The 50,563-nt window shown below is 50.8% G+C and carries 48 protein-coding genes, 1 tRNA gene, 2 rRNA genes, 1 other RNA gene, 1 pseudogene and 1 riboswitch; of the genes and pseudogenes, 12 read left to right on the top strand and 41 right to left on the bottom strand.

Annotated features, from left to right (window positions below; all coding sequences use genetic code 11):
* The 15 genes from ACE5KN_RS30735 to rpoE form a co-directional block, all read right to left on the bottom strand.
* Positions 1–68, bottom strand: a 16S ribosomal RNA gene (locus tag ACE5KN_RS30735); the annotation flags it as partial.
* Between the two features lie 431 nt (positions 69–499).
* Complete coding sequence (locus ACE5KN_RS30730) at positions 500–766, bottom strand: pro-sigmaK processing inhibitor BofA family protein (protein WP_375528694.1); 267 nt, start codon at positions 764–766, stop codon at positions 500–502.
* On the bottom strand, positions 763–1,071 hold the full coding sequence (locus ACE5KN_RS30725) for a DUF2508 domain-containing protein (RefSeq protein ID WP_375528695.1): 309 nt from the start codon (positions 1,069–1,071) through the stop codon (positions 763–765). Before ACE5KN_RS30725 ends, ACE5KN_RS30730 begins: the two co-directional genes overlap by 4 nt.
* Positions 1,072–1,225: 154 nt before the next feature.
* Positions 1,226–1,825 carry a recombination mediator RecR gene (gene recR / locus ACE5KN_RS30720; RefSeq protein ID WP_375528696.1) on the bottom strand — a complete coding sequence of 200 codons (600 nt, stop codon included), beginning with the start codon at positions 1,823–1,825 and terminating at the stop codon, positions 1,226–1,228.
* Between the two features lie 27 nt (positions 1,826–1,852).
* A complete protein-coding gene (locus ACE5KN_RS30715; RefSeq protein ID WP_355326446.1) occupies positions 1,853–2,164 on the bottom strand; it encodes a YbaB/EbfC family nucleoid-associated protein in 312 nt (103 codons plus the stop codon).
* A gap of 35 nt (positions 2,165–2,199) precedes the next feature.
* Positions 2,200–3,930, bottom strand: a complete 1,731-nt coding sequence (gene dnaX, locus ACE5KN_RS30710) for a DNA polymerase III subunit gamma/tau (RefSeq protein ID WP_375528697.1) — start codon at positions 3,928–3,930, stop codon at positions 2,200–2,202.
* Positions 3,931–4,111: 181 nt separating this feature from the next.
* Positions 4,112–4,378, bottom strand: an RNA gene (gene ffs / locus ACE5KN_RS30705) — signal recognition particle sRNA large type.
* A gap of 135 nt (positions 4,379–4,513) precedes the next feature.
* Positions 4,514–4,711: a 50S ribosomal protein L31 gene (gene rpmE, locus ACE5KN_RS30700; protein WP_355326452.1), complete on the bottom strand. Its 198-nt coding sequence runs from the start codon at positions 4,709–4,711 to the stop codon at positions 4,514–4,516.
* 110 nt (positions 4,712–4,821) lie between these two features.
* Positions 4,822–6,099 carry a radical SAM family protein gene (locus ACE5KN_RS30695; protein WP_375528698.1) on the bottom strand — a complete coding sequence of 426 codons (1,278 nt, stop codon included), beginning with the start codon at positions 6,097–6,099 and terminating at the stop codon, positions 4,822–4,824.
* A 56-nt stretch (positions 6,100–6,155) separates the two neighbouring features.
* Positions 6,156–7,487, bottom strand: a complete 1,332-nt coding sequence (gene rho, locus ACE5KN_RS30690; protein WP_375528699.1) for a transcription termination factor Rho — start codon at positions 7,485–7,487, stop codon at positions 6,156–6,158.
* 171 nt (positions 7,488–7,658) lie between these two features.
* A complete protein-coding gene (murA, locus tag ACE5KN_RS30685) occupies positions 7,659–8,912 on the bottom strand; it encodes a UDP-N-acetylglucosamine 1-carboxyvinyltransferase (RefSeq protein ID WP_375528700.1) in 1,254 nt (417 codons plus the stop codon).
* Positions 8,913–9,122: 210 nt separating this feature from the next.
* Positions 9,123–9,977, bottom strand: coding sequence for a class II fructose-1,6-bisphosphate aldolase (fba, locus tag ACE5KN_RS30680; RefSeq protein ID WP_375528701.1), 855 nt, complete (start codon positions 9,975–9,977; stop codon positions 9,123–9,125).
* A 364-nt stretch (positions 9,978–10,341) separates the two neighbouring features.
* Entirely contained in the window at positions 10,342–10,734 is a 393-nt protein-coding gene (locus ACE5KN_RS30675; RefSeq protein ID WP_375528702.1) for a response regulator, read from the bottom strand.
* A 175-nt stretch (positions 10,735–10,909) separates the two neighbouring features.
* Entirely contained in the window at positions 10,910–12,511 is a 1,602-nt protein-coding gene (gene pyrG, locus ACE5KN_RS30670) for a CTP synthase (protein ID WP_375528703.1), read from the bottom strand.
* Positions 12,512–12,887: 376 nt separating this feature from the next.
* Positions 12,888–13,433: a DNA-directed RNA polymerase subunit delta gene (gene rpoE, locus ACE5KN_RS30665; protein ID WP_375528704.1), complete on the bottom strand. Its 546-nt coding sequence runs from the start codon at positions 13,431–13,433 to the stop codon at positions 12,888–12,890.
* Positions 13,434–13,826: 393 nt separating this feature from the next.
* Here rpoE and ACE5KN_RS30660 point away from each other — a divergent pair, with 393 nt between their 5' ends.
* A complete protein-coding gene (locus ACE5KN_RS30660; protein WP_375528705.1) occupies positions 13,827–14,984 on the top strand; it encodes a S8 family peptidase in 1,158 nt (385 codons plus the stop codon).
* 113 nt (positions 14,985–15,097) lie between these two features.
* Here the strand turns inward: ACE5KN_RS30660 and argS are convergent, their stop codons facing one another.
* The 3 genes from argS to speE form a co-directional block, all read right to left on the bottom strand.
* Positions 15,098–16,777: an arginine--tRNA ligase gene (gene argS / locus ACE5KN_RS30655; RefSeq protein ID WP_375528706.1), complete on the bottom strand. Its 1,680-nt coding sequence runs from the start codon at positions 16,775–16,777 to the stop codon at positions 15,098–15,100.
* Complete coding sequence (locus ACE5KN_RS30650; RefSeq protein ID WP_375528720.1) at positions 16,774–17,199, bottom strand: YwiB family protein; 426 nt, start codon at positions 17,197–17,199, stop codon at positions 16,774–16,776. The genes argS and ACE5KN_RS30650 overlap by 4 nt, the downstream gene beginning before the upstream one ends.
* Before the next feature lie 184 nt (positions 17,200–17,383).
* Complete coding sequence (gene speE, locus ACE5KN_RS30645) at positions 17,384–18,211, bottom strand: polyamine aminopropyltransferase (RefSeq protein ID WP_375528707.1); 828 nt, start codon at positions 18,209–18,211, stop codon at positions 17,384–17,386.
* A gap of 221 nt (positions 18,212–18,432) precedes the next feature.
* Here speE and ACE5KN_RS30640 point away from each other — a divergent pair, with 221 nt between their 5' ends.
* Positions 18,433–20,508, top strand: coding sequence for a transglycosylase domain-containing protein (locus tag ACE5KN_RS30640; RefSeq protein WP_375528721.1), 2,076 nt, complete (start codon positions 18,433–18,435; stop codon positions 20,506–20,508).
* 9 nt (positions 20,509–20,517) lie between these two features.
* Here the strand turns inward: ACE5KN_RS30640 and ACE5KN_RS30635 are convergent, their stop codons facing one another.
* Positions 20,518–21,399, bottom strand: a complete 882-nt coding sequence (locus ACE5KN_RS30635) for a LysR family transcriptional regulator (RefSeq protein ID WP_375528708.1) — start codon at positions 21,397–21,399, stop codon at positions 20,518–20,520.
* A gap of 120 nt (positions 21,400–21,519) precedes the next feature.
* On the opposite strand from ACE5KN_RS30635, the gene ACE5KN_RS30630 reads away from it, so the two are divergent.
* Both ACE5KN_RS30630 and ACE5KN_RS30625 read left to right on the top strand, forming a co-directional pair.
* Positions 21,520–22,725 carry an MFS transporter gene (locus ACE5KN_RS30630; RefSeq protein WP_375528709.1) on the top strand — a complete coding sequence of 402 codons (1,206 nt, stop codon included), beginning with the start codon at positions 21,520–21,522 and terminating at the stop codon, positions 22,723–22,725.
* A gap of 92 nt (positions 22,726–22,817) precedes the next feature.
* The gene (locus ACE5KN_RS30625; RefSeq protein WP_375528710.1) at positions 22,818–23,540 is read left to right on the top strand and encodes a DNA-3-methyladenine glycosylase; all 723 of its coding nucleotides are present in this window, start codon (positions 22,818–22,820) and stop codon (positions 23,538–23,540) included.
* A 99-nt stretch (positions 23,541–23,639) separates the two neighbouring features.
* Here ACE5KN_RS30625 and ACE5KN_RS30620 read toward each other — a convergent pair whose 3' ends face one another.
* Entirely contained in the window at positions 23,640–24,146 is a 507-nt protein-coding gene (locus ACE5KN_RS30620; protein ID WP_375528711.1) for a YwhD family protein, read from the bottom strand.
* A gap of 381 nt (positions 24,147–24,527) precedes the next feature.
* Between ACE5KN_RS30620 and ACE5KN_RS30615 the strand changes: the two genes are divergently transcribed.
* From ACE5KN_RS30615 to ACE5KN_RS30600, 4 genes are all read left to right on the top strand, one after another.
* On the top strand, positions 24,528–26,492 hold the full coding sequence (locus ACE5KN_RS30615) for a M1 family metallopeptidase (protein ID WP_375528712.1): 1,965 nt from the start codon (positions 24,528–24,530) through the stop codon (positions 26,490–26,492).
* Between the two features lie 13 nt (positions 26,493–26,505).
* Entirely contained in the window at positions 26,506–27,336 is an 831-nt protein-coding gene (locus tag ACE5KN_RS30610) for a hypothetical protein (RefSeq protein WP_375528713.1), read from the top strand.
* A 277-nt stretch (positions 27,337–27,613) separates the two neighbouring features.
* Positions 27,614–27,752, top strand: a riboswitch (cyclic di-AMP (ydaO/yuaA leader).
* A 6-nt stretch (positions 27,753–27,758) separates the two neighbouring features.
* Entirely contained in the window at positions 27,759–28,235 is a 477-nt protein-coding gene (locus ACE5KN_RS30605; protein WP_375528714.1) for a C40 family peptidase, read from the top strand.
* A 212-nt stretch (positions 28,236–28,447) separates the two neighbouring features.
* The gene (locus tag ACE5KN_RS30600) at positions 28,448–28,978 is read left to right on the top strand and encodes a GNAT family N-acetyltransferase (RefSeq protein ID WP_375528715.1); all 531 of its coding nucleotides are present in this window, start codon (positions 28,448–28,450) and stop codon (positions 28,976–28,978) included.
* Between the two features lie 64 nt (positions 28,979–29,042).
* Here ACE5KN_RS30600 and ACE5KN_RS30595 read toward each other — a convergent pair whose 3' ends face one another.
* Together ACE5KN_RS30595 and ACE5KN_RS30590 are read right to left on the bottom strand one after the other, a co-directional pair.
* Positions 29,043–29,342, bottom strand: a complete 300-nt coding sequence (locus tag ACE5KN_RS30595; protein ID WP_375528716.1) for a 4a-hydroxytetrahydrobiopterin dehydratase — start codon at positions 29,340–29,342, stop codon at positions 29,043–29,045.
* A gap of 113 nt (positions 29,343–29,455) precedes the next feature.
* Positions 29,456–29,749: a hypothetical protein gene (locus tag ACE5KN_RS30590; RefSeq protein ID WP_375528717.1), complete on the bottom strand. Its 294-nt coding sequence runs from the start codon at positions 29,747–29,749 to the stop codon at positions 29,456–29,458.
* 212 nt (positions 29,750–29,961) lie between these two features.
* On the opposite strand from ACE5KN_RS30590, the gene motA reads away from it, so the two are divergent.
* Positions 29,962–30,762, top strand: a complete 801-nt coding sequence (gene motA, locus ACE5KN_RS30585; protein WP_375528718.1) for a flagellar motor stator protein MotA — start codon at positions 29,962–29,964, stop codon at positions 30,760–30,762.
* On the top strand, positions 30,755–31,579 hold the full coding sequence (gene motB / locus ACE5KN_RS30580) for a flagellar motor protein MotB (RefSeq protein ID WP_375528719.1): 825 nt from the start codon (positions 30,755–30,757) through the stop codon (positions 31,577–31,579). The genes motA and motB overlap by 8 nt, the downstream gene beginning before the upstream one ends.
* Positions 31,580–31,965: 386 nt before the next feature.
* Here motB and ACE5KN_RS30575 read toward each other — a convergent pair.
* The 4 genes and pseudogenes from ACE5KN_RS30575 to ACE5KN_RS30560 all read right to left on the bottom strand — a co-directional run bounded on the left by ACE5KN_RS30575 (position 31,966) and on the right by ACE5KN_RS30560 (position 36,152).
* Positions 31,966–32,702 (bottom strand): annotated as a pseudogene (locus tag ACE5KN_RS30575) (RNA-guided endonuclease InsQ/TnpB family protein).
* 42 nt (positions 32,703–32,744) lie between these two features.
* Positions 32,745–32,993: a hypothetical protein gene (locus ACE5KN_RS30570; RefSeq protein WP_375533322.1), complete on the bottom strand. Its 249-nt coding sequence runs from the start codon at positions 32,991–32,993 to the stop codon at positions 32,745–32,747.
* A 135-nt stretch (positions 32,994–33,128) separates the two neighbouring features.
* Positions 33,129–33,833 carry a 23S rRNA pseudouridine(2604) synthase RluF gene (gene rluF, locus ACE5KN_RS30565; RefSeq protein ID WP_375528847.1) on the bottom strand — a complete coding sequence of 235 codons (705 nt, stop codon included), beginning with the start codon at positions 33,831–33,833 and terminating at the stop codon, positions 33,129–33,131.
* Positions 33,834–33,839: 6 nt separating this feature from the next.
* The gene (locus ACE5KN_RS30560; RefSeq protein WP_375533321.1) at positions 33,840–36,152 is read right to left on the bottom strand and encodes an ATP-binding protein; all 2,313 of its coding nucleotides are present in this window, start codon (positions 36,150–36,152) and stop codon (positions 33,840–33,842) included.
* Positions 36,153–36,501: 349 nt separating this feature from the next.
* Between ACE5KN_RS30560 and tadA the strand changes: the two genes are divergently transcribed.
* Together tadA and ACE5KN_RS30550 are read left to right on the top strand one after the other, a co-directional pair.
* A complete protein-coding gene (gene tadA, locus ACE5KN_RS30555) occupies positions 36,502–36,963 on the top strand; it encodes a tRNA adenosine(34) deaminase TadA (RefSeq protein WP_375528849.1) in 462 nt (153 codons plus the stop codon).
* A gap of 144 nt (positions 36,964–37,107) precedes the next feature.
* Positions 37,108–37,674 carry a GNAT family N-acetyltransferase gene (locus ACE5KN_RS30550; RefSeq protein ID WP_375528850.1) on the top strand — a complete coding sequence of 189 codons (567 nt, stop codon included), beginning with the start codon at positions 37,108–37,110 and terminating at the stop codon, positions 37,672–37,674.
* Between the two features lie 91 nt (positions 37,675–37,765).
* Here the strand turns inward: ACE5KN_RS30550 and ACE5KN_RS30545 are convergent, their stop codons facing one another.
* The 15 genes from ACE5KN_RS30545 to rrf form a co-directional block, all read right to left on the bottom strand.
* Entirely contained in the window at positions 37,766–38,842 is a 1,077-nt protein-coding gene (locus ACE5KN_RS30545; protein WP_375528851.1) for a hypothetical protein, read from the bottom strand.
* A 191-nt stretch (positions 38,843–39,033) separates the two neighbouring features.
* Entirely contained in the window at positions 39,034–39,186 is a 153-nt protein-coding gene (locus ACE5KN_RS30540; protein ID WP_375528852.1) for a small acid-soluble spore protein P, read from the bottom strand.
* Positions 39,187–39,233: 47 nt separating this feature from the next.
* Positions 39,234–39,410 carry a hypothetical protein gene (locus ACE5KN_RS30535; protein ID WP_375528853.1) on the bottom strand — a complete coding sequence of 59 codons (177 nt, stop codon included), beginning with the start codon at positions 39,408–39,410 and terminating at the stop codon, positions 39,234–39,236.
* 49 nt (positions 39,411–39,459) lie between these two features.
* A complete protein-coding gene (locus tag ACE5KN_RS30530; protein ID WP_375528854.1) occupies positions 39,460–39,801 on the bottom strand; it encodes a hypothetical protein in 342 nt (113 codons plus the stop codon).
* Positions 39,802–40,011: 210 nt separating this feature from the next.
* Positions 40,012–40,100, bottom strand: a tRNA-Ser gene (locus tag ACE5KN_RS30525).
* Positions 40,101–40,185: 85 nt separating this feature from the next.
* Positions 40,186–41,469, bottom strand: coding sequence for a serine--tRNA ligase (serS, locus tag ACE5KN_RS30520; RefSeq protein WP_375528855.1), 1,284 nt, complete (start codon positions 41,467–41,469; stop codon positions 40,186–40,188).
* Positions 41,470–41,596: 127 nt separating this feature from the next.
* On the bottom strand, positions 41,597–42,178 hold the full coding sequence (pdxT, locus tag ACE5KN_RS30515) for a pyridoxal 5'-phosphate synthase glutaminase subunit PdxT (RefSeq protein WP_375528856.1): 582 nt from the start codon (positions 42,176–42,178) through the stop codon (positions 41,597–41,599).
* Between the two features lie 16 nt (positions 42,179–42,194).
* A complete protein-coding gene (gene pdxS / locus ACE5KN_RS30510) occupies positions 42,195–43,076 on the bottom strand; it encodes a pyridoxal 5'-phosphate synthase lyase subunit PdxS (protein WP_375528857.1) in 882 nt (293 codons plus the stop codon).
* Positions 43,077–43,210: 134 nt separating this feature from the next.
* Positions 43,211–44,584 (bottom strand): D-alanyl-D-alanine carboxypeptidase family protein, encoded by a 1,374-nt coding sequence (locus ACE5KN_RS30505; RefSeq protein WP_375528858.1) that lies wholly within the window; start codon positions 44,582–44,584, stop codon positions 43,211–43,213.
* Positions 44,585–44,802: 218 nt separating this feature from the next.
* Positions 44,803–46,260 (bottom strand): IMP dehydrogenase, encoded by a 1,458-nt coding sequence (guaB, locus tag ACE5KN_RS30500; RefSeq protein ID WP_375528859.1) that lies wholly within the window; start codon positions 46,258–46,260, stop codon positions 44,803–44,805.
* Between the two features lie 269 nt (positions 46,261–46,529).
* On the bottom strand, positions 46,530–47,630 hold the full coding sequence (locus tag ACE5KN_RS30495; protein ID WP_375528860.1) for an ABC transporter substrate-binding protein: 1,101 nt from the start codon (positions 47,628–47,630) through the stop codon (positions 46,530–46,532).
* A 77-nt stretch (positions 47,631–47,707) separates the two neighbouring features.
* The gene (locus ACE5KN_RS30490; protein ID WP_375528861.1) at positions 47,708–48,562 is read right to left on the bottom strand and encodes an ABC transporter permease; all 855 of its coding nucleotides are present in this window, start codon (positions 48,560–48,562) and stop codon (positions 47,708–47,710) included.
* A complete protein-coding gene (locus ACE5KN_RS30485; protein ID WP_375528862.1) occupies positions 48,559–49,308 on the bottom strand; it encodes an ABC transporter ATP-binding protein in 750 nt (249 codons plus the stop codon). Before ACE5KN_RS30485 ends, ACE5KN_RS30490 begins: the two co-directional genes overlap by 4 nt.
* 72 nt (positions 49,309–49,380) lie before the next feature.
* Positions 49,381–50,052, bottom strand: coding sequence for a GntR family transcriptional regulator (locus tag ACE5KN_RS30480; protein WP_375528863.1), 672 nt, complete (start codon positions 50,050–50,052; stop codon positions 49,381–49,383).
* 437 nt (positions 50,053–50,489) lie between these two features.
* Positions 50,490–50,563 (bottom strand): 5S ribosomal RNA (gene rrf, locus ACE5KN_RS31155); the annotation flags it as partial.

The raw sequence follows: 50,563 nt of genomic DNA, 5'->3' as shown, positions 1-50,563 counted from the left end.
CGCTCGACTTGCATGTATTAGGCACGCCGCCAGCGTTCGTCCTGAGCCAGGATCAAACTCTCCAATAAAGATCATCCAAAGGATGATCGCCCTGCATTCCATCTGGTCCCGAATGGAGCGGATGAATGGATTGCAGCCTATCGAAAGAGCGATTAAGCTCATTTGAATCTGACGAGATATCATATCTCTTTCGCTCCATCATTTATTCTGTCATAGACACGAACCAAATGACTTCGCGGGTCGGTTTTACGATGTAAAACCTACTCACTCGTTGTTCAGTTTTCAAAGATCAAACACTTGCTTTTCATCATCACCGCATCTCAGCGGCGACTTTAATAATATAACACACATCATTGAAATGAGTCAACAACTTTTTTTGAAAGAAATATATCCTTTGCAGTCGTTAAAAACACTTCATGCTCAAAACAGCAGTCATAATGTATCACAGATTCGCTTGGTCCGTCAACTTCTACTCCGGAGTTTGTCGACCTCTGGCCGATCAGCTGAATAAAAACCATTTTAATGCATACAGCAGTCCTACTCCCGGCAAACCCAAAATGGCCACCGTCCCTATTGTTACCGGATTAAGCGGTATATGCACCTGGGTAATCCAGCCGGAATAATTGACAACATAAATACCGATGGCAGCTATTGCCAAATGTGCTCCAAACGCCACCAGCCAGCCAGCCTTCGCTTTCTTCATAACCAGCAGATAAAGCAGCAACAGTACAGAAATGGACATAACTACCCATGCCACCATTTTCATTCAGCCTTCCTCCCTCTATTCCACATGAGACTTTCTATTGCCCCCGCTTCATCGGCAGGGAGCCGGAGACGGTGAAGCCCGCTCTGTTTGGCCTTTTTTAATTGGATCTGGTAGTTCCGCTCTGCCGCTTCGAGGACAAAAATAGCGTAATCAATCTGATCTACTCCCACAGCCTCTTGAAACATGCGCTGCGCTCTTATCCAGTCCGCATGGGCAGCACACACATCAGCAAACAGCTCTGTTTGATGTTCGGCATTATCCGATCCGTCTTGTTTTCTTCTGTTCCAGGTCCACACTTTGCTCACTCCCTACCGATGTTGCTCGACAGAAATTCCCGCCGTCTCTACATACTTATTCGGGAAGTGGACAAACTTAGAACCTTTATCCGAGTTCGGACCTAAATGATTTGGGAGCGACAAAAAAAAGACCAACCGGAAAATAATCCGATCGGCCTTCTCTCTAATTCAGTTGGCGTCTTCCTTCAAGCGCCTTGGATAAGGTTACTTCGTCGGCATATTCCAAATCCCCGCCTACTGGAAGCCCGTGCGCAATACGGGTAACGGTAATATCAAAAGGCTTGACCAGCCGCGAAATATACATGGCTGTAGCTTCCCCCTCAATATTGGGGTTAGTCGCTAGAATCAACTCTTTCACCCGCTCATCACTCAAACGGGTAAGCAGCTCCTTAAGCCGGATATCCTCGGGCCCCACACCCTCCATCGGCGAGATGGCGCCCTGCAGGACGTGGTAATACCCCTCATATTCCTTCGTTCTCTCCATGGCGACAAGGTCCTTGGAATCCTGAACGACGCAAATGATAGACGAGTCCCGCGTCTTATCCTGGCAAATTCGGCATGGATCCGTATCCGTAATATTGCAGCAGACCGAGCAGTAATGGAGATTCCGTTTGACACTTACCAAGGCCTTGGCAAAATCGATCACGTCATCTTCCTGCATATTCAACACGTGAAAGGCGAGTCGGGCGGCGGTTTTCGGACCAACCCCCGGCAGGCGGGTAAATGCATCGATCAGCTTCGCAATCGGTTCCGGATAGTACAAAGTCTGTTGCTCCTTCGTTCTTATAGATTAGAACAGGCCCGGAATCTTCATTCCACCTGTAAATTTACTCATATCATTATTGGCAAGTTCGTCAGCTTTGGTAAGCGCATCATTAACGGCAGTCAGCACCAGATCCTGCAGCATTTCAACATCATCAGGGTCAACAGCCTCAGGTTTGATGGCGATGGACAGAATCTTCTTGTGTCCATTAGCCTGTACAGTAACCACTCCGCCTCCTGAAGTGCCTTCTACCGTCTTCTCCCCAAGCTGCTCCTGAGCCTTAAGCATCTGCTCCTGCATCTTCTTAACCTGCTTCATCATTTGGTTCATGTTATTCATCAATCGTCATCTCCTTAAACTAAAATTTAAACAGCTCATTCCTTGATTACGATGAGGTCTTCGCCAAAGAGCTCAATCGCCTCATCAATCCATGGCTCCTTGGACTTTCCCGGCTCATCGCCCTCGTGTTCCAGCTTAAACTCTTCTTCCGGCTGGGTATCAGCCCCTTCAATAGCCTCCGACCAATCCCGCTGCATCATCGTGACGAGGCGAACCGGCTTGCCAAGCTGTTCGTGAAGCACTCTTTCAATCACTTGCCTGTTGGCTGGCTTCTCGGTCGTCTCCCGGTGAATGTTATTTTTGAAGGCCACCAATACGGCATCCTCATACAGCGATACAGGCTCGCCATCCATAAACCAGGCATGCACGGTGACCTTCTCTTCTTTGACGCGCTGCAAAATCTGGCTCCACTTGCGTGCAGCCTCCAAAAACTCGGGACTGGACTTCGCAGCTATAAACTCCTTCAGCTGGGAAGGCAACTTGGCCGGTGCGGAAATCCGCGGAGCCGCCGCCCTTGAAGCTGCGGGCCGATTCACCAGGCCTTCTTGTCCGGATCCACTAGAGAGCCCGCCCTGCAAAGCCCGCTCCAGTTTCTTTTCCATCTCCGAGAGCTGTCTCTTAAGAGCCGCAATCTCCGCGCTGTCAGCCCCGGAGGCTTGCCCCTCTTGGCGGGATGGGATCTGCTGGACGCTGCAAAGCTTCAGTAAAGCCACCTCAAACAAGGTCTGGGGCTGAACGGCATATTTCATTTCACTTTGATAGCGATTCAGCGTGTCAATCATCTGAAAAAGCTGCTCTTTCGTGAATATGGCAGCCACTTCCTGAAACTGGGAGGGATCAAGCACTCTTTCCGTCAGCTTATCCGCCTGCGGTACCATTTTGATCATGAGGAGATCGCGGAAATAATACAACAGATTCTCCATGCATTTATCGGCGCTCTTGCCTTCCTGCATGAAGCCTTCGATCATCTGCAGAACCGTAGCCACATCCTCCTGCTGAACCGCCTTGGCAAGCTTGCTGAACTGCTCGGAAGGAATGCCGCCGGTCATATCGATGACCTGCCGGTATGTTACCCGCCCGTCCGTGAAGGATGAAATCTGATCCAGTACACTCAGCGCATCACGCATACCGCCGTCGGACAATCGTGCAATGTACTGCAGCGCGTCACGATCCGCTTCGATATTTTCCTGTCTGCAAATCAATTCCAGCCGATCCGTCTGTTCGTCCAGCGACACACGCCGGAAATCAAAACGCTGGCATCGGGAAATAATAGTGGCAGGAAGCCGGTGAGGCTCAGTGGTTGCTAAAATAAACATGACGTGCGGAGGCGGTTCTTCGAGCGTCTTCAGCAGAGCGTTGAACGCTTCCGTCGTCAGCATATGCACTTCGTCAATAATATACACTTTTTGCCGGACTTCCGTCGGCGCATATTTCACTTTATCCCGCAAGTCGCGGATTTCTTCAACGCCACGGTTGGAGGCCGCATCAATCTCCTGCACGTCCATAACCGCCCCTGCCGTGATCCGCTTACAGGATTCACACTCATTGCAGGGCTCGGTGGCCGGACCACGCTCGCAGTTTACGGCCTTGGCCAAAATTTTGGCCGCACTCGTCTTGCCGGTGCCCCGGGGACCGCTGAACAGATACGCGTGGGACGTCCGTCCCTCCCGGATGGCATTCTGCAAGGTCTGGATAATATGCTGCTGTCCTACCATGTCCTGAAACGACTGAGGCCGCCAAGCACGGTACAACGCTATATGTTCCAATTCGCGTTACCCTCTTTCAACATCACTTTCGTGACCTTCGTCGTTACTACATTATACTATATTCCCGTACGAATCTAAACTTTAACATGCCCCGGTTCTTATGTACAAAAAAACATCCTTTGCCCGTGGCAAAAGATGCTGTGTGCTGTTATCATCAATTGATATTAATATTCAAATTAAGCCGTGCACCTGTTATTGATAATTGCGATCCGAGCGGCAAACCTGCGCAGCAACTCGGGCTAGGCCACCCTCCGGCACATGAGCGGGCTTGCTTATGGCTGCTTCCTTCCGGACCTGACCAGGTTCACAAGTACTCATTGCGGAGGACCCAACCGTCAACATTGTGCTCAGGGACCAGCCTCACATCGACAATACCGCTAACAGGAATTCAACCTCGCTACAGCGGATTGCGAGTTACAGGGCACCGCTACCTCCCCGTCTAGCACGGTGAAAATAAGTATATCCTATGCATGTACAAAAATCAACCGGGATAAAATGGTCCCTCTTCAAAGCAACAAAAAAGACCTCCGCACAAGGCAAAGGTCTGTCTGAGTCGGTTCATGCCGCGTAACGGCACACCGGATTACATTCCGTATTTTTTCTTAAATCTATCGACACGTCCGCCGGCATCAACAAACTTCTGTTTGCCTGTGAAGAACGGATGGCAGTTGGAGCAAATCTCCACGCGCAGATCTTCTTTGACGGAGCCTGTTTCAAACGTATTGCCACAAGCGCATGTTACAGTAGTAACGTGGTATTTCGGTTGAATAGCTTCTTGCATGAGTTTCACCTCTTTCCGCCCTGAGCATCTTATCAGCCCAGAGATATATGGACATATGAATGTATTATATCACCCATTGCAGCTATCCGCAATGGCTTTCACATAATATTTCAACGCGTCATAACCGGCGACTTGGGCCGTGCCTGTCCCGATGGCGGGACATGGGTATAGGATCCGATCACGACATCAGGAAGCTCCTGCCGGTAGATCTCCAGCATCTGCTTCATGCCCAAGACTTCACCCCGGGCTGGAGGAATTAGCTCCAGATACGCTTCCGGATCGATGTTAAGATTGCGCATTTGAATAAGCTTCAGCTTGCTGCGCTTGGCAAATTCGATCATCGCCTCAATTTCCTCCTCCCGGTCGGTTACCCCCGGAAAGATCAGATAATTGATTGAGGTATAGACCCCCTGCTCGGCCGCATACTTCAGTGATTTCTCCACATTGGCCAGGGTATAGGCCCGCGGCTTGTAATACGCATTATAATGGTCATCCAGCGCGCTGATTGTGCTCACCCGCATCAGATCAAGACCTGCGTCCACAATGCCCCGGATATGATCGGTCAACCCGGCATTTGTATTGATATTGATGTATCCCATGTCCGTTGTCTTACGGACTTCCCGGATCGCTTCGATAATCAGCTTGGCCTGCGTGGATGGCTCACCCTCACACCCTTGTCCAAAGCTGATGATGGATTCAGGGGTTTTCAGGTGCTCCAGCATAACCTCAACAATTTCCTCCACCCGCGGACGGAAGTTCATACGAGTCTGAGGAGATACGAACCCGCTGTCATCCGGCTGCTCGGAGATGCATCCGAAACATCCCGCGTTACAGGAGTAGGATACGGGCACACCGCCTTCCCAACGGTTCAGAAACGTGTTCGATGAGGTCAGGCATTCATAACCGAGCGCACAATTGGATAAATGCTGATATAAGCGATTGTCCGGATACTGCTCCGTCAGCCGCTGTACACCAACCCGCACCTGGCTGCGGTCGCAGTTGTCCGGATTCCATTTGTCCGGATGATCACTTTGCTCCGCAGTAACGTAAAAAGAACCGTCTTTCCACACGACAGCCGAATATCCGAATAACGGGAGGCGATATTCCTTGTCCGTCTTCACATAACCCGGCAGACAGAGGCGGGTATACCCCTGAGGCAGCAGAGCTCCCACTGCCTGCATGTTTCCGGGCAGCGGCACCATTTCCCCCGTGTCCGGGTCCATGCCGACCGGTCTGGTGTTCGGCAGCCCTACCAGAGTAGCCCCTTCCGGAAGCGGTATCAGCTCATCCTCCATAATTTCGACGATCATATCAGCACTGCGGGCGAGGCCGTGCAGCGAAGGATGATCAAAGACATTGCCTTTTTCATCAGCGTATACCAAATACATAACGGAACTCCTTTCGTTCCTTCAAGCATTGCAGCTTTTGAGATCTATTCATAGATTTATCCGTTCGTAGTAGCTGGGACCGTAGCTGCCGCCGATCTTGGCGTTCTGCGCTGACCGCTGCCGCTTCCGGATCCCCCCACCGGAGCCGAAATGTCAAAGGAAGCCAAAAACTCGGTATTGGTTTTGGTATTGCGCAGCTTTTTCAGGAAATTCTCCACAAACTCATGGCTTTCCGTCATATTTTTACGGATGGCCCAAATCGTGTCCAGCTCATCTTTGTTCAGCAGAACTTCCTCGCGACGCGTTCCCGAACGTCTGATATCAATGGCAGGGAATATACGGCGCTCGGCCAGCTTCCGGTCAAGATGCAGCTCCATATTGCCCGTACCCTTAAATTCTTCATAAATAATGTCATCCATACGCGAGCCTGTATCAATCAGCGCAGTAGCCAGGATAGTCAGGCTGCCGCCCTCTTCCACGTTGCGGGCAGAGCCAAAAAACCGCTTCGGACGGTGAAATGCCGCAGGATCGATACCACCGCTCAGCGTGCGGCCGGAAGGAGGGATAACCAGGTTGTAGGCGCGTGCAAGCCGTGTAATACTGTCCAGCAAAATGACAACATCCTTCTTGGCCTCCACCAGACGAAGCGCACGCTCCAGTACCAGCTCAGCCACCTTGATGTGATTCTCGGGCAGCTCGTCGAACGTTGAAGCCACAACCTCCCCTTTCACCGAACGCGACATATCGGTTACTTCTTCAGGGCGTTCATCGATCAAAAGAACAAACAGTTCGATCTCGGGATTGTTGGTTGAGATGCTGTTGGCAATTTCTTTGAGGAGTAACGTTTTCCCAGCTTTTGGAGGGGCTACGATCAATCCGCGCTGTCCTAATCCAACAGGGGCAAGTATATCCATAATTCGCGTAGACAAATTGTTGGGGGAGGTTTCGAGAACCAGCTTGGTCTGCGGATAAAGTGGAGTCAGGGCCGGAAAGTGCAGTCGTTCCGCCGCATGCTCTGGACTTTCACCATTGACTGCGTTCACCTGGAGCAGCCCGAAGTAACGTTCATTCTCTTTCGGAGCACGACATTTGCCGGATACCAGGTCTCCCGTTCGAAGATCAAACTTTCGAATCTGGGAAGCCGATATATAGATGTCCTCGGCACTCGGGAGATAGTTAATCGGCCTCAGGAAGCCGTAGCCCTCGGGCAGAATCTCCAGCACTCCCTGCATGAACATCAGGCCGCTCTGTTCCGCCTGCGCCCGCAGGATGGCAAAAATCAACTCTTTTTTCTTCAACTGACCGTAATACGGGATTTGATACTGCTTGGCAAGCTTGTATAAATCCGTCAGCTTCTTTTCTTCCAGATCGGAAATTTGCAGATCCATGTAATAACCACCTATTCAATTAATAAGTCCGTTAAGATAAAGGACAAAATCTTCATTCATTTATTTTTACCCAAAAAGGTATAAATTATGCAGCAAAGCTCAGCGCAAGGCCTTGTTGTTTCCTTGCGCCGGCCGTTGCCGTGTTAAACTCCAACATCGCCTGAAGCGATATCACTCGCTCTGGCGCCACACATCCGCACCCAGCATCCGTAAATTGGATACGAGATGATCATAACCGCGATCAATATATTCAACGCCGGTTACTTCGGTAACCCCATCTTCAACCGTAAGCCCGGCAATCACCAGCGCAGCGCCTGCGCGCAGATCGGCGGCTTTTACCTTGGCGGCGTTCAGAAGGCCGCCCTCGATGATGGCCGAGCGTCCCTCCACACGAATTTTAGCACCCATACGGACCAATTCCGGCACATGCTTAAAGCGGTTGCTGTATACAAAGTCGCTCAGCACGCTTACACCGCGGGCCTGCGTAAGCAGGCTGGTCATCGGTGACTGAAGGTCTGTGGCAAAGCCCGGATAGACCAGCGCCTTGACGTCAACATGCTCATAGGAAGGTGTCCCCTTGACCCGGATGCTCTCATCAAATTCCTCGATGACCACACCCATTTCCTGCATTTTGGCCGTAATGGCCTCCAGGTGCTTGGGAATGATATTGTCGATCAGCACATCCCCGCGTGTGGCGGCTGCGGCTATCATATAAGTCCCAGCCTGAATCCGGTCAGGAATAATGGAGTGGCGGCAGCCGTGAAGCTCAGAAACGCCCTCGATCCGGATCGTTTCGGTTCCGGCCCCCTTGATGATGGCGCCCATTGAATTTAGTAGTGTGGCTACATCTATAATCTCAGGCTCTTTGGCCGCATTTTCGATAATTGTAGCGCCTTTGGCCCGGGCGGCCGCCAGCATGATATTAATGGTCGCTCCGACACTGCTGACATCCAGATAGATTTTCGTGCCACGCAGCTCTTTTGCGTGTAAATGAATGGAGCCATGCTCGTTGGTCACGGTCGCTCCAAGCGCCTCAAAGCCTTTGATATGCTGGTCAATAGGCCGAGGCTCAAAATTGCATCCTCCAGGGAGTCCGACCACTGCTTCCTTAAACCTTCCGAGCATTGCCCCCATCATATAATAGGAAGCGCGAAGCTTCTTGACAGGGCCGTTAGGCATCGGAATGGATTTGATGGCTGAAGGATCAATACGCATTTGGCTGCCTTCCCAGGCAACCTTTGCCCCAAGCTCCTCCAAAATTTCGGCATACACCGCAACGTCGCTAAGAAGAGGCAAATTATCCAGTATCACTTCCGACTCCGCCAGAATAGCGGCAGGAATCAAAGCGATCGCACTGTTCTTGGCTCCGCTGATGGATACCATGCCCTGCAGTGGACGTCCACCGCTAATCATCAATTTTTCCATAAGCTTTAGGGTCCCCCTACTTCACTCCACAGCTGAAAACATGTTCTCATGGAAGTCAATTGGTAACCGAAATGGAAAAACACCGGCTAAGCGGTGTACTTCCATATCCGTATGATGCCGGACAGCCCCGAAGGGTCTGTCCGATGTAAAGATCTACTTTATCAGTAAACACTGCAGGATAGCAACAGCATCCCGTAAAATAACCTTGTCTTACGCCTTGTTGTTGGAGCCGAACTCGCGGATTTTGCCAATCACCGTTTGTTTGATTGCGTCGCGGCCTGGCACGATGTATTTGCGTGGGTCATAAACATCAGGCTTGGCAGCCAGAACCTCGCGGACAGCCTTGGTGAACTCAATTTGGTTCTCGGTGTTAACGTTGATTTTGGAAGTTCCGAGAGAGATGGCTTTTTTGATGTCATGAGTAGGAATGCCAGTACCGCCATGCAGAACCAGAGGAACTTTAACGGCATTGCAGATTTCTTCCATTTCCTTGAAGCCCAGGTTTGGTTCACCTTTGTAAGGTCCATGTACGGAACCCAATGCAGGAGCCAGCGTATCGATGCCTGTTTCATTTACGATGCGTACGCAGTCGTCCAGCTTGGCATACATTACGTCACCGACAACGTCGTCTTCCTGGCCGCCAACCATGCCGACTTCGGCTTCAACGGAAACCCCTTTGGCATGAGCGTATTCAACAACCTTCTTGGTTGTCGCAATATTGGTGTCGATCGGGCTATGGGAATCGTCGATCATAACGGACGTAAATCCGGCGTCAATCGCTTCTTTACATTTCTCAAAGCTGGAGCCATGATCAAGATGAATGGCAACCGGAACCGTGATTTTCATGTCGTGCAGGAGGCCTTCTACCATTTTTACAACAGTATAAAAACCGCCCATATGGCGTGCGGCACCCTCGGATACACCGAGAATCACCGGGGACTTCTCTTCTTCAGCAGCAGCGAGAATAGCTTGGGTCCACTCCAGGTTGTTGATGTTGTATTGACCTACAGCATATTTCCCTTCAAGGGCTTTGTTCAGCATGTCTGTCATGGATACTAATGGCATGGTTTCATCCTCCTAAGGGGTTTTGGGTTTGTCTATGGTTTTTAGCCGACATTCACACAGGGCCTATTATACCACATCCCATGTCAAATACTAAACAAGCTTTTACAGGTGCAAAAAGAGGCGGGAACGCCCGTAATCATCCGTTTCATCATGCAAAAAACAGCCCCTCGCGTGTATAGCAGTCTTACCACCAGATATAGACCCATAGTGTAATATTTCATCTATATATTGCATCTTTCATAGGCGGATGAAGAAGGCCTGTTTTCTCCTTTAACTACCAGCCTCGGAATACATCCTTCAATTTATACTAGCAGTTTAACAAAAAATGCAAAAAAACAAAAAACCCTGTACAAATACAGGGCTCTTACCTGAACCGGTTAGGCTCTTCCTGTCCATCCTTCAGCTGACCGTTCACCGCGATGCGCATTTCATCGATATCAAACGGCTTGGTGAAATGCATCAGAGCGCCCAGTTCAGTCGCTTCCTTGATCATATCGAGTTCACCGTAAGCTGTCATCATAATCACTTTGATCTCAGAATTTCTGGTCTTGATGTGCTTTAAGATTTCCAGCCCATCCATGCCTGGAATCTTCATATCCAGCAGCACAAGGTCCGGTGTCTCGCGTTCAACGATTTCCAGAGCGATTTTTCCGTTGGCCGCTTGAAAGGTCTCATATCCCTCACTGCTGAACACTTCCATCAACAAAATACGGATACCGTTTTGGTCATCGACTATCAGAACCTTTTTCTTCTCCACTTTTTTAACCTCCCGGGTCTTGAAAAGCAACAACGGCTGTCCTAGGCAAAGTCCTGAGCTGTAAGCCATTGATATAACAGATCACTCAAAAGGTATTCGCGCTTAACGGGTGAAATCCTTCCCCTGTTCAAAAATGTGGAAAAAGAAAAGGCCTCCCGGGGGAGACCTTTGTTGCTTAAGCTTTATTCAGCAAGGATGCTTTGACAAATTCACGGAACAGCGGCTGCGGACGGTTCGGACGGGACGTAAACTCCGGATGGAATTGAACGGCCAGGAACCAAGGGTGATCAGGATACTCCACAATCTCTACCAGACGTCCGTCCGGAGAGGTGCCGGAAATTTTCAGGCCGGCTCCTTCGATCACTTCACGGTACTCGTTATTAAATTCATACCGGTGACGATGTCTTTCATACACAAGCTCATCGTCATAACAAGACATGGCGAGGGAGCCCTCGACCAGCTTGCACGGATACAATCCGAGCCGCATCGTTCCGCCCAGATCTTCGATATCCTTCTGTTCAGGCAGCAGGTCGATGACCGGGTATTCAGTCGCCGGGTTAATTTCCGAGCTGTTGGCTCCGTCCAATCCTGCCAGCGCGCGGGCCACTTCAATGACGGAAACCTGCATGCCAAGGCAAATGCCGAAGAACGGAATTTTCCGCTCGCGGGCGTAGCGAATCGCGCTGATTTTGCCCTCGATCCCCCGGTCTCCGAAACCACCCGGCACGAGAATGCCGCCTACACCGCCAAGAATGCTGTCCACATTCTCATCTGTGAGCTCTTCCGCGTTGACCCAGCGGATCTTCACGTCCGCATTGGCAGCAAAACCAGCATGGGAAAGAGACTCCACCACACTAAGGTATGCGTCATGCAGTGCAACGTATTTGCCGACGATGGCAATCTCAACGGTCGTCTCCAGTCTGCTGATCCGGTCTACGAGCGATTCCCATTCCGTCATATCCGCAGGAGGGGTGGTCAGCTTCAGATGGTTGACGACAATTTCATCCAGTCCTTCTTCCCGCAGGTTGAGCGGAACTTCATACAGAGTGGAAGCATCGCGGCATTCCACCACCGCATTGGGGTCAATATCACAGAAGAGGGCGATCTTCGCCTTCATGTCGGCAGACAATTCATGCTCTGTCCGGCAGACGATCACGTTCGGCTGAATGCCGATGCTGCGCAGCTCTTTTACACTGTGCTGAGTCGGCTTTGTTTTCACTTCCCCGGCAGCCTTGATATAAGGAATGAGCGTAACGTGGATATACATCACGTTCTCCCGTCCGACCTCGCTTTTGATCTGACGGATGGCTTCCAGGAAAGGAAGGCTTTCAATATCGCCTACAGTACCGCCGATTTCCGTAATGACAACGTCCGAGCCTGCTTCACGGCCAGCACGGAATACGCGTTCTTTGATCTCGTTGGTAATGTGCGGAATGACTTGAACGGTTCCCCCGAGATACTCGCCGCGGCGTTCCTTGCTGATAACGCTGGAATACACTTTACCTGTAGTAACGTTGCTGTTCTTTGACAGATTGATATCAATGAAACGTTCATAATGGCCAAGGTCCAGATCCGTTTCCGCGCCATCATCCGTTACAAATACTTCACCGTGCTGATAAGGACTCATGGTGCCCGGATCCACATTGATATATGGATCAAATTTCTGGATCGTTACTTTCAATCCCCTGTTCTTAAGCAGCCTGCCGAGCGAAGCTGCCGTAATTCCTTTTCCCAGGGAAGACACAACTCCGCCTGTCACGAAAATATACTTTGTCACTTTTTAAAACCCTCCTAAATAAAGTCCAGAAATTCAGGCGACATATGATGTTAGCGTAACCCGTTTGCACGGATTATCATCCACAAAGAAAGCAGCGGATCAATTTCCCAACTCCGCCGCCTACCGCTTGCATGTTCGGGTCAACAGCACCAATTCGTGCTGGAAAACCCCTATAAAAAACAAAAAAGCACTCCCGTGGTAACGGGGCACTTTTAGCACTCAAAACGCACATATAATATAACTCAATCATAAGCCCAAGCAATAGTTTACCTTTTGTTCATACCTCTGTCAAGAAACTTTGAACGACTTCCCGGAAAAGATGGAGTTTCCAAAAAAAAAGAAAAAAGGGAGCGTCGGTCTCCCTTTTATTCCGGTATTAATATTCATCCTCTTCTTCTGCCTGCTCTTCATCATTCTCTTCTTCCAAGTCTTCCTCTTCCTCGAGGTCCTCGTCATCCAGCACGACGTCTTCATCGGTGTCATCATCATCATCGCCATCGAACAGATCATCGTCGTCGGCATCGGGATCATCCACATCTCCGAAATCGTCTTCGGCGTCGTAGACTTCTTCCTCTTCCTCATGATAATCTTCTTCCTCATCGTCCTCATCATTGATGATGCGCGGACGCTTGCCGCCTGTAAGGGCATCTTCCGATTTATCTACCGGATACCAGCGCTTGAGGCCCCACAGATTGGTGCCTACACAGGCAAAACGGCCGTCAATGTTGATCTCGGTATATAGCTGAGCAATGACTTCATTGATTTCTTCATCAGACAAGCCGCGCAGCTTGGCAACTTCATTCATCAAATCACGATAGTAGAAGGGCGTATTGGCTGCCTTCAGCACCATGAATGCCAGATCTACCATTGGTATTTCATGGACTTTCTCGGGGTCAAGCTTCAAGTTGAGTGGCGTACTCACTTAAGGACACTTCCTCTCATGCGTAATTCACACGAACATTCTAGCCTGCGATTGCTCCATGCAGACTAACTTATCCATTATCACACCTAAGTAAACATTATTTAGGCTTAAATTGCAAGCTAAATGCCCTGTGCCAGGACTGGATTTCAAAGAACAGGATAGAGGCACGCAAAAAAGGCGGGTTTCCCCGCCTCCGACTGTATCCCCTCTGAAGGCTAAGCCTTCAAAGGTGATGCGAAAGAGCTTGCAGCTCTCACAGTATCCTATGTCCGTGGTTAATGAATGACACGCAGGTAGCCTATTAATTGTAAAAAGGGGCATGTTCCTCATGCGGCTCCCCCTCTCTCTTCATACAATAATTCAGCATGGCTCAACAGGGGGGAGCGCCTCTTCATGGACTATCCGGGATTTTTGCAGCTATTAAACAAGGCTATTCAGGAGCCAGCCCGCTCGGGGCGGCCAAAACAGATTATCCGGTTCAACAAAGCGTCTCAGTACAGGGAATGTCTTTCGTATTTGCAGAAAATGAAGCCAGGTCTGTCCGGTCTGCGGAGCGTTCAGCCATCCCACCTGATCAGGGCCCTGATCGCTCCGCTCGCCTCAAGAGACCGGCTCGGCAAATATCAGAACGGTGTTGTCATTGAAAATGATTCACGCATCCGCGTTCACGGAGGCGCAGCTCCTCTTTCTGCGGAGACCGTCTCCACCCTCCCCTGGGGGGTAAAAAAAATAAAGGCCCATCAAGCATGGCCTCTCTCCACAGGCTCACAGATCCGGATCGGCGTCATCGACACGGGTGTCGATTTTCGTCATCCCGATCTCCGGCATTGTCTTGCCCACGGGGTCAATCTGTTGAACCGGGCCCTTCTGCCGTACGATGATAACGGGCACGGCACCCATATCGCCGGAGCCATAGCGGCTGCCAGCTATGAGCGGGGGGCCGTCGGCGTGGCCCCCGGGGCAATCATCTGCCCCGTCAAGGCTTTCGATCACAACGGCTCGGCATATGTATCCGACATTATCCTTGCCATAGATTGGTGCGTTCGCAACCGGATCCATATTATCAACATGAGCTTCGGCATGAAGACCCGCAGCAAGGCGCTGCTTGATGTCGTCAATAAAGCGCATGCCAACGGGATTGTGATCGTAGCTTCGTCGGGCAACGACGGCAAAAGGCAAAGCATCGATTACCCTGCCCGTTATCCGCAGACAATCGCCGTCGGGGCCACGGACCGTCTCGGACGCATCGCATCATTCAGCAACCGCGGTCCCCATGTGGATATTTACGCCCCAGGCGAGAAAATTGTCTCTGCATGGGTCAACAACAGGTACCATGAAATGAGCGGCACCTCCATGGCGACCTCCCATGTGAGCGGCGCCATCGCATTACTGCTCGAACAAAGGCCCGGCCTTTCACCTGCGGAGATCAAAGCGCTGCTGAGACGGACGGCCACGCCCATCCGGCGGCGTTCGGGCACGGCGTCCAAAACGCACAGATTGGGCGAGGTGGACGCCTACCGGCTCGTTCGGGAAGGGATTAAACTGAGATAATAAATATAAAACTGCACCTCCAACTGTTAGATGTGTCTAACATTTGGGGTGCAGTTCTCTTTCGGGCGGTTGATTTTTCGACTATATCTGATTTGTGTAATCCGTCTGCTCTGTTACATGCGCTCCGGCGCAGTTACGCCAACGAGTCTCAGCACATTGGCAATCACCGTACGGACAGCAGCGAGCAAGGCCAGCCGGGCCTGCGCCTGCTCCGCATCCTCCGTGATAACACGCTCAGCCTTGTAATAGCTGTGGAACATGGACGCCAGCTCGTATACGTAGCGAATCATACGGTGCGGGGCATAGGACGCCGCCGCCGTAGACACCTCGTCCGGCAGCTCGCCGATTTTGCGGAGCAGGTCATATTCATGCTCGGCATTCAGTCTGGACAGGTTCACTTCCGACAGCGGCAGAACGTTGATGCCCTGCTCCTCCGCCTGACGGAACACGCTGCATACGCGGGCATGCGCATATTGCACGTAGAAAACAGGGTTTTCGTTGGATGTGGAAATCGCCAGATCCATATCAAAATCAAGATGCGAGTCCATGCTGCGCATCGTGAAGAAGTAGCGGATCGCGTCAACACCCACTTCATCCATCAAGTCCTCCATCGTAACCGCCTTGCCGGTACGCTTGGACATTTTAACTTTTTCCCCGTTCTGGAACAGGCTCACCATTTGGGCAATGAGCACTTTAAGCTTGTCAGGGTCATTGCCGAGCGCCTCCATGGCGGCTTTCATGCGCGGAATATATCCGTGATGATCGGCACCCCAGATGTTGATGATAATGTCGTACCCGCGCGCATATTTGTCACGGTGATAAGCAATATCCGGTGTCAGATAGGTATAGGTGCCGTCGTTCTTGATGAGCACCCGGTCCTTGTCATCCCCGTACTTCGTCGTGCTGAGCCAGGTTGCACCTTCCTTCTCGTACACCTCGTTGCGGTCGCGCAGCTCATTCAGCGCTTTAAGCACTTCCCCGTTCTCGTACAGGGAGGTCTCGCTGAACCAGGAATCGAACGGAACCCGGAAGCGCTCCAGATCCCGCTTGATCTTGTCCAGCTCTTTCTTCAATCCGTATTCGCGGAAAAAGGCCGCCCGGTCTCCCGGATTCATGGACAGCAGAGAGTCGCCTTTCTCTTCTACAAGCTCCTTGGCGAAACCGACAATATCCTCGCCGTGGTAGCCGTCCTCCGGCATTTCCGCCTGCTGGCCAAGCTGCTGCAGATAACGGGCCTCGATGGAGCGGCTCATGTTGTAGATCTGATTGCCGGCATCATTAATATAGTATTCACGGGTAACCTGGTAGCCGGCGAAGTCAAGCACATTGCAAAGCGAATCGCCGACGGCGGCACCGCGCGCATGTCCGAGGTGCAGGCTGCCGGTCGGGTTGGCGCTGACAAACTCAACCTGCACCTTCTTGCCTGCCCCGTCCTGCGTGCGGCCGTAGTCGTCTCCCTGCTCCAGCACGCGGCCGATCACCGGATACAGGTAGCTTTTGTTCAGTCTGAAATTGATAAAGCCCGGACCGGCGATTTCGGCTCCTTCAATGGAAGCGGACGCCAGATCCATGTGTTCGATAATTTGCTCCGCGATTTGACGCGGGTTCTTCTTCGCGATACGTGTCAACTGCATCGCTGCATTGGTAGCCAGGTCACCGTGCGCCTTATCCTTCGGGACCTCCAGCGCAACGGCCGGCAGCTCCTCCCGGCTTACGATGCCTGCCGCCAGGATGGCGGCTTCGATGGCTTCTTTTACTTTTTGATTCACCTGTTCAAGCGGGTTGCTCGTCATGATTCTTGCTCCTCCTGTATCAACAAACTGATCGCGAAATGTCCGGAAAACTCTTCATATACATACAGATCATATGCCCACTCCACATGACCGGAGAGGCCATCCAGCCGGATGTCCAGCTTTCCGGTATCGGTCGACATCATGAAGTTCATGTATGGCGAACGGTAAAACCCGGGCAGCTTGCTGCCCTGCTTGAAGGTCTGCTCGGACTGAATGTCTCCGTGACGGATCAGCTTAAGCTCGTCCTTCCCGATTTTAACGGTGGTCCGTGTCTTTCCGCCCTGCGGCCCCTCCTGCGGGTCTTCATACCTGACGTACAGGCTGCCGCCGCGGATCGTCGCTTCCGCGGGAAGCTCCTGCACGACGTTCTCCCCGTCATGGCGGCTGTGCAGACGGATGCGGACCGGTGTATGCTGCGGCATCGTCTTTTCGGCTCCCATTCTATGCATTCCTACTGTACTACTATAGCCAGTTCCCCGCCGCAATTCAATTCAAACAGCAAAAAACCCTGCCTTGCCGAAGCGGCAGAATTTGCCTGGCGGTTCGGGCAGGGTCAGGGTTTGCGTGGTGGACCAATACGCTGCTGCCGTAAATCGGCCATCAGCTTTATTTTGTCAGATCTTCCACGAACTTGGGCAGAACAAACGCCGCCTTGTGCAGGCGCGGGCTGTAGTATTTCGTATCCATTTCAGGAATTTGCGTTTCATCCACTTCGAGCGGATCATACTTCTTACTGCCGAGCGTGAAGGTCCACAATCCGCTTGGGTAGGTCGGAATGTTGGCGCCATAGACGCGCACAATCGGGAAGATTTCCTTCACGTCCTTGTTTACCTTCCGGATCAGATCAGCCTTGAACCACGGATTGTCCGTTTGAGCCACAAATATTCCGTCATCCTTCAACGCTTCGTAAATGCCCTGATAGAAGCCTCTCTCGAAGAGCGGAGCGGCCGGACCAACCGGCTCGGTGGAATCGACCATAATCACGTCGTACTCATTTTTATGCTCAAGAATATGCATGTACCCGTCATTAACCAGCACCTCTACATTAGGCTCATCCAGCTTGCCGGCAATTTCAGGCAGGTACTTTTTGGAATACTCAATGACTTTACCGTCAATTTCAACCAGAACGGCCTTCTCCACTTCAGGATGCTTGATGACCTCACGGATGACGCCGCCGTCCCCGCCGCCGACGACCAGTACCCTTTTCGGGTTCGGGTGCGTGTTGAGCGCCGGATGAGCCACCATTTCATGGTAGACGAATTCATCCTTTACTGTAGTCATGACCATGCCATCCAGTACGAGCATGTTGCCGAATTCTTCGGTCTCCACCATGGCAAGATCCTGAAATTCCGTTTTTTCATGGACATAGGTCTGTTTAATTTTGGCCGTGATGCCGAAAGAGGGGGTCTGCTTCTCCGTAAACCACAATTCCATCGTTCTACCTTCTTTCCCGTCAGAATTATTGTTGGTCTTATTATCTCACAAATATGATTTTGGCGTCCTTTCCGTATATAATTTACCCTTCCGGGGGGATGAAATCTGCTCTTTTTCATAAAAATCCTCGCCGCCCCTGTATGAATCCGGTTCTAGCGTGAATAGACCCCGGAGGTTTGACAATAATGAATAATCAACAAAACGAGAAGAAGGGTGGTCTTATGAGCGGGATGCGGCCCAAGTCAACAAGCAAAGGACATGGATTCTTTTTGTTCATTAAAATAGCTTTCTTTACTGCCCTGATCGGGCTGATCGCGGCCGCGGGGCTGCTTGTCTACTTATACGGCACCAGCCTTCCCCTGGCGGATACGGACCGCAATTCCCGGCTGCTCGACAGCGAGGGGCAGGTGATTGCCACTTTCTCGGCAGGGGGCAAGAATTCAATCCCCGTACCTTTAAATGCCATCTCCAAGTATGTGGTTGACGCCACGCTGGCCGTGGAGGACCGCAAGTTCTACAGCCATCCGGGCTTTGATTTCAAAGGCATGGCCAGAGCGGCGCTTGTGAACCTGGAGCATTGGAGAATGGCGCAGGGCGCAAGCACGCTGACCCAGCAGCTTGCACGCAATCTGTATCTCTCGCATGAACGGACCTGGACGCGCAAGGCCAAGGAAGCTTTTTATACCGCCCAGCTTGAAATGAAGTACAGCAAGGATGAAATTCTGGGAATGTATCTTAACGAGGTCTATTACGGACACGGTGCATACGGGATTGAGGCGGCGTCGCAAATGTATTTCGGCAAATCGGCGGACAAGCTAAGTCTGGCGGAAAGCGCTCTGCTCGCAGGCATCCCCAAGGGGCCAACCTACTATTCGCCATATAACCATATGAAGAATGCCAAAAACCGGCAGAAAATTGTGCTGGACTCCATGGTTGAGACAGGCAGCATCACGGCTGCCGAGGCGGACGCCGCTTATGAGCAGATTCTTGCGCTCAAACCCGAGAGCGAACGAAGAAGCGTGGAAGCAGCCCCCTATTTCCGCGATTATATTCGGAAACTGGCCGTGGAGCAGCTGGGAATTGACGAGAAGCTGCTTGAACATGGCGGCCTGAGCATCTATACCACCCTTGATATGCGTATGCAGCAGGCGGCGGAGCAGGCGGTAAACAAGGGACTGAAGGGCAGCAGCGGGCTGGAAACAGCTCTCATCTCCATGGACCCCCGCACCGGGTATATCAAGGCCATGGTCGGCGGGAGAAACTATGTGGAAAATCAATATAATCACGTGTTCGCCGCTACCCGCCAGCCCGGATCAGCCTTCAAGCCGATCATGTACCTGACTGCACTGGACACCGGCGAGATGACGAGCCTGTCGATGTTCGAGAGCCGGCCCACGCTTTTCCGGTATGACGATGACCGGAAAACGTACCAGCCGCGCAACTTCGGGGACAAGTATCTCGGAGAGATCGATATGAGACGAGCCATCGCGGCTTCGGATAATATTTATGCGGTAAATACGATATTGAAAATCGGGACGGAAAAGGTCATATCCACGGCTCACAGCATGGGCATTACAAGCAAGCTGGAGTCGGTCCCGTCCCTCGCGCTGGGGGTCTCGCCTGTCAGCCCGTTCGAAATGGCTGCTGCCTACTCGGTCATCGGCGGCGGCGGCGTTCAGGTGCAGCCGACGGCCATTCTCCGCATTACTGACGCGGGCGGCCGCGTCATATACGAAGCTCCCAAGCCTTCCGGCAAACAGGTCGTCAAGCCTGCGTCCGCTTATGTGCTCACCCGCCTGATGGAGGGTGTGTTCGAGGAAGGCGGCACCGGCAATCGCGTGGCCGATCTGATGAAGCGGCCCGTGGCGGGCAAGAGCGGCACCACCGACACCGACGCCTGGATGGTCGGTTTTACGCCCGAGCTGACGACCGCCGTATGGGTGGGCTACGACAAGGGCAAGAGCATCACGACCACGGACGCTCACCGCGCAGCTCCCATTTTCGCCGAATATACGGAGAAAGCGCTGGAGAATGTGCCGCCGAAAATATTCCCCATCCCGGAAGGTGTCGTCAGTGTATACATTGATCCGGACTCCGGCAAGCTCGCATCCGCCGACTGCCCCAGCCAGCGTCTGGAGGTGTTCGTGAAAGGGACTGAGCCCAAGGAGGCCTGTCCGGGGCAAGGAGGCAGCGCGAAACCGGAGAATAAGGAAATGCTGCAGGACGGCTTGCAGGCGAACGACCGGGAGGAGAAAAAATCCTGGTGGTCTGATTTCAAGCGCTGGTTAATGGACTAAAGATGGCACTCAGCCATGATTAAAATAGTCTATGGATTTCTGGATAAATGCTTTGGCAGATTGGGTGAGGAAGCGGTCCGCTCGATGAATAATTTCCAGGTTCCGGTATGGAGGATCGTCCTTAATCCGGATACAGCGCAATGCAGGTTCATTCATGGCTTCTATGAGTGGATAAGGCATGACGGTTCCACCAATGTTGGCCTTTACAAGGCTAATAACAGAGGTGGCAGAGCTGGTCTCCATGATGGTATTCAATGTGAAACCATATTTCCGGCAGTAGCTGTCAACTAATTCTCTGCCTGTGAAACCTTCGGGGAACATTACCGTCTCGATATGACGGAGTTCCTCGATCCCAATATAGTCACGGTCTGCCCAGTCGTGGTTCCCGGAAACAACCAGCACATATTCTTCGCTGCACAAAGGAATACGGATAAGGCGTTCATCCGGAACGGAAGCCAGCCAGATCCCAATGTCCGCTTCGTTCTCCAGCACTTGATTCAATACGTAGACAGAAGATACAAGCTTTAATTTCACTTTGGGAAAAACGGCATGGAAATCAACAAGCAATGGGGTGATCCGATAGTCCAAATCGGACGGAAGAACACCAATCACCAGCTCCCCACGCTGATCGTTACGGAGTTCAGCCATGGCGTCTTTGGTATTCTGCAAGTGGCGGACCATCTGTATACAGTGCTCCAGGAACAATGCTCCGGCTTGTGTGAGCACTGTTTTTTTGCCGACCCGGTCGAACAAGGGTACACCCAGTTCATCCTCCAGCGCCCGTATCTGCTGGCTCAAGGTGGGCTGTGATATGCCGATTTTGTCAGCAGCTCTTGTAAAATGAAGCTCTTCGCAAACCACAATGAAATTTTCCATCTGGCGGATTTCCACACAAATCCCCCTTTATCATTGGTTTTTTCAATCATTTTAATATAAACAATTATATTGTTCAATCAAACGAATGCTTTTATACTTAATCCTGCCTGCTGCAGGCATCAAAAAAGTATTGAGGTGATAAAAATCAGACTCTTTTATATTATACTGGCGCTTATTCTGGCATCTTTGAATTTACGGCCTTCCATTACGTCCATTTCCCCTCTTATGAGCACCATCCAGAACGAACTGGACATAAGCGGGGTTACTGCCAGCCTGTTAACCGCTCTCCCGGTCTTATGTATGGGGATTTTTGCGCCACTCTCCGTAAAATTAAGCAGAAGGTGGGGGAATGAAGGGGCCATTGCCGTTGCACTTATCCTCATCGGAGCAGGAACGGCACTGCGGGTGTTCGTAGCTTCAACCCCCTCGTTGATGTTCACGGCATTTCTGGCTGGTGTAGGCATTGCGCTCGCCGGACCGCTGTTGTCCAGCTTTATTAAGCAGTATTTCCCTGCCCGCGTTGCTTCTATGGTAGGGATTTATTCCACAGCTATGGCTGTCGGGGCCAGCTTTAGTGTCGGCCTGTCCGTTCCGCTGCAAAATGCATTGGGAGGCTCGTGGAGAGGGTCACTGGCTGTGTGGGCCTTGCTTGCAGTGATTGCCCTGCCAATCTGGCTAGCACTGGCAATATCCGGCCGAAGAAATCGGCAATATGGGCAAACCGCTGCCGCGAACGATGCATCTTTTCCCGTGACAAAAATGCGCGCCTGGGTGCTGACGTTGTTTTTCGGGCTGGTGTCGGCTATTTTCTATTCCTTGACTGCCTGGCTTGCGCCTGCGGTTCAGAGCCATGGATATACCAAAGAGACTGCCGCCAGCATCCAAACGTGGTTTACTATCATTTCATTGCCTTCGACTTTATTGATTCCGATGTTTGTTCAACGTTTCCAAAAACGTTTGTTCTGGCTTGTCGGCTGTGCGCTGATGGAATTGATCGGAGTATTGATGCTGAATCTGTCCGTCAGCCCGTGGATTGTGGCCATCCCTCTGGGAATCGGTGCGGGAGGGCTGTTCCCAATTGCTCTGATGCTGCCGATTGATGAGACGGACAATGCTTCGGAAGCAAGCAGCTGGTCGGCGATGGCCCAATCCGGGGGTTACATTCTGGGGGCCATTGGGCCGTTGGCTATAGGCTGGATGCATGATGCCTCGGGCAGCTTCGTTTATGCTTTCTACGGTCTGGCCGTTATTATCGTTCTGCAAATCATGGTTCAATTGGTTATAGGCAATAAAAAAAGATCAAAATCCGTTTTCAAAAACATGGAATATGAGGGGAATTGAGCGTCAAACTATGGGAGGGCAGTACCGGCATCTCCCATCATTCTCTCCGATAGGGTATGATGAAGTAAACGTATATCAGGAGGAAGACACTCATGGATAAACAACCTGCACGAGGCTCGGTTTCCCGGGCAGCGGCTGCGGATCATCCAGGGACCGGCGGGAGGCATGCCCTTCTTGCCCCCAGCTTATACGCCATGACTGCGCTGGAGGCCGGTCCGCTCCTGCTCGGACAGACGCTCGTGCGGGTGACGGAGGACGGGGAAATCCGCTGCCGGATCATTGAAACGGAGAGCTACGGCGGCGCGGAAGACAAAGGGAGCCACGCTTATGGGAACCGCAGAACCGCCCGTACAGAGACGATGTTCCAGCCGGGAGGCTGCGCTTATGTGTATCTTATTTACGGCATGTACCACTGTCTGAACGTTGTAACAGGCCTGGCAGATGATCCGCAGGCTGTCTTGATCCGTGCCGTCGAGCCGCTTACGGACAGAGATGCCGCCCTGATGGCAAGCTACAAAGGCGGAGCGCCGAAGCGGCCATACGAGTTGAGCGGCGGGCCCGGCAGGCTGTGCAAGGCGCTGCGCATCGATAAGAGCCTGAACGGCGTTCCGCTGAACCAGCCGTCCGGACCCCTGTGGCTGGAAGCCGCACCGCCATCCGCGCCGGACTTCGGGATTATGCACGGCCCGCGCATTAACATCGATTATGCCGGGGAGTATGCTAGCAAGCCCTGGCGCTTCGTCATCGAGAACCACGCTTACAATTCCGCCAAGAAAGCGCCCCTGGAATGGTACTGCAGGTATGGAGAGCTGTAGGAGTACGAACGGAGGAATAGTTCGTTCCCGAACGTCTCAGAACACAAAAAGAGAAGTCCCAGGTCAATAGATCTTCCGGGACTCCTCTCTAATATTGCTTTAGCCTTCGAGCGCCTGCTTCAACTCATCTGGAGATGCGTTCCACCATTCTTCATTATGCGAAATCAGCAGCTTCTTCAGCGCAGCTTTCTCTTCACTGCCCAGCTCATCCAGCATAAATCTGCGCTTCAGCGCGTAATCCATCCGGTTCACGTGATCGGCAAGAATTTTCCACCCACGCTTGGCCTCTTCATCAATCAGCATCTCACAGGCCGTCGCGCCGCCGTAGAATCGGCTGTCCGCCGTCCGGTCCACCGCCACCCACACGACCCACACCTGACGGCCATTCGGCACGTCCTCCTTGTTAGGGGAAAATTTGATCCCGCGCTCCACCTTGCTCTTCGCATGCATGGCTCCGACATCAATCTTCGCTTCGCCGCGGTCGATGATCACCGGGGACATGTTGTTCAGGTCGATGGAGCCGGCTCCAAAACCTTTATGTTTGCTTTTGCTGCTTACAATATTCAAAGCGATTTGCTTCTTGCCGTCCGGCTGGTTCTGATTCATAACCTATTCCTCCATATCATTGTCGGCCATTCAACGTCTACAAGTACGAGTTCAAAAAGTCAGGTTTTCAGCACCGAAGCTTATGCTTCCGGAGTGCGTTTTTTTCAAAACGCTTGAGTTGAATGAAGATAGGGACTGAGGAGCGGAGCGTACTTGGGGTACGTGAGCACCTGAAATGTTTCCGTAGGAAACATGCATCGGAAGCATTCGCTCAGTGCCCGGCTGAATTCAAGATTCGATGTCGAGTACGCTTCCTGACTTCCTTCGTGATCAAAAGATGACTTTTTGAACAACCTCTACAAATTATTTTAACTAATAATCCCCCGAAAGCAAACATATACATGCTGTAGATGCTTGTCAACGGGAGGTATCCAAAACAATATGAAGCTACAGCGCGGCAAAACCTTTCTCTGTCTGCTGCTTGTTCTTTCCATCCTGTCCGGGGGATCTGCTGTGTCTGCCCGTCAGTCACCTGCTGCGGCTGCGCCGGAACAGGCCAAGCCCCCAGTTTCCTCCTCCATGCCCCAGACTTCTGCCCTGCCTTCACAATCCAGGGCTGAGGTCCTGAGCAATCGTGTCGTGGAGTACCACATCGATGCGTCTTTGGAAGAGGGGGCAATTCTGCAGGGAAAGGAAACGATCACCTGGAAGCATCCCGGACGGAAACCCGTCAATGAGCTTTATTTTCATATGTATCCGAATGCCTTCGCTTCGCCGGAAACAACCTTTATGAAGGAAACAGGCGGCAAGCTGCGCAATGATACGATGCCCGCCAACGGCTACGGCTCAATCACACTAAAGGATCTAAAGACAGAGGACGGGCTTCCCCTGATGCACCGTATCCAGTATGTTCAGCCCGACGACGGCAATACGGCGGACCAGACGCTGATGAAGGTCAGGCTCCCGAGACCCGTAAAAGGAGGGGAGAGCATCACCCTGTATATGAGCTTTGAAGTGAAGCTTCCCAAAGTCTTTGCGCGGATGGGGTATGCGGGTGATTTCGTGATGGCCGGGCAATGGTTTCCGAAGATCAGCGTATATGAACCCGCCGGACGGCGGGGCCGCGCGGAAGAGGGATGGAATCTGCACCAGTACCACGGCAATTCCGAGTTTTATGCCGATTTCGGAATTTACAGCGTACGCATTCAGGTGCCCGATTCCTATATCGTAGCTGCCACCGGTTTTCCTACACGGGCTCCGGTCAGCAAAGGCGGACGCAAAATTTATCAGTACTATGCCGATGATGTGCACGATTTTGCCTGGGCTGCCTCGCCCGATTTTGTCACCTATGAAGAGCCCTTCTCCACCGCGCAGGTGCCGGGCGTCAAGATCAAATTGTACATGGACTCCTCTCATAAAGAGCTGAAAGCCCGGTATATGTATGCAGCCAAAGCCGCACTGTCCAACTTCAGCAAGTGGTACGGGCCCTACCCCTACTCCACCTTGTCCATCGTCGTTCCTCCGCAAAACGCCAACGGTGCCGGCGGGATGGAGTATCCGACACTGGTTACGGCTTTCGGTGCGGACGATGCCGCACCGGGATATAACCTGGAGCGAACCGTAGTGCATGAAATCGCCCATCAATACTTTTACGGCATCGTGGCCAGCAATGAGTTCGAAGAACCGTGGCTTGACGAAGGATTTGCCTCCTATGCGGAGGATAAATTAATGGAACAGGAATACGGTCTCATCCCGAACACACCCTTGCAGTCTGGACAGGTCTATGCTCCTGAGCCGCTGACCCGCGAAGCATGGAAATACAGCTCGCCCAGCCACTATGCGCAAAATGCCTACTTGCGCGGCAAACTGGTGCTGCTTGGCATGGAACAGCAGCTGGGAAGCGCCAAAATGGAGGCTCTGCTTCGTTCCTATGTGCGGAAATACCGCTTCAAGCATCCATCCACTCAGGATTTCCAGCGAGTCACGGAGAAATTGACGGGCAAGTCCTGGTCCCAATATTTCAATCAGTATGTATACGGCAGTCAGATGGCCGATTTCGCAGTGGACAACATTCAGGTTCGCAAGCTGGAGAATGGAATGTACGAGTCTGTCGTTACCGTTTCCAAAAAGGGTGGCGACGTGCCGGCAGTGCCTGTACAAATTACGTTCGAGGATAAAAGCAGCGTGCAGAAAACGTGGGACGGCAAGCAGCAAAAGGTAACCTACCGTATTCAAAGCCGGTCCCCCGCTGCCTCGGTGGTCATTGATCCTCTTCATACGATCCCTCTGGAGAACAACCACCTGAATAACACACTGCTGGCCAAGCTGCCGGAGAAAACCGAAACACGCTGGCTTCTGGGGATGACCAGGCTGGCTGAAGCTTTGATTGGAAGTCTGTCATGGTGAGGTGTCCGAGGTGATGAATTCTGTAAAAGAGGGTTGGACGCTCGTCCGCTTGCACTTTTTTATCGTAATTCTGCTGTTTATCTACCGTCTTGTCTGGGGAGTATTCAACTATAAATACACGGAATCGGGGATTGTGCCCCTGCTGCTGCGTTATCCGGGAAGCGGGCAGAGCGAGCTCAACCAGACCTTATTCTGGATGGAGAGCCAAATTGCATTGGTGCAAAATTCTTCCGTCCATCTGTATTTCTGGGTTCTGCTTGCGGTCATCTTGCTGCGCATGCTGTTGACCCCTTTGGTCCGCGTAGGTGTGTATTACAGCCTGCACATGAAGAAAGAGCTAGGACGGCGTTCCTTTCTCACCGGCATCCGGCTGTTCTGGCGTTCGTCCCTTTTATATTACACGGTTGAAATCTGCCTTCTGCTGCTTCCCGGATACTGGATTATACCGCGTCTGCTGCAGACTCTGTCCGGTTTAATGAACGAGCCGCTCATGGCCGCCGCCCGTCTTCTCCCCTACATCGCTTTATGGGGCATTTTGGCCTGGCTCATCCGTCAATGCGTGATGTACATGCAGTTCGGAACGATCAGCGGGAGGGGCGCCTGGTTCTCGCTCGCCTGCTGCATGCGGCGAATTCTGCCCGGTATCGGAATATCCGCACTGCTCGGAGCGTCCGTATTCGTCCTGCTCTCTATCTTTACCGCTTCGGCCTGGCTGTGGACAGGACTGCTTGCACTCATTCTGCATCAGACCTATCATTTTATTTCTTCACTTTTTACAATATGGCATACGTCCGCACAGTATCATTTATGGAATACGGCTTGTGATTCGTTCACCAAGGAGTAAAATGATGCCAACCCCTGCATTTCAAGCGAACAAAAAATATAGTGAATTCTCAAAAGTATAGGTTTGTTTAATCTCACTTAACATAGTGCTTTCGATATTTTTTGTCTCTGCTTGCTGCAGAGGCTATTTTTTTGCAGTTTTTTGCTATGAAACATTTGCCAAACTATGCTTCCTTTGTTACAATAGTCGCAGTGAACTGATAGTAACAACTTTGTAATTATTGTTGTAACCTTTTTAGACAAACCATTCAGGATTATTCATACGCTTCAAGGTGCATATCTAAGTGAAGCCGAATTCCCGGCACCTGGGAAGCGGGGGAACCAGTTTTGGGTGAATTGATCTCGCAACAGAGGGATCATAGGGGAGCCTTCTACCGAACCCTTAAGCTAACCTCGCAGGCATTGGAAGGGGTTTGTATTTTTTTGAAGAAGAAGCTAACTATCGCACTCATGAGTGCAGCAATCGCCTTCTCGGCCTTTTCGTTCGGCGCAGGAAGCGTATATGCGGACTCTAAAATGGACCAGATCATTCAGGATGCCAAAGGCACTTCTTATAGAGCAGGCGGCACAACGTTGAGCGGATTTGACTGTTCCGGATTTACAAGTTATGTATTTGAGAAGCTTGGAATCGATCTTCCACGCCAATCCTCCTCTCAATTCGATATGGGAACCTCCGTTTCGCGGGATGAAATGCGACCTGGCGATCTGGTATTCTTTAACACCAACGGAAGAGGAGTTTCACATGTAGGGATTTTTGTAGGCGACGGCAAGTTTGCCCATTCCTCCTCATCGCGCGGTGTCACCGTCAGTTCCTTGAATGAAAGTTACTACGCCAACCGGTATCTTGGTGCCAAACGTGTCATGAGCACATCCACTTACGAATCCGTTGCCCTTGATTAGAAATCATTACATCATTCATACGAACTTCAATAGCAGCTTCGATTCCGACCGGAATTGAGGCTGTTTTTTTAGATTTCAGTAAGTATAAACACTTTGGCATAAGCCTCCTGAAATCGAAAAAACTATCGGTAGATGCGGTCTGTCATCTGTGAATGTACATCGATAGACGTTTTTTTGTTGCCAAACAGGTTTAACTAAAGGGGGGAAAGAACATGTCCGCCGGATCAGCAAGCTATCAGGTCGTTCCGATGAGTGAAAAGCAGGCGGCTGCCATATGCGAGTGGAAATATGAACCACCTTACGACATCTACGGCTGGCTCCCTTGGGAGCAAATGAAGGCTCTTGATATCGAATTCGCCAACACGGAGCTGCGGAGCTCCCAATATGTCGCCGTATTGAATGAGTCAGGGGATCTATGCGGATTTGCCCAGTATTTCCCTATGGAAGGGGTGACCCGCCTTGGTCTCGGAATGCGCCCTGAACTCTGCGGTCATGGACATGGCGCGGAGTTTGTGAGGGCTATCGCCGAGGAAGCCAGGCGCCGTACACCACACAATGAGATCGACCTCGAAGTCCTCGTCTGGAACAAACGGGCCATCAGAGCCTACCGGTCGGCAGGCTTTCGGATTACCGATACCTACGAGCGGCAAACTCCCGAAGGGATGAAACCTTTTCATTGCATGGTCTACAATCATGGTGAAGATACACACAATATACCAAACGCCCCGGAATCAGAGTCTTAACTCTAAACCAGGGCGTTTCTCCATTAAAACGCTTATTTGCTTAAGTTTATTTGGTGTTGCAGGGCTAATCCTCCGAACGCATTCGTTCGAACGCTTCATTGTACTGCTGCGCTTCTTTTATATCCACTGCTGTGATCCCGCCTTCATCCCATGAGGTAAGACGCAGTGTGACCGTCTTGTAATCAATGGTAATAAACGGATGGTGATTGAATGCTTCCGAAATACCAGCTACCTCATCCACGAATGCAATTCCTCTCATAAAGCTGGAAAAGACATATTTTCGGACAATCCAGCGTCCCTCTTCAAGCTCCCAGCCCTCTAGCTTCTCCAGATGAGCCTCTATTTCCTCTAATGTAAAAGGCATTGTAATTCCTACTCCTCTCCGTTATACGGAAGCCGTTCCTGATGTCTTTAGGGTCAGTGCCTATATCGTGTTTCATATTACCATGGCTTCGGCGAGAAATCCATATGGTTATGTTACACGAGAGACACGAAGGTCAACTCCTCTTCGCCGATCAGAACATCGATCCGGTAGTGATTCCGGTCATGAATGACGACCCCGCTGCCGACCGGAATAACAGGTTCTTCCCCAAGCGCATAAAAGAGATCCTCAGCCAGCGCCTCCTGAACCTCAGCGCGTTCCTCGCCGCCCAGACGCGCCCATTCGTCCGCTTCCATTTCAAAAAAAAGGTAGCTGTCCGGAATACGCCCTACTGCATCCGTCAGCTCCTTAAGAATATGCTCATATTCCCTTCCATGCTTAACTCCCATGCGAACCCCGCTCCTCATTCCAGATTTGGAATCATGTTCTCAAAATTGTCATTAATCAGAGTTGTCTTCATTATACCGTGAAATCGCCCTTAAAAAAAAAGGGGCTTTTGTCGATAAATATGGTAATCCGTTTCACTAAAATGCATTGGAGGGCAAGGATGTCCTCCAGCCGAACCGGGTGTTCTACCAATTTCTCATGGATGAGGTGTACAATGCAAATTTCAACTATTATAGGACTTGCGCTCGGGCTTATATCCCTGGTTGTCGGCATGATCCTCAAAGGGGCGCCTGTCGTCAATTTAGTCAATAACCCCGCCGCTTACATGATTATCTTTGTGGGTACAGCCGCCAGTGTGTTCATGGCCTTCCCGATGTCAGACATGAAAAGAGTGCCCAAGCTTTTCAAAATTATTTTCACTGAGCAGAAGCTGCCTGACCGTCAGCAATTGATCACTACTTTTATGGAGTGGGCCTCCATCACCCGTCGTGAAGGTCTTCTGGCCCTTGAACCCAAGGTGGAAGAGATCGACGACGCCTTTCTGCGCAGCGGAATGCGGATGATCATTGACGGCAATGATCAGGAATTCGTGCGGGATGTTCTGATGGAAGATATCAATGCCACGGAAGAGAGGCACCGGTCCGGTGCGCAAATCTTTTCCCAGGCCGGTATGTATGCTCCGACACTTGGGGTGCTCGGGGCGGTCGTCGGTCTGATTGCGGCTCTTGCCGATCTCAGTGACATGGAGAAGCTCTCCCACGCCATCGCCGCTGCCTTCATCGCGACACTGCTGGGTATCTTTACGGGTTATGTATTATGGCACCCCATGTCGAATAAATTGAAACGTCTCTCCAAGAGAGAAGTTGATATCAAGCTGATGATGGTGGAAGGCCTGCTGTCCATTCAATCGGGCGTATCTACCATAGCTATCAGTCAAAAGCTGTCCGTATTCCTCACTCCTACAGAGCGGGCTCAAATGAGCGACAACGAGAAGGGAGAGAGCGACAGTGAGTAAAAAAGGCAGACACGAGCCGCATGAGGAGCATGCGGACGAGAGCTGGCTGCTTCCTTATTCCGATTTGATGACCCTGCTGCTCGCCTTGTTCATCGTTCTGTTCGGTATGAGCTCGTTGGATGCCAAAAAATTTGAGGAAATGGCGAAGTCGATGAGCGCCGCATTCAGCGGGGGAAGCGGTGTGATGGATAACACCTCTGCCAACCCGATCGAAAACCCCTCCGTGGATATGGGCAAGAATAAGGAAACCGTTCAGGACCCCGTGAAGAGCAAGTCTTCCAGCGAACTCCAGAAGGAGCTTGCCCGCCGCGAGCAGGAAGACCTGGAGAAGCTCAAACGCCGGATAGACAAGTATATTAAAGAAAACGGGTTAACAGAGCAGCTGAGCACCAAGCTCAATCAGTCCCAATTGATGATTACGATATCTGATAATGCCCTGTTCGCATCCGGACAGGCCGTCGTCAAACCGGAAGCCCGCAAGCTTGCTACTGCTATTGCTGCTCTTCTGGATGAATTCCCGGACTATGACGTTATTGTATCCGGACATACGGATAATGTTCCCATTTCCAACAGCAAGTATCCCTCCAACTGGGAGCTGAGCGCTGACCGTGCCTTGAATTTTATGCGTATCCTGCTGCTGGACAACAAGCTCAATCCGCAGAAATTCAGTGCCATCGGTTATGGGGAATACCGTCCGACCGCCACCAATTCCACGAATGTCGGCCGTGCCAAGAACCGCCGGGTGGAAATTTCCATCATCCGCAAGTATCAAAACGGCACCCAGGTCATCAGTGCGACCTCCGGCGGCAATCACTGAAGAACGGAAAAATTCATTTCAGCCCTTTCGCCTCCCAATAAGGAGTCGGGAGGGCTTTTCGTTTAGCGTGCCGGCACCTTCCATAATTACTTAAAATCATGTACACAAGTTTGTCCAAATTGACTAGAACATTCTATAAATTAATAGAATAAAATGAAATGAAACATAAAAAGATTCATTCCGAGTTTCGAAAGCATATAGAAAGGAACGTCAACAACTCATGACTCAAGTCACGAGCTTATCTCTGCCTACTTCGTAGACAGTGCTTGCGCTTCGCACAAGCCTTTTAGACTTATTCCTAACCGGTAGTGCAAACGCACCTTATCGTGCTCCTACCTTAGCGTGTTGGAACATCAGGACAGTTGACCTCGCCCCTGCAACAAGAGCTATACTCCTGTTGTACCTGTACCGATGTACTCGATTCCTTTGCGGTACAGGTTCATAGCGCCGATTCGATCATCATTAGAACGATAGTGACAGGTTCGGCATTCAAAGCTATGCGTCTTTTGGTTTCGATTGGCTCGTTCAACATGTCCGCATTTCGGGCAGGTTTGGGAAGTATATTTAGGATCAACTGCGATGACTCGTTGGCCGTTCAGTTGAGCCTTGTACTCCAACATTTCACGGAACTGGTGAAATGCCCAGGATACCGACACGTACCGATCGCGAACACGTACTTTTTCCGTAGCGGAACGAACATGCTTTAAATTTTCGATCACAAACAGTGTGCCTTTCGGATACGTTTCAACGAGTGCCTTGGTTACCTGATGGTTGACATCCGTAACATAACGGTTTTCTCTTGAACCGATTTGCTTGAGTCGTTTACGAGCGGATGGGGTTTGTCTCATCTGAAGTTGTTTGCGTAGAACCTTATACTGGCCCCGTTATAGCGAGCGATAACGGTTATGATCACCGATTGTGCCATTTGGCTTTTCAAACCAAAACGACATCGAAGCTCTCGATAATACAAGTCATGGATTGCACGCTGACGTAATTCTTTGGTTTGAAAGATCATTGCAGAAAGATAGTTACATGCTTCGCGGTAGGTATGGATGGTCTTGGTGAGCATTTCTGTATGCTCATGCGGGACATCGATTTGGATTTTTGCTGTAATGGTCGGTATCGGATTCACCTCTTTTCACTGCATTCAATATAGCACACGATGTTAAATTCTCATGACGAAAGGAGGAAGCATGGACCTTTCGGCTTTCGAGCTACCAATGGCAGCCCTTATGCCGATCGCAATTCCCAACACGGCTAAAGTCGCGTGTGTCCATGCGCGGTTATGAAAAGTAATGCAGAAAGACAGTTGGAAATTCAGAAGGAGCTTTGCAAATTGGCGGATAAAATAAAAGAAGCTCATGCTGAGGATCAGGATTTCTATACTCAAATTGCCCAGCAATATGTCCTTCATTTGAAAGAACTCCAAAAAGAGTGTTATAAACAAAACGGTGAGCCTTGTGTAGACGTGACCCCGCGGTGTAATTCGTAAAACATCGCCATGACAAGATAGGCCGCTGACACGATGGTCAGCGGCCCTTTTCGCATTTTACACGAGTTTATAATTCAGCATCCGGCCCAGCTCTTCCTTCTCACGTTCCGTTAAATCCCGCCAGGCTCCCGTACGAAGCGTTCCCAGATGAATGTTCATGATGCGTATACGCTGCAGACGTCTTACTTCATATCCGAAAGCAGCACACATGCGCCGGATCTGCCTGTTCTTCCCTTCCGTCAGAATGATCCGGAACACTCTGTCGGATACGCGGGTAACTTCACAGGGCAAGGTACGCTGGCCCAGAATTTTGACACCGCTCGCCATTCCCTGCAGGAAGGATGGTGTTACAGGCCGATCCACTGTTACAATATACTCCTTCTCGTGCTTGCCCTCAGCTCGTAATATTTTGTTGACGATGTCACCGTCATTCGTAAGCAGGATCAGGCCTTCAGAATCCTTGTCCAAACGGCCTATGGGAAAGATACGCTCGGTATGACCGACAAAATCCACAATATTGCCCCGAATATGATGTTCCGTTGTACTGGTGATCCCTACGGGTTTGTTCAGCACGATATATACATGGCCTGTTGCCTTGCTGCCCAGAGGCTGCCCGTTAACACGGACATCGTCCCCTTCCTCGGCCTGGCTGCCCAATACAGCCACGATTCCGTTAATGGTGACCTTGCCGCTCTCCACCAGCTTATCCGCTTCACGCCGAGAGCAGTACCCCGTCTCGCTAATAAATTTATTGATACGCAACTGATTTTACACCCCGCTCTGTAATTCGCCCTCCGGCGCCCCGGCTGTTCCGGGATTCTCCGCATGAGCCGCCCAAGGCAGAAGAATGGTAACCGTCGTACCTTCTCCTTCTTTGCTTTCAATGTCCAGCAGCCCGTTATGGCTCTGAATAATCCGTTGGCTGACCATAAGTCCGAGTCCGGTGCCCGAAGCCTTCTTCGTGAAAAAAGGTTCTCCAAGCTTGGCCAGCACATCGGGAGACATCCCTGTTCCTTCATCCTTGATGACAATTTTAACGTTTTCCCCGGACAAGCACAATTCAATGAAAATGTGCCCCCCGCCCGGCATCGCTTCGATCGCGTTTTTGAGCAAATTGATAAACACCTGCTTCAGCTGGTTTTCCTCACAGAAGACCGGAACCGGCTGATCTGTTATCTGAGTCTCAAATTCAACCCCGTACAGATGAGCCTGACTGTCGAGCAGGGAAATGACATCTCTCAAAATAAACCGGATATCGGTTTTTTGGAACTGAACGGCCTGCGGCTTGGCCAGAATGAGAAACTCGCCGACAATCAGATTGATCCGGTTCAATTCCGAGAGCATGAGCTCGATATGCTTCGGGTTCAGCAATCCCGTCTGCTGCTGCAGCTGCAAAAATCCGCGCAGAGTCGTCAGCGGGTTGCGAATTTCATGTGCTACTCCGGCGGCAAGCTGGCCGACCGTGGTCAGCTTTTCCGACCGGCGCAGCAGCTCCTCCATCCGGTTCCGGCCCGTCATATCCCGGATTACGCTGATAAAGCCGTTGATTCCGTCCTCCTCATCATAAATAGGCGAGATGCTGATGCTCACCTCCACCCGACTGCCGTCCCGACGCAGGTGAATAGACTCTGTGGACGAAATGCTTTCTCCTTCCAGCAACCGCTGCCGCTGCTCTTCGTATTCCCCCTTGAGCTCTTCAGGGATTACATTCAGGCGCTTGCCGATTACGGACTGCTTGTCCCAACCGTATAAATCTTCAAAGGCCTTATTAACCCGGACAACAACGTCCTCCGTATCGGTAACGCAGATCGCATCTGCCGTTTGATTAATGACCGATTCCAGATGATCCTTGACAGCCCTGTTCTCCTCGTACATCTGCTTCAGCCACCGGGTATACAGGCTCAGATTATTTGCCATGACGTTAATCCGGCTACCCAGCTGTGCAAGCTCATCTTTCCCTTTCACATCAAGCCGTGTATCCAACTCGCCGGATGCCATCTCATTCACTTTTTCCAGTATGGACTGAATAGGCCTTGTAAAATAACCAGCTAACACATAAATGCCGCAGATGACCACAGCCAGCAGGACGACTGAAATGATGATGGAGCTGAATAACAGCTCTTGTATCAATGAGGAGATATTTTGGTAATCCAGCACAATACGAATTACATAGGGGTCGCGTCCCTCCGGATAAAAGGGCATGAAACTCTTAAGGACCCTCTTCTCCTGGACACGGCTGTCAAGCATGACACTGTCCCCTGTACGAATCGCTTTCTCGACGGCAGCGCTGTCTTCATTCCATTGATTCAACGTATAGGTACCGAACAGGATCGTGTCGGAGCTGCCAGGGCTGCCGGCTTTCCTGACGGCGGCGTCCACCTGGGCGGAGGAACTGAATGCGGCGGGAGCTATGCCTGTGATCTCCAAATAACGCGGATCGGTCTTTAGGATCTGCTGCAGCGTATCCTCAAGACTTGGCCCGGCTTCAAGCTGCTGTGCGGCTGAGTCACGGAAAGAGACTTTGATAATATAGTTCCTCTGGTGATCAGAGTACATGCCCCATTTTTCAAAATAAGCATAATGTTTAGCCGAATCGGTCGTCGGGGAGGACCAGAACGTGTCGGCTCCAGCTTCGGACTGTCCGGAAGCGTGGGCCTGACTTCCTGACAGAAGATCTTCGGCTGCTCTGGCCACTGTATCAGTAAGTAATTCTGCCTCTGCCTTCTGCCGGGGGTCGGAAGATTCTACTATCCTAAAGCCGCCTTCTTCCCGCACAATGATGGATATGTGGACAATATCCGTCATCCGGCTTGCTTGCTCCAGGTCCTCCCTCGTAATTGTTCTGTAATCCTTGTTTAATTGCAGAGCGGCCATTCTTGCGGCCATCAGCAGATTGTAATCCGCCTGCCTCCGTATTTTCTCTGAAATCGACCGGTTCCGTTCCACTGAACCTTCAATTTGCCTGGCTGCGAGCAGCATCTTTGACTGGCTGTCCCTTTGAAGGCTGTTACCTACCGTATAATAATTGAGTATCAAATTTAACAATAAAATGCCCAGGACAAAAACCGACATAATCATCATTAGTTTTTGTTTTATAGACAAACTATTCGTCACCTACTTAGAGGATTTTGGCGATTCCTGGCATGATTAATTCCATCATACCCCGCTGCCTGTCCTTTTGAAAAGAATAATCGTATCAACGAGGAGTCCTTAATTGCCAAATTGAATGCAGACAACGGTTGTTATTTTTATAGGGTTTCCCTACAATATAACTAGTCCACAATCTATCCACAAATACACAGAATTCTGCACATAATGTGCATAACTATGTGTATAACTATATGGTTATCCACAGACTTGTGCACATCATGTTAACAACGGAATACCTGTTCGCTGGATAATTCAATGATCGAAAGGAGTTTCATTCCCAGTGACAGACGAGCAGCATGAATATTGGATGAACCAGGCCATTTTGGAAGCGAATAAAGCGGACGCGATCGGTGAAGTCCCCATCGGGGCTGTCGTTGTAAAAAATGGTGAAATTATCGGCCGCGGCTACAATCTGCGGGAAACCACCAACGACGCAACGGCCCATGCCGAAATTATCGCCATCAAACAGGCGAGTGAAAGCCTCGGCGCATGGAGGCTGCTTGATTGCTGTCTATATGTAACACTTGAGCCCTGCCCCATGTGTGCGGGCGCCATTGTTCAATCCCGTATTCCAACGGTGATCTATGGAACCCCTGACCCCAAGGCCGGCTGTGCCGGAACATTGATGAATCTGCTGCAGGAGCCCCGTTTCAATCATCGTACGGAAGTCATTCAGGGGATTTTACAGCCGCAATGCGCGGCCATGCTGACGGATTTCTTCCGCAAGCTGCGCAGGAAATAAATAACCTGTAAGAAAAACTTCTATCGACGTGTTTTTCCCGGAAGCCTGACGCCTTTTAGCGGAAGTTTTTCTTGCGATGTAAGAAGGCTTCAGCTCCGCTGAAAACTTATACTTTCTTTAATCTTAAGAAAGAAGGAACTTACTATGTCTTTAAAGCTGTATAACCACTCGCAGGGTATTTTTCTTCGTCCCCTTCGCATGGAGGATGCTCCAACGCTGCTTGATCTTCGATGTGCCAACAAGGACTATCTCGCCCCTTTTGAGCCTTTGCGGGAGGAAAGCTTCTTTACACTGGCCGGCCAGCAGCAGTTCCTGATGCAGCGTATGCAAAGCGAAGAAAGCGGAAGCGGCTGCCAGTTCGGAATATTTACGATGGAGGATGACCGTCTGATCGGCACGATTGCTGTTTCCAACATTGTACGGGGAGTTGCTCAATATGCCGATGTCGGTTATATGATGGCACAGAGCGAGCAGGGGAAGGGGCATATGACCGCGGCGGTCAAACTGATCGTTCAGTATTCTTTCAAGGGGCTGGGTCTGCACCGCCTGCAGGCAGCTACTCTTCTGCACAATAAAGGCTCTCAACGGGTATTGGAGAAAGCAGGCTTTCAGGAGGAGGGCATCGCCCGTAAAATGCTTTGTATCAACGGGGAATGGCAGGACCACCGCAGGTTTGCGCTCCTTGCAGAGGACATTTTGCAGGAAAGCTGATCTGCGGCATATCTGAAAAAAACAAGGAACCACCCGGACTTCGTGAGCCCGGATGGTTCCTTGTTATGTTTTTACTGCCTATTCAATTACATTAATATCCGATTTTGGACATTTCCTGCTGCAGCTGATCCATTGTAATCACCTGATCGCCGGATGGAATCTCGTTGGCGAAGGTTTGCTTTTCGTTGATTTTGCTGTATTGGCTGCTGCCGGTCACAGAAAGCTTAACATTTTGTTTGGTGTCCGGATCATTAAAATCAACATTGGCATTCAGGCTTTGATACACAGGGAAATTATCCTTGTTGATCGCTGTGTTCACATCAAACTGATTTACCTTCAGATATTTTTTCGCTTCTTCCAGATCCTTGGTTACGTCGCCGCTGTTCGATGCCAGCTCGGATTTGAATTTATCGATTTCGGATTTCTCCACCTGCAGCATATCAGCATATTCTTCTTTGGACATAATATCCAGGACTTTAGGAAGCGCCTTGTTGATAAATGTCGTTGCAGCTTCCTGGAAGTTGTCATTGGTTACTTTGAATTGAACCACCTGTTTGGCATCTACACCTTCAGGCAGCCCTGCATTTTTCGGATCGACATCGACAAAATAGGAATCGGCATATTCAGCCAGAATCGCATTCATCACTTCATTGGAGAACTTCTGGGCTTTAGCCTGATCCATCATTCCCGCATTAAATTCGGTGCCGGATTCCTTGGCCAGTTCAGCCGGGTCGAGCTCCAGGAATTTACCCACAACCGTGTCCGGTATCGGATAGAACGGGATCTTTGGAACTTTCACATACATTTTATCCTTAGTTGCGATCATCGGAATGGTGAAGTCCATGGACATATCGCCCTTTAAATGAATGCCGAGTGTCAATTCTGTCTGCATTGGATCCTTCTGATATACACCATCCAGCGTAATTTCCGCATTTTTCAGCAGATTGGCAGCTGTTTCAAAGTCCGGATCGCTTTGTCCGTCAGAGGATGCCATAGACAGGTCATTAATTGTAAATTTGCTGGTCATTGCGTAAGACGTCATTGTTGTTGCCTGTGTTGCGGCTGCTGTTGCCGCTTCCTTCGGTGCCATCTTCTTGCTGCAGCCCACGAGCGCGACCGCCAGTACAAGAATCATGGTCAGCGTCAAGGCTGCAATTCTTTTACTCATTACTCTTTCTCTCCCCTCGTTGTTTAACCCCGATGCACATTAAAGATAAAGAATGCACACATCTTACATGATAACGTAAGTTGTATGTTTTTGAAACACTTTTTGGTAAATTTATCGAATAAACGGATACAAAAAAACGCCTTAGTCTATGACTAAGACGCTGATTACATATGGCTCCGCCTTCGGATAACCTAGGACCCCTCCGGATTATGGTGGTCGACATGATTGCGGTTTTTGACTTTTTTAGACCCGGACAACGGCTCCTGCATGCCCCGGTCATGATCCCGGTCGCGATGCTGAGTTTCCTGTGCTTCAGGTACCGGTATGCTTTTCGGCTTGCTCATGATTCCCGCCTCCTTTGCCTCATTCTGGTGCCTGGGTTTGACCTTGCTCACATATGGGTCGGGTTCATATCTTCTGTTGCATCATGGTTCAGAGCATCCTGGTGCCGGCGGTCATTCCGGTCCTGCTCAAGCTGCTGAGCGTTATGGCTGTTAACGGGACGCTTATCCAGGCTTTCAACAACATTGGATAAATTTTTATCCAGTCCCTTTTTCGATCTGCTCACTAAAATCACCCCTGTCAGAAATAGCTTGAATATCCCGGTCAGGCTCCAGTCATGCGTGTGTCAGCTGCTGCAGCGCCTGGGCGCATTGATGGATATGCCTTGTGTAGTCGTCGGCCAGCTGCTGTATGATGTCCGAGCGTTCATCCACGGTACGCCCCTCGCTTTCCACATCCACCAGGCTGACCTTTACTTCCCGGGAGTCTACATAGGCACAGGCAAAATCAAAAGAGTACATCTGTCTTCCTTCCACTTCAATGTGAATACGCAGTGCTTTGGGGTCGGCTTCATCTGCGGACACCCACGCTTTATCACCGGGGCCGATCAAGGTCGGCAGCCGCTCCTGCCATGCCTCCACCAGCTGCTGCTGGTCTATTTGCAGCTCTCTGTTCATTTGCAACACCTCCTCCGCATTGTTAACGTGCGGCAAAAGAACATCAATTATGCATGAAGCGGTCCTGAAAGCATAAGAAAATCGTCTATCGACGTAATACAAAGAAGCCAGTGCGCATTTAGCGGTAATTTTACATCTTCAACAAATGCAAAAAAGCTACCCGCAGCTGCCACAGCAGACGGATAGCTTATGTATTGTTCGTATAATAAATGGCGGAGAGGATGGGATTCGAACCCATGTGGAGTTGCCCCCTAACGGTTTTCAAGACCGCCCCGTTATGACCGCTTCGGTACCTCTCCATGTGGTAAATTTGCATCACGCCTTAAAACTTTAAAGGAAGCGCAACACAATTGATTTTACCACAAATCCAAAATTAAATCAATGCTATGCTTTGCGGGTAATTTTCTCAATCCCGCCCATATACGGCTGAAGCACTTCAGGAATACGAACACTGCCGTCTTCTTCCTGATAATTTTCCAAGATTGCCGCTACTGTACGTCCAACGGCAAGGCCAGAACCATTCAGTGTGTGCAGAAACTCCGGCTTGGCCTTCGGTTCCGGACGGAAACGGATATTGGCACGGCGAGCCTGGAAGTCCTCGCAGTTGGAGCAGGAGGAAATTTCACGGTACATTCCGCTTTCAGGCAGCCACACTTCAAGATCATAGGTCTTGGCCGACGTAAAGCCCATATCGCCCGTGCAGAGCGCCAGCACACGGTATGGCAAGCCCAGCAGCTGCAGCACGCGTTCAGCGTTCTGCGTCATTTTCTCCAGCTCTTCGTAGGAGGTGTCAGGGTGCACCAGCTTCAGCATTTCCACTTTGTTGAATTGATGCTGGCGAATCAGCCCGCGTGTATCCCGTCCTGCGGCACCCGCTTCCGAACGGAAGCATGAGCTGTAAGCAACGTAATGTTTTGGAAGCTCCTCAACAGGCAAGATTTCTTCCCGGTGATAGTTGGTTACCGGAACTTCCGCGGTAGGAATCAGATAGTATTCGGTATCACGCAGTTTGAAGAGATCCTCTTCAAACTTCGGGAGCTGTCCTGTACCGTATAGGCTGTCTCTGTTCACAATATACGGAGGCAGCATTTCTTCATACCCGTGTTCGTTGCTGTGCAAATCCATCATAAAGTTGATCAGCGCCCGCTCCAGACGGGCTCCCAGACCTTTGTAAAAGGTGAAACGCGACCCGGTAACCTTGGCACCAGCCTCAAAATCAAGAATTCCGAGATTCTGGGCGATGTCCCAATGAGCTTTGGGCTCGAAGGAAAACGATCTTGGCTCAGACCATCTGCGGATCTCCACGTTATCCTCTTCAGAAGTCCCGACAGGGACGTCTTTATGCGGGATGTTAGGGATGGACAGCACCAACTCATCGATCTGCTCTTCCAGCTCGCGCACCTGCTCGTCCAGTTCCTTAATCCGGTCCGATACCTGGCGCATCTCCACAATGAGATCGTCCGCATTCTCTTTGTTCTTTTTCAGCCTTGCCACTTCAGCGGATACGGTATTGCGGCGGTTTTTCAAGGTTTCGCTTTCCTGCAGCAGCTCCCGCCGGCGGGTATCCAGCACCGGAAATTCGCTGATGGATTCCTGATCCTTGCCCCGGTTGCGCAGCGCCTCTTGTACTCGTTCAAAATCATTACGAAGTATTTTAACGTCCAACACGACATTCCCTCCTACACAAAAACCTTGACCTCTGCTCGAAAAATAACGATCCGTTCATGCTGCCTCGGCCGCTTGGCCGTCATTCGTTATTCCCTGCACGAGGGTCAAGGTCGATTCGATTACAGATTTATTTACTGCCTGAATTTTCACGAACCATGTCAGCAAAATATTGATGAAGCCGGTAATCATCCGTCAGCTCGGGATGGAAAGAGGAAGCCAGCAGATGCCCTTCCCGTGCCGTCACGATTTCACCGTTGTATTTTGCCAGAACATCCACACTCGGGCCAATCTGCTGAATCAGCGGAGCGCGAATGAATACAGCCCGTACGGGCTCTTCGATTCCTGCAATGTTCAGATCCGCCTCGAAGCTCTCCCGCTGCCGGCCAAATGCATTCCGGTTGACCGTCATATCCATCAGAGCGAGATGAGCCTCCTCCTGTCCGGCGATTTCCTTGGCCAGTACGATCAAGCCCGCACAGGTTCCAAAAATCGGCTTCTTCTCCTCTGAGAATTTGCGGATCGCATCAATAAAACCATACTTGCGCATCAGCTTGCCAATCGTTGTACTTTCTCCGCCCGGGATAATAAGTCCGTCAATCTCATCCAGCTGTTCTGTGCGTTTGACGGCAATCCCCTCGGCACCTGCCAAACCGATGCTTCTGATATGCTCTGCAACGGCGCCCTGCAGCGCCAGTACTCCGATTTTCATAGATTACCCTTCTCTCTTACCAACCGCGGTCCTGCATACGATCCTGCGCAGCCAGCTTGGAAATCTCGATGCCTTTCATCGGAGTGCCCAGGTTTTTCGATACTTCAGCAATCAATTTGTAGTCTGTATAATGCGTTGTAGCTTCTACAATGGCACGGGCAAACTTCTCGGGGCTGTCCGATTTGAAAATCCCCGAGCCTACAAATACGCCGTCTGCTCCCAGATGCATCATCAAAGCGGCATCTGCAGGAGTTGCTACACCGCCAGCTGCAAAGTTAACCACCGGAAGCTTGCCGTTCTCATGAACTTCAAGCAGCAGGTCATAAGGCACACCCAGGTTTTTGGCTTCGGCATACAGCTCGTCCTTGGACATGTTCTGTACTTTGCGGATTTGGCTGTTAATGAGGCGCATATGGCGCACGGCTTCAACAATGTTGCCTGTTCCCGGCTCGCCCTTCGTCCGGATCATGGAAGCCCCTTCACCGATACGGCGCAGCGCTTCACCCAGGTCTTTGGCACCACATACGAATGGAACGGTAAAATCCCGCTTGTCGATATGAAACACTTCATCTGCCGGAGTGAGCACTTCACTCTCGTCAAGATAATCGACGCCCAGCGATTCCAGGACTTTGGCTTCAACATAGTGGCCAATACGGGCTTTTGCCATCACGGGAATCGTTACAACCTTCATAACCTCTTCCACGATCGTCGGGTCAGCCATACGGGCTACCCCACCGGCCGCGCGAATATCGGAAGGAACCCGCTCCAGCGCCATAACGGCGGTTGCTCCAGCCGCTTCGGCGATCTTAGCCTGCTCGGCGTTCATGACGTCCATGATGACGCCGCCTTTTTGCATTTCTGCCATACCCCTTTTTACACGCGATGTTCCCGTTTCCATCTCTTATTGGCCTCCTGTTGTATATGGTTTAATCTGTTGATCCGATCGCTTATGAAAATTTCAAAAAATTCAGATTCTAACTCGATATTTTACCCTACGGTACCCAAATACTCAATATCCGGCAGCCAGTTAGATTAGAACAGATTCTTGATGCTGCCGAACAGATCTGCGAAGAAGCCTCCGATCGCCCGGAAGAACATCTTGAACCAGCCTGCTTCCTCCACGTTCGTTGAAGTGATCAGGTCAACAGTTTTTGTCTGCGGTTTGTCCATCCCATCCGCCTTGTAGGTATAGGTTACAGTTCCCACTTTCTCTCCCTGCTTAAGCGGAGCTACCAATTCGGCAGCTGGTGTTACATTTGTCGTATGAGTAATCTTTGCATTGGTCGCATTCTTCGGAACTACAAAAGTAACAGCGTCCTTGGTGACCACCGGTACTTCGGTTTCTTTGCCCTTGGTTACAGGTACCGTCTTCAGATCGTCGAGCTCAGCCTTGGGAGCCACAACCTGCTGCAGCTTGAAATTGTTAAAGCCGTAATCCAGTACCTTACGGGTTTCTGTAAAACGTGCAGGCTCATTATCCGCACCCATAACCACACTGATCAACGTCATACCATCACGGACTGCCGTACCAGCGAAGCAATATTTTGCAGCAGAGGTATGACCTGTTTTCATCCCGTTCAGGCCTTCATAAGCATAAGCCTTGAAGTTGGTGATATTCTTATTGGCTTCCAGCATCCAGTTCCAGTTGACAATCGGATCTTTGTCCGTAGGGCGGAACTTGTAATTTTGCAGTGTAGTAAATTGGGTATAATCCGGATGATCACGCACTATATATCCAGCCAGTGTAGCGACATCTCTTGCGGTCATTACGGTTTCACGATCCGTATCCGGCCGGTACTTCGCCGGCATGTCTGCCTTGTCCAGTCCGGTTGAATTGATGAAATAGGAATCCTTCATTCCCATACGCTGGGCCGTTTCATTCATCATTTGCACAAAATTTTGTTCAGAACCGGCCACATATTCCGCCAGGGCTACGGTAGCATCGTTGGCAGAGCCAACAGCCATGGCTATATAAAGATCTTTTACCGTATGCTTGTCACCTTGAGCCAAAAAAATACGCGAGCCGACGCTTTTCGCCGCATTTTCCCCGACTGGCACCACATCGTCCCACTTGATTTTGCCCTGTTTGACCTCTTCAGCGACAATATACTCTGTCATCATCTTCGTCATGCTAGCAGGCGGCAGCGCCTCATCCGGGTTCATGGACAGCAGCACTTGTCCTGTAGTTGGTTCTATTAATATAGCTGACTTTAAAGCCAGGTCAGGAGTTTTGATTCCGGCAGTACCAACAATCTCCGTTTTGGCTTCGGCAGCAGAGGTAATCACCGTAGGATCCAGTGAGCTTACGGCTGGCAAAGCGGTCATATACATCATATTGAACAGCACGACAGCAGCAATACTCTTCTTCAGCAAGCTTTTCTTATTCCATTTACCTGACTTTTTCAACGTTAAATAAACTCCTCTCTTACTCAACCCAACCCACTGTAGTTATATGTGAAGGTTGTCTGGGCCTGTGGCCGGGTTTGCCTGGCTGCTCAAGGGTTCTTGTCCATCTGAAATTCCCCATAAAGCAATCACTTATCTATTCTATCACACGCTATGGCGCAAAAAAAGACAGGCCGCGCTAATTCGCCCAGCCTGCCTTCTCTAGCAATTTCTGTATATTACAACGAGTAGTTTGGCGCTTCCTTCGTGATTTGCACATCATGCGGATGGCTTTCGCGTAACCCTGCACCAGTGATACGGATGAACTGCGTATCGTTGCGAAGGTGTTCAATCGTCTGGGTACCGCAGTACCCCATGCCGGAGCGAAGTCCGCCGATCAGCTGATGAACTGTATCGGACAATGGGCCTTTATAGGCAACGCGTCCTTCGATGCCTTCAGGCACCAGCTTTTTGGCGTCATCCTGGAAGTAGCGGTCCATGCTGCCCTGCTTCATCGCCGCCATGGAACCCATACCGCGGTATACCTTGAAACGGCGTCCCTGATAGATTTCGGATTCACCCGGGCTTTCTTCCGTTCCGGCAAACAGGCTGCCCAGCATCACTGCAGAAGCTCCAGCCGCCAAAGCCTTGGTGATCTCGCCGGAGTACTTGATGCCGCCGTCAGCGATAATCGGCACACCGTACTCACGAGCCACAGTTGCACAATCATAAATAGCTGTGATCTGCGGAACCCCGATCCCCGCAACGACGCGAGTTGTACAAATAGATCCGGGACCGATGCCGACCTTAACGACCGATGCGCCAGCTTCGATCAAGTGGCGGGTTGCATCTCCAGTTGCCACATTACCCGCAACAATGGTCAGCTCCGGATAGCTTGCCCGCAGCTTGCGGACAGCATCAAAGATGTTAATGTGATGACCGTGCGCCGAGTCTACGACAATCACGTCCACTCCGGCCTGAACCAACGCTTCCGTCCGAACAAACGTATCGGAGGAAATACCGACAGCCGCTCCCACCAGCAGACGGCCATGTGCGTCCTTGGCTGCATTCGGGAACTGAATCGCTTTTTCGATATCCTTGATCGTGATCAAGCCTTTAAGATTATTGTCTTCATCCACCAGTGGAAGCTTCTCGATCTTATGCTTCTGCAAAATGATTTCTGCTTCCTGGAGCGTAGTTCCCACCGGTGCGGTAACGAGATTTTCACAGGTCATGACTTCACTGATTTTAATATTGTAGTCATGAATGAAACGAAGGTCTCTGTTGGTCAATATGCCAACCAGCTTGTTATCCTCATTGACAATCGGCACGCCGGAAATCCGGAATTTCCCCATAACCTGCTCTGCATCCGATACCAGATGATCCGGAGTCAGCGAAAACGGATTGGTAATAACACCGCTCTCGGAACGTTTAACACGATCAACTTCCTCGGCCTGCTTCTCTACACTCATGTTCTTATGAATAATTCCGATGCCGCCTTCTCTTGCCATGGCAATGGCCATAGGCGCTTCCGTAACGGTATCCATACCGGCGCTGATCAGGGGGATATTGAGTTTCACTGCGTCACTTAACCTCGTGGATGTGTCCACCTCTTTCGGCAGAACTTCGGATTTACGGGGCACCAACAGGACGTCATCAAAGGTTAAGCCTTCCTTGCCAAACTTATCTTCCCACACCAGGGTTGTCCTCCTTAGAATATGTTTAAGCACGCCACGAATGTCTATCCATGACGGACAAAGTAACGTTTTCTGAAAATATATTAATTGCAATCTTAGCAAAGCAGTATAGGGGTGTCAAGCATTATAACCATCATGTTCTTAAGGTATATTTCCCATTGAACACATCTGTATGCGACCGATGGACATATGACAAAAAATAACCGGACCCCGGCATAAAATCCCGGGATCCGGCCCATATTTTCTCTTTCGTAACGCGTGCCTCTGCCTTATGGAACAAGGCTCGGTTCGACTTCCTTCAGCAGGCTCAAATCGATATACGATGATGTTTCGGGGACAGATGTAATATTTCCAGTCGACTTCAGGTAGTCCATAACCCCCTGACCGTTGCTGACATTCAGGAACGTATCGTCAGCAGTCATGCCGTAAACATTGCGACTCATGATGTCCGTCAGCTCCGCTTCCGTCAAATGCAGCTCCGGCGCAAGCAATTTGATCGCGTCCTCGCGATTATTGTTAATGTAATCTGTCGCTTTATTCAACGCACGGAGAACAGCTTTAATCGTATTGGGATTTTCCTGCAAATATGCATCAGTCACTTGGATGGTCGTATGGACGCTCATCCAGTTGACGTCTCCCTTCTTCTCCGGCAGCTCCGACTTCGTTCCGCTGAACAGGAAGTGGCCCCCGGCATTGATTGCTTTTGTAATGAACGGCTCCCATGCCGCCATCGCATCGATGTCTCCTTTCTCCAAAGCAACCACTGCGTCGCTCGGTGCCAGATTAACGTACTTGATCTTGGAGGCGTCCACGCCAAGCTCCTTTGCCATATTGTCGATGGCGATCTTGACATCCGCTCCGCTTGGGATGCCGATCGTCTTGCCTTCCAGATCCTTCGCGCTGTTCAACACAAGATCCTTCCCGCCGACAACTGCTTGCGTACCGGCGATTTGTGCAAGTGGTGCAACGATCTTTACGCCAATACCATTCGATTTCAGAATGATATCCATGAAATTCGTTTGAATGCTGATCGGTGCGCTGCCGCCGGAAACCATGGGGCCGATGTCCGGGCCACTTTCGATCAATTGACTGGTAACATCCAGCCCTTCTTCTTTGAAATAGCCGAGCTTGTCGGCAATAATTTGCTGGGATGAAATTTGGGCGTCCCTCACACCAACGAGTGTAAGCTTAGTCGTCTCCAGCCCACCGCCTTCCGCAGGCGCCGAAGCTGCCGGCGCGGATGATGGAGTTTCGGGCGACGAGGGCGCCTGAGATGAAGAACCGATGCCGCCGCAAGCGGACACCATAACCGTCAAAACAAGGGATGTTATTAGTGTAAGACCGAATTTACCTTTTCTGTTCTTTATCATTTCCTCCACCCTCTATCTTCGTATTGATACTGCTATCCTGTCCGGCCCAAACGGCCAACTGCGAAAATGTTGCCCGGCTATTTTCCCAAAGCGTCCCGAATCCCTCCCTTTCTCCAGGACATGACCCTCTTCTCTACCAGCTTCAGCAATTGGGAGAACAAACTGTACTCCAGTCCGATAAGTACGATGGCCACAAACATGTTCGATATTTTAAAATAATTGCGGGCATCCACGATAATATAGCCGAGCCCGGAGCTCGCTCCCATCATTTCCGATACAATCAATGCGGAGAAGGCGAGCCCCAGCCCCACCTGTGAGCCAACCAATATATTCGGAATGGCCGAAGGTAAAATCACCCTGGCAAAAATTTGGCGCTGTGATGCCCCCAGGCTGGTGGCCGAGCGGATAAGCAGCGGATTGACGGATTTCAAGCCGTCCAATGTATAAGCGAGCATGGGAACAAACGTCGTCCATGCAATAAGCAGCACCTTAGGAAACTCCCCGATACCGAACCAAATAATAAACAGCGGCAGCAGCGCCAAAGCCGGGATCGGCCCGGTAAGATTAAGTAGAGGGGATATCCAGAACTCAACATGGCGGAAACGGCTCATCACCATGGCAATGGCAATGGCGGATACGGTGCCCAGGGTGAATCCTTGCAAAATGCGCACGGTACTGGACCAGAGGCTGGCGCTGATCATCCCCGTCTCGGCTAACATCCAGGCGTTGCGGATGATTTCAGTTGGCGGCGGGAAAAAGAGCGGGTTGAACCATTGAACGGCCATGTTAAACCGGGAAAACAGCTCCCACACCAGAAAGATGGCGACATATGGGATCGCCCCCTTCCACCTGAACGGTGTCCTGGCGGTTCGAATGACCAGCTTTCCAGAAGGCTGTGCAGAAGGGATAGCCGCCGTCTTAATCCGGCTCATAAGCTCGCCTCCTTAACCATTTCCTCGTCCATCAGCACCGCTTCGATTTCTGTCATGAGCTGTCCGAAGCGGCTGTCGTGGAATGTACGCGGATGATGCATTTCAATTTCCATTACGGATGCAATCTTTCCATGCTTCATCACTACTACACGGTCCCCGAGAGAAATCGCTTCACTGATGCTGTGTGTGACGAACAGCACGGTCGGCTTCACTTCCCGGCAAATGCGAAGCAGCTCTCGCTGCATCACGTCACGGGTCAGAATGTCGAGCGCACCGAACGGCTCATCCATCAGCAGCATATCCGGACCGGCGGCCAGTGCTCTGGCGATGCCGACCCGCTGCTTCATACCCCCGGACAGCTCATGCGGATAATGCTTGGCGTAATCGGACAAACCCACCAGCTCCAAAAAATGAGCAGCCTTGCTGCGGGCCTCCTTTTTCCCTGTCCCCTGTACCTCCGGCCCGAACGCGATATTATCCAAAACGTTGAACCACGGAAAAAGAGCATGCTCCTGGAACACGACCCCCCGCTGCTTCGACGGACCTTTGATCAGCTGGCCATCCACCGTAATCGTGCCGCTGTCCGGGGCAATGAAACCAGCCACCATATTCAGCAGGGTCGACTTCCCGCAGCCGCTGTGGCCTAAAATACATACAAGCTCATGCGGCTTTATAGTCAAATGAATTTGGTCCAGTACAGTACGGCCGTTAAAGCTTTTATTCACCCCATCGATGATCAATTGCATGCTCCACAACCTCCTTGAAATCGCATCCTGCATCACATCCAAGATTGTATACAATCTCCCGCTAAAAAAATTTCAGACCGGTTTCGGTTTGAATATGTCGGCTAACGTGCCCGGCGTCTCCCATAGTCCCCCATAATCGAGCACATCCTCGACCTCCTGCAGATGAAGAGTCATCAATTCTGCCGCTAATTGCCCATCCCCACGTTCGATCGCACTTAAAATCTGTTTATGATGATCGCAGTGGGTAGGCTTTTTTCCACCGTAAAACGCGATAATGACGTAAGATAACGAAATGAGCTCCTCCAAATACTTGCTGTAATAAGAGTTGCCCGTCATCTGTGCAATCCTGAGGTGGAAGTCACCCGAAATCCGCAGTGCGCCGAACAGATCACCCCGGACGTTAGCCTCCAATTCCTCTTCTAGCATCCGTGTAAGGTGCTGGCGTTCCACTTCGTCCAGTTTGCCACATATCTGCCTGATCGCTGCCGCCTCGAGTACCCTCCGCATTTCAAACACTTCCTTGGATTCAATTACTGTTGGGCACCAGACGAAAGTTCCTTTATACGGGACGACAGACACAAGCTTCTCCGCAGCCAGCCGGCGAAATACATTGCGTACGGGCGTACGGCTGACACCGAACGATTCGGCGATATCTTCCTCGACGAGCTGCATGTTGGGGCGAAGTCTCTGACCGATAATAGCATCTTTGACAGCGGTGTAAATTTCCGATTCCGAGGCCGGCATTGACCGTTCCCTCCCTTTGCTGCATGCCTTCGTTGAATTGATGGTAAACGATCACCTTGATTAATGTAAACATTCATTACGCAAAACATGGATTTTTCGGCATACAACATAAATAGAATGATGCAAAACTGTCTTTTGCAACAAAATATATGCCATAACAAATGATTTATATAACATAAACATGACATAAAATTAGACTTCTCAATTCATGAATTACTTGCTTCCTTCTCTTTACCGCAAACAAAAAATCCCTTGACGGTGAAACATCAAGGGATACGAAAATCTATTACTGAGCTACCAAGTATTATGAATAAAGGCGAGAGATCATCAAACGAGTGGCATTGCCCTGATGAGAATGACTTGGCCGGATTTAAATAAAAAAATAACCAGTCACCGATTTGTTTTCGATGACTGGTTATTAATCATGCAAGGTTTTTGCCTGGCAACGTCCTACTCTCCCAGGACCCTTCGGTCCAAGTACCATCGGCGCTGGAGGGCTTAACGGTCGTGT

The sequence above is a fragment of the Paenibacillus terreus genome (genome assembly GCF_042138595.1).
Lineage (GTDB): Bacteria > Bacillota > Bacilli > Paenibacillales > Paenibacillaceae > Paenibacillus > Paenibacillus terreus.
This window is presented reverse-complemented; position numbering and strand designations above follow the sequence as displayed.

Excerpts from the sequence above, each read along its gene's own strand:
- ACE5KN_RS30540 (WP_375528852.1), bottom strand. The coding sequence starts at position 39,186 with ATGAGCAAGCCGAAAAGCATACCGGTACCTGAAGCACAGGAAACTCAG.
- ACE5KN_RS30560 (WP_375533321.1), bottom strand. The coding sequence starts at position 36,152 with ATGATGATTATGTCGGTTTTTGTCCTGGGCATTTTATTGTTAAATTTG.
- ACE5KN_RS30530 (WP_375528854.1), bottom strand. The coding sequence starts at position 39,801 with ATGAACAGAGAGCTGCAAATAGACCAGCAGCAGCTGGTGGAGGCATGG.
- ACE5KN_RS30495 (WP_375528860.1), bottom strand. The coding sequence starts at position 47,630 with ATGATAAAGAACAGAAAAGGTAAATTCGGTCTTACACTAATAACATCC.
- ACE5KN_RS30620 (WP_375528711.1), bottom strand. The coding sequence starts at position 24,146 with ATGAATCAGAACCAGCCGGACGGCAAGAAGCAAATCGCTTTGAATATT.
- argS (WP_375528706.1), bottom strand. The coding sequence starts at position 16,777 with ATGACGAGCAACCCGCTTGAACAGGTGAATCAAAAAGTAAAAGAAGCC.
- ACE5KN_RS30600 (WP_375528715.1), top strand. The coding sequence starts at position 28,448 with ATGTCCGCCGGATCAGCAAGCTATCAGGTCGTTCCGATGAGTGAAAAG.
- ACE5KN_RS30550 (WP_375528850.1), top strand. The coding sequence starts at position 37,108 with ATGTCTTTAAAGCTGTATAACCACTCGCAGGGTATTTTTCTTCGTCCC.
- ACE5KN_RS30615 (WP_375528712.1), top strand. The coding sequence starts at position 24,528 with ATGAAGCTACAGCGCGGCAAAACCTTTCTCTGTCTGCTGCTTGTTCTT.
- ACE5KN_RS30625 (WP_375528710.1), top strand. The coding sequence starts at position 22,818 with ATGGATAAACAACCTGCACGAGGCTCGGTTTCCCGGGCAGCGGCTGCG.
- ACE5KN_RS30570 (WP_375533322.1), bottom strand. The coding sequence starts at position 32,993 with ATGAAGGACATATTGCTGGGCAATTTGAGTATAGAAATCCTGATCCTC.
- ACE5KN_RS30650 (WP_375528720.1), bottom strand. The coding sequence starts at position 17,199 with ATGCCGCAGCATACACCGGTCCGCATCCGTCTGCACAGCCGCCATGAC.
- speE (WP_375528707.1), bottom strand. The coding sequence starts at position 18,211 with ATGGAATTGTGGTTTACGGAGAAGCAGACCCCCTCTTTCGGCATCACG.
- murA (WP_375528700.1), bottom strand. The coding sequence starts at position 8,912 with ATGGAAAAATTGATGATTAGCGGTGGACGTCCACTGCAGGGCATGGTA.
- ACE5KN_RS30730 (WP_375528694.1), bottom strand. The coding sequence starts at position 766 with ATGAAAATGGTGGCATGGGTAGTTATGTCCATTTCTGTACTGTTGCTG.
- rpmE (WP_355326452.1), bottom strand. The coding sequence starts at position 4,711 with ATGCAAGAAGCTATTCAACCGAAATACCACGTTACTACTGTAACATGC.
- fba (WP_375528701.1), bottom strand. The coding sequence starts at position 9,977 with ATGCCATTAGTATCCATGACAGACATGCTGAACAAAGCCCTTGAAGGG.
- ACE5KN_RS30660 (WP_375528705.1), top strand. The coding sequence starts at position 13,827 with ATGGACTATCCGGGATTTTTGCAGCTATTAAACAAGGCTATTCAGGAG.
- ACE5KN_RS30610 (WP_375528713.1), top strand. The coding sequence starts at position 26,506 with ATGAATTCTGTAAAAGAGGGTTGGACGCTCGTCCGCTTGCACTTTTTT.
- ACE5KN_RS30545 (WP_375528851.1), bottom strand. The coding sequence starts at position 38,842 with ATGAGTAAAAGAATTGCAGCCTTGACGCTGACCATGATTCTTGTACTG.
- ACE5KN_RS30715 (WP_355326446.1), bottom strand. The coding sequence starts at position 2,164 with ATGAATAACATGAACCAAATGATGAAGCAGGTTAAGAAGATGCAGGAG.
- rho (WP_375528699.1), bottom strand. The coding sequence starts at position 7,487 with ATGGATCTGCAAATTTCCGATCTGGAAGAAAAGAAGCTGACGGATTTA.
- ACE5KN_RS30480 (WP_375528863.1), bottom strand. The coding sequence starts at position 50,052 with ATGCCGGCCTCGGAATCGGAAATTTACACCGCTGTCAAAGATGCTATT.
- motA (WP_375528718.1), top strand. The coding sequence starts at position 29,962 with ATGCAAATTTCAACTATTATAGGACTTGCGCTCGGGCTTATATCCCTG.
- ACE5KN_RS30590 (WP_375528717.1), bottom strand. The coding sequence starts at position 29,749 with ATGGGAGTTAAGCATGGAAGGGAATATGAGCATATTCTTAAGGAGCTG.
- ACE5KN_RS30640 (WP_375528721.1), top strand. The coding sequence starts at position 18,433 with ATGAGCGGGATGCGGCCCAAGTCAACAAGCAAAGGACATGGATTCTTT.
- pdxS (WP_375528857.1), bottom strand. The coding sequence starts at position 43,076 with ATGGAAACGGGAACATCGCGTGTAAAAAGGGGTATGGCAGAAATGCAA.
- ACE5KN_RS30595 (WP_375528716.1), bottom strand. The coding sequence starts at position 29,342 with ATGCCTTTTACATTAGAGGAAATAGAGGCTCATCTGGAGAAGCTAGAG.
- ACE5KN_RS30695 (WP_375528698.1), bottom strand. The coding sequence starts at position 6,099 with ATGTATTTGGTATACGCTGATGAAAAAGGCAATGTCTTTGATCATCCT.
- ACE5KN_RS30490 (WP_375528861.1), bottom strand. The coding sequence starts at position 48,562 with ATGAGCCGGATTAAGACGGCGGCTATCCCTTCTGCACAGCCTTCTGGA.
- ACE5KN_RS30485 (WP_375528862.1), bottom strand. The coding sequence starts at position 49,308 with ATGCAATTGATCATCGATGGGGTGAATAAAAGCTTTAACGGCCGTACT.
- pdxT (WP_375528856.1), bottom strand. The coding sequence starts at position 42,178 with ATGAAAATCGGAGTACTGGCGCTGCAGGGCGCCGTTGCAGAGCATATC.